This window comes from Paenarthrobacter nitroguajacolicus, assembly GCF_031455195.1.
GTDB classification, from domain to species: domain Bacteria; phylum Actinomycetota; class Actinomycetes; order Actinomycetales; family Micrococcaceae; genus Arthrobacter; species Arthrobacter nitroguajacolicus_D.
Genome location: NZ_JAVDSH010000001.1, coordinates 227,398 through 283,921 on the forward strand (window position 1 = coordinate 227,398; position 56,524 = coordinate 283,921).

Annotated in this window: 54 protein-coding genes and 1 pseudogene (2 of these 55 running past the window's edge); 21 read left to right on the forward strand and 34 right to left on the reverse strand. The window is 62.5% G+C overall.

Annotated features, from left to right (window positions below; all coding sequences use genetic code 11):
* Both J2Y68_RS01095 and J2Y68_RS01100 read right to left on the reverse strand, forming a co-directional pair.
* Positions 1-428, reverse strand: the start of a protein-coding gene (locus J2Y68_RS01095) for an alpha/beta hydrolase (RefSeq protein WP_309988635.1). 598 nt of this gene lie to the left of the window's left edge; 428 of the gene's 1,026 nt are visible here — the first part of the coding sequence; its start codon is at positions 426-428; the stop codon falls past the left edge of the window.
* Positions 429-437: 9 nt separating this feature from the next.
* Positions 438-2,129 (reverse strand): FAD-binding dehydrogenase, encoded by a 1,692-nt coding sequence (locus J2Y68_RS01100; protein WP_309988637.1) that lies wholly within the window; start codon positions 2,127-2,129, stop codon positions 438-440.
* Between the two features lie 68 nt (positions 2,130-2,197).
* On the opposite strand from J2Y68_RS01100, the gene J2Y68_RS01105 reads away from it, so the two are divergent.
* Positions 2,198-3,277 (forward strand): quinone-dependent dihydroorotate dehydrogenase, encoded by a 1,080-nt coding sequence (locus tag J2Y68_RS01105; protein WP_309988639.1) that lies wholly within the window; start codon positions 2,198-2,200, stop codon positions 3,275-3,277.
* Between the two features lie 71 nt (positions 3,278-3,348).
* On the opposite strand, the gene J2Y68_RS01110 is transcribed toward J2Y68_RS01105, so the two are convergent.
* Positions 3,349-3,942 (reverse strand): DUF3043 domain-containing protein, encoded by a 594-nt coding sequence (locus J2Y68_RS01110; protein ID WP_211712343.1) that lies wholly within the window; start codon positions 3,940-3,942, stop codon positions 3,349-3,351.
* Between the two features lie 116 nt (positions 3,943-4,058).
* Here J2Y68_RS01110 and J2Y68_RS01115 point away from each other — a divergent pair, with 116 nt between their 5' ends.
* The 5 genes from J2Y68_RS01115 (at position 4,059) to J2Y68_RS01135 (ending at position 9,232) form a co-directional block, all read left to right on the forward strand.
* Positions 4,059-5,492, forward strand: coding sequence for a dipeptidase (locus J2Y68_RS01115; RefSeq protein ID WP_309988641.1), 1,434 nt, complete (start codon positions 4,059-4,061; stop codon positions 5,490-5,492).
* Positions 5,493-5,656: 164 nt separating this feature from the next.
* Positions 5,657-6,046 carry a HesB/IscA family protein gene (locus tag J2Y68_RS01120; protein ID WP_211712345.1) on the forward strand — a complete coding sequence of 130 codons (390 nt, stop codon included), beginning with the start codon at positions 5,657-5,659 and terminating at the stop codon, positions 6,044-6,046.
* A gap of 183 nt (positions 6,047-6,229) precedes the next feature.
* Positions 6,230-7,099: an aa3-type cytochrome oxidase subunit II gene (gene ctaC, locus J2Y68_RS01125; protein ID WP_211712346.1), complete on the forward strand. Its 870-nt coding sequence runs from the start codon at positions 6,230-6,232 to the stop codon at positions 7,097-7,099.
* Positions 7,100-7,109: 10 nt separating this feature from the next.
* Positions 7,110-8,834 (forward strand): aa3-type cytochrome oxidase subunit I, encoded by a 1,725-nt coding sequence (gene ctaD / locus J2Y68_RS01130; RefSeq protein WP_309988644.1) that lies wholly within the window; start codon positions 7,110-7,112, stop codon positions 8,832-8,834.
* Positions 8,831-9,232: a cytochrome c oxidase subunit 4 gene (locus J2Y68_RS01135; protein ID WP_211712348.1), complete on the forward strand. Its 402-nt coding sequence runs from the start codon at positions 8,831-8,833 to the stop codon at positions 9,230-9,232. The genes ctaD and J2Y68_RS01135 overlap by 4 nt, the downstream gene beginning before the upstream one ends.
* Before the next feature lie 147 nt (positions 9,233-9,379).
* Here the strand turns inward: J2Y68_RS01135 and J2Y68_RS01140 are convergent, their stop codons facing one another.
* A complete protein-coding gene (locus J2Y68_RS01140; RefSeq protein WP_309988648.1) occupies positions 9,380-9,673 on the reverse strand; it encodes an HPr family phosphocarrier protein in 294 nt (97 codons plus the stop codon).
* Positions 9,674-9,838: 165 nt separating this feature from the next.
* Between J2Y68_RS01140 and J2Y68_RS01145 the strand changes: the two genes are divergently transcribed.
* Positions 9,839-10,627, forward strand: a complete 789-nt coding sequence (locus tag J2Y68_RS01145) for a GntR family transcriptional regulator (protein ID WP_309988650.1) — start codon at positions 9,839-9,841, stop codon at positions 10,625-10,627.
* A 126-nt stretch (positions 10,628-10,753) separates the two neighbouring features.
* Here the strand turns inward: J2Y68_RS01145 and qcrB are convergent, their stop codons facing one another.
* The 4 genes from qcrB to ctaE all read right to left on the reverse strand — a co-directional run bounded on the left by qcrB (position 10,754) and on the right by ctaE (position 15,086).
* On the reverse strand, positions 10,754-12,427 hold the full coding sequence (gene qcrB / locus J2Y68_RS01150; RefSeq protein ID WP_309988652.1) for a cytochrome bc1 complex cytochrome b subunit: 1,674 nt from the start codon (positions 12,425-12,427) through the stop codon (positions 10,754-10,756).
* Entirely contained in the window at positions 12,405-13,475 is a 1,071-nt protein-coding gene (qcrA, locus tag J2Y68_RS01155) for a cytochrome bc1 complex Rieske iron-sulfur subunit (protein ID WP_211712352.1), read from the reverse strand. The genes qcrB and qcrA overlap by 23 nt, the downstream gene beginning before the upstream one ends.
* Before the next feature lie 94 nt (positions 13,476-13,569).
* Positions 13,570-14,358, reverse strand: a complete 789-nt coding sequence (gene qcrC, locus J2Y68_RS01160) for a cytochrome bc1 complex diheme cytochrome c subunit (protein WP_309988655.1) — start codon at positions 14,356-14,358, stop codon at positions 13,570-13,572.
* A gap of 89 nt (positions 14,359-14,447) precedes the next feature.
* The gene (ctaE, locus tag J2Y68_RS01165; protein WP_144648327.1) at positions 14,448-15,086 is read right to left on the reverse strand and encodes an aa3-type cytochrome oxidase subunit III; all 639 of its coding nucleotides are present in this window, start codon (positions 15,084-15,086) and stop codon (positions 14,448-14,450) included.
* Between the two features lie 148 nt (positions 15,087-15,234).
* Between ctaE and trpD the strand changes: the two genes are divergently transcribed.
* Positions 15,235-16,293: an anthranilate phosphoribosyltransferase gene (gene trpD, locus J2Y68_RS01170; protein WP_309988658.1), complete on the forward strand. Its 1,059-nt coding sequence runs from the start codon at positions 15,235-15,237 to the stop codon at positions 16,291-16,293.
* Between the two features lie 18 nt (positions 16,294-16,311).
* Here the strand turns inward: trpD and J2Y68_RS01175 are convergent, their stop codons facing one another.
* Positions 16,312-16,590, reverse strand: coding sequence for an Lrp/AsnC family transcriptional regulator (locus J2Y68_RS01175; protein ID WP_211712356.1), 279 nt, complete (start codon positions 16,588-16,590; stop codon positions 16,312-16,314).
* Between the two features lie 72 nt (positions 16,591-16,662).
* Entirely contained in the window at positions 16,663-17,052 is a 390-nt protein-coding gene (locus tag J2Y68_RS01180) for a DUF3054 domain-containing protein (RefSeq protein ID WP_309988662.1), read from the reverse strand.
* 126 nt (positions 17,053-17,178) lie between these two features.
* Between J2Y68_RS01180 and J2Y68_RS01185 the strand changes: the two genes are divergently transcribed.
* Both J2Y68_RS01185 and J2Y68_RS01190 read left to right on the forward strand, forming a co-directional pair.
* Positions 17,179-17,634 carry a VOC family protein gene (locus tag J2Y68_RS01185; protein WP_309988665.1) on the forward strand — a complete coding sequence of 152 codons (456 nt, stop codon included), beginning with the start codon at positions 17,179-17,181 and terminating at the stop codon, positions 17,632-17,634.
* A gap of 91 nt (positions 17,635-17,725) precedes the next feature.
* Complete coding sequence (locus J2Y68_RS01190) at positions 17,726-18,154, forward strand: VOC family protein (RefSeq protein WP_309988668.1); 429 nt, start codon at positions 17,726-17,728, stop codon at positions 18,152-18,154.
* Between the two features lie 64 nt (positions 18,155-18,218).
* Here J2Y68_RS01190 and J2Y68_RS01195 read toward each other — a convergent pair whose 3' ends face one another.
* Positions 18,219-19,202 (reverse strand): Lrp/AsnC family transcriptional regulator, encoded by a 984-nt coding sequence (locus J2Y68_RS01195; protein ID WP_309988671.1) that lies wholly within the window; start codon positions 19,200-19,202, stop codon positions 18,219-18,221.
* Positions 19,203-19,295: 93 nt separating this feature from the next.
* Here J2Y68_RS01195 and J2Y68_RS01200 point away from each other — a divergent pair, with 93 nt between their 5' ends.
* Positions 19,296-20,111 (forward strand): RNA polymerase sigma factor, encoded by an 816-nt coding sequence (locus J2Y68_RS01200; protein WP_309988673.1) that lies wholly within the window; start codon positions 19,296-19,298, stop codon positions 20,109-20,111.
* A 77-nt stretch (positions 20,112-20,188) separates the two neighbouring features.
* Here J2Y68_RS01200 and J2Y68_RS01205 read toward each other — a convergent pair whose 3' ends face one another.
* Positions 20,189-20,683, reverse strand: a complete 495-nt coding sequence (locus tag J2Y68_RS01205; protein WP_309988675.1) for a MarR family transcriptional regulator — start codon at positions 20,681-20,683, stop codon at positions 20,189-20,191.
* Positions 20,684-20,788: 105 nt separating this feature from the next.
* On the opposite strand from J2Y68_RS01205, the pseudogene J2Y68_RS01210 reads away from it, so the two are divergent.
* Positions 20,789-21,826: pseudogene (locus tag J2Y68_RS01210) on the forward strand (FAD-dependent oxidoreductase); the annotation flags it as partial.
* Between the two features lie 213 nt (positions 21,827-22,039).
* On the opposite strand, the gene J2Y68_RS01215 reads toward J2Y68_RS01210, so the two are convergent.
* A complete protein-coding gene (locus J2Y68_RS01215; RefSeq protein ID WP_309988678.1) occupies positions 22,040-24,433 on the reverse strand; it encodes an excinuclease ABC subunit UvrA in 2,394 nt (797 codons plus the stop codon).
* A gap of 130 nt (positions 24,434-24,563) precedes the next feature.
* On the opposite strand from J2Y68_RS01215, the gene J2Y68_RS01220 reads away from it, so the two are divergent.
* The 3 genes from J2Y68_RS01220 to J2Y68_RS01230 are packed head-to-tail and all read left to right on the forward strand — an operon-like array spanning position 24,564 to position 27,578.
* Positions 24,564-25,700: a type III polyketide synthase gene (locus J2Y68_RS01220; protein WP_309988680.1), complete on the forward strand. Its 1,137-nt coding sequence runs from the start codon at positions 24,564-24,566 to the stop codon at positions 25,698-25,700.
* Complete coding sequence (locus tag J2Y68_RS01225; RefSeq protein WP_309988683.1) at positions 25,697-26,452, forward strand: class I SAM-dependent methyltransferase; 756 nt, start codon at positions 25,697-25,699, stop codon at positions 26,450-26,452. Before J2Y68_RS01220 ends, J2Y68_RS01225 begins: the two co-directional genes overlap by 4 nt.
* Positions 26,445-27,578 (forward strand): FAD-dependent oxidoreductase, encoded by a 1,134-nt coding sequence (locus J2Y68_RS01230; RefSeq protein ID WP_309988684.1) that lies wholly within the window; start codon positions 26,445-26,447, stop codon positions 27,576-27,578. The genes J2Y68_RS01225 and J2Y68_RS01230 overlap by 8 nt, the downstream gene beginning before the upstream one ends.
* Here the strand turns inward: J2Y68_RS01230 and J2Y68_RS01235 are convergent, their stop codons facing one another.
* A complete protein-coding gene (locus tag J2Y68_RS01235) occupies positions 27,579-27,986 on the reverse strand; it encodes a nuclear transport factor 2 family protein (RefSeq protein ID WP_309988686.1) in 408 nt (135 codons plus the stop codon).
* Positions 27,987-28,036: 50 nt separating this feature from the next.
* On the opposite strand from J2Y68_RS01235, the gene J2Y68_RS01240 reads away from it, so the two are divergent.
* A complete protein-coding gene (locus J2Y68_RS01240) occupies positions 28,037-28,711 on the forward strand; it encodes a peptide deformylase (protein WP_309988691.1) in 675 nt (224 codons plus the stop codon).
* 33 nt (positions 28,712-28,744) lie between these two features.
* Here the strand turns inward: J2Y68_RS01240 and J2Y68_RS01245 are convergent, their stop codons facing one another.
* Positions 28,745-30,760 (reverse strand): S9 family peptidase, encoded by a 2,016-nt coding sequence (locus J2Y68_RS01245; RefSeq protein ID WP_309988693.1) that lies wholly within the window; start codon positions 30,758-30,760, stop codon positions 28,745-28,747.
* Positions 30,761-30,829: 69 nt separating this feature from the next.
* Between J2Y68_RS01245 and J2Y68_RS01250 the strand changes: the two genes are divergently transcribed.
* The 4 genes from J2Y68_RS01250 (at position 30,830) to J2Y68_RS01265 (ending at position 33,899) form a co-directional block, all read left to right on the forward strand.
* Entirely contained in the window at positions 30,830-31,672 is an 843-nt protein-coding gene (locus tag J2Y68_RS01250; RefSeq protein ID WP_309988696.1) for a methyltransferase domain-containing protein, read from the forward strand.
* 81 nt (positions 31,673-31,753) lie between these two features.
* Positions 31,754-32,215, forward strand: a complete 462-nt coding sequence (locus J2Y68_RS01255) for an NfeD family protein (protein ID WP_309988699.1) — start codon at positions 31,754-31,756, stop codon at positions 32,213-32,215.
* A gap of 91 nt (positions 32,216-32,306) precedes the next feature.
* Complete coding sequence (locus tag J2Y68_RS01260) at positions 32,307-33,284, forward strand: SPFH domain-containing protein (protein ID WP_309988702.1); 978 nt, start codon at positions 32,307-32,309, stop codon at positions 33,282-33,284.
* A gap of 267 nt (positions 33,285-33,551) precedes the next feature.
* Positions 33,552-33,899 (forward strand): RNA polymerase-binding protein RbpA, encoded by a 348-nt coding sequence (locus J2Y68_RS01265; RefSeq protein WP_011774875.1) that lies wholly within the window; start codon positions 33,552-33,554, stop codon positions 33,897-33,899.
* Positions 33,900-33,972: 73 nt separating this feature from the next.
* On the opposite strand, the gene J2Y68_RS01270 is transcribed toward J2Y68_RS01265, so the two are convergent.
* From J2Y68_RS01270 to J2Y68_RS01355, 18 genes are all read right to left on the reverse strand, one after another.
* Entirely contained in the window at positions 33,973-34,716 is a 744-nt protein-coding gene (locus J2Y68_RS01270; RefSeq protein WP_211712375.1) for a polyprenol monophosphomannose synthase, read from the reverse strand.
* A gap of 399 nt (positions 34,717-35,115) precedes the next feature.
* The gene (locus tag J2Y68_RS01275; RefSeq protein ID WP_309988704.1) at positions 35,116-36,774 is read right to left on the reverse strand and encodes an amidohydrolase; all 1,659 of its coding nucleotides are present in this window, start codon (positions 36,772-36,774) and stop codon (positions 35,116-35,118) included.
* A gap of 48 nt (positions 36,775-36,822) precedes the next feature.
* Entirely contained in the window at positions 36,823-39,798 is a 2,976-nt protein-coding gene (locus J2Y68_RS01280; RefSeq protein ID WP_309988707.1) for a DEAD/DEAH box helicase, read from the reverse strand.
* A gap of 24 nt (positions 39,799-39,822) precedes the next feature.
* Positions 39,823-40,659: a twin-arginine translocase subunit TatC gene (gene tatC / locus J2Y68_RS01285; protein ID WP_309988710.1), complete on the reverse strand. Its 837-nt coding sequence runs from the start codon at positions 40,657-40,659 to the stop codon at positions 39,823-39,825.
* Positions 40,660-40,664: 5 nt separating this feature from the next.
* The gene (gene tatA / locus J2Y68_RS01290; RefSeq protein WP_211712379.1) at positions 40,665-40,934 is read right to left on the reverse strand and encodes a Sec-independent protein translocase subunit TatA; all 270 of its coding nucleotides are present in this window, start codon (positions 40,932-40,934) and stop codon (positions 40,665-40,667) included.
* A gap of 36 nt (positions 40,935-40,970) precedes the next feature.
* The gene (locus J2Y68_RS01295) at positions 40,971-41,321 is read right to left on the reverse strand and encodes a hypothetical protein (RefSeq protein WP_309988712.1); all 351 of its coding nucleotides are present in this window, start codon (positions 41,319-41,321) and stop codon (positions 40,971-40,973) included.
* Positions 41,322-41,330: 9 nt separating this feature from the next.
* Positions 41,331-43,349 (reverse strand): helix-turn-helix transcriptional regulator, encoded by a 2,019-nt coding sequence (locus J2Y68_RS01300; RefSeq protein ID WP_309988715.1) that lies wholly within the window; start codon positions 43,347-43,349, stop codon positions 41,331-41,333.
* A 95-nt stretch (positions 43,350-43,444) separates the two neighbouring features.
* Positions 43,445-43,840 carry an FKBP-type peptidyl-prolyl cis-trans isomerase gene (locus J2Y68_RS01305; RefSeq protein ID WP_017200957.1) on the reverse strand — a complete coding sequence of 132 codons (396 nt, stop codon included), beginning with the start codon at positions 43,838-43,840 and terminating at the stop codon, positions 43,445-43,447.
* Between the two features lie 69 nt (positions 43,841-43,909).
* A complete protein-coding gene (locus J2Y68_RS01310; protein WP_309988718.1) occupies positions 43,910-44,842 on the reverse strand; it encodes an FKBP-type peptidyl-prolyl cis-trans isomerase in 933 nt (310 codons plus the stop codon).
* Between the two features lie 112 nt (positions 44,843-44,954).
* Positions 44,955-46,319, reverse strand: a complete 1,365-nt coding sequence (gene pafA / locus J2Y68_RS01315; RefSeq protein WP_309988721.1) for a Pup--protein ligase — start codon at positions 46,317-46,319, stop codon at positions 44,955-44,957.
* 1 nt (position 46,320) lies between these two features.
* Positions 46,321-47,028, reverse strand: a complete 708-nt coding sequence (gene prcA / locus J2Y68_RS01320) for a proteasome subunit alpha (RefSeq protein ID WP_309988724.1) — start codon at positions 47,026-47,028, stop codon at positions 46,321-46,323.
* Position 47,029: 1 nt separating this feature from the next.
* Positions 47,030-47,839, reverse strand: coding sequence for a proteasome subunit beta (gene prcB / locus J2Y68_RS01325; RefSeq protein WP_309988727.1), 810 nt, complete (start codon positions 47,837-47,839; stop codon positions 47,030-47,032).
* A 78-nt stretch (positions 47,840-47,917) separates the two neighbouring features.
* A complete protein-coding gene (locus tag J2Y68_RS01330) occupies positions 47,918-48,121 on the reverse strand; it encodes a ubiquitin-like protein Pup (protein ID WP_211712386.1) in 204 nt (67 codons plus the stop codon).
* Between the two features lie 117 nt (positions 48,122-48,238).
* The gene (gene dop, locus J2Y68_RS01335; protein ID WP_309988730.1) at positions 48,239-49,858 is read right to left on the reverse strand and encodes a depupylase/deamidase Dop; all 1,620 of its coding nucleotides are present in this window, start codon (positions 49,856-49,858) and stop codon (positions 48,239-48,241) included.
* Positions 49,859-49,908: 50 nt separating this feature from the next.
* Entirely contained in the window at positions 49,909-51,717 is a 1,809-nt protein-coding gene (gene arc / locus J2Y68_RS01340; RefSeq protein WP_309988733.1) for a proteasome ATPase, read from the reverse strand.
* Positions 51,718-51,814: 97 nt separating this feature from the next.
* Positions 51,815-52,879 carry a tRNA (adenine-N1)-methyltransferase gene (locus tag J2Y68_RS01345; RefSeq protein ID WP_309988735.1) on the reverse strand — a complete coding sequence of 355 codons (1,065 nt, stop codon included), beginning with the start codon at positions 52,877-52,879 and terminating at the stop codon, positions 51,815-51,817.
* Positions 52,880-52,995: 116 nt separating this feature from the next.
* Positions 52,996-54,159 carry a site-2 protease family protein gene (locus J2Y68_RS01350; RefSeq protein ID WP_309988737.1) on the reverse strand — a complete coding sequence of 388 codons (1,164 nt, stop codon included), beginning with the start codon at positions 54,157-54,159 and terminating at the stop codon, positions 52,996-52,998.
* Positions 54,160-54,972 carry an HAD family hydrolase gene (locus J2Y68_RS01355; RefSeq protein ID WP_309988740.1) on the reverse strand — a complete coding sequence of 271 codons (813 nt, stop codon included), beginning with the start codon at positions 54,970-54,972 and terminating at the stop codon, positions 54,160-54,162.
* A gap of 30 nt (positions 54,973-55,002) precedes the next feature.
* Here J2Y68_RS01355 and J2Y68_RS01360 point away from each other — a divergent pair, with 30 nt between their 5' ends.
* Entirely contained in the window at positions 55,003-55,908 is a 906-nt protein-coding gene (locus J2Y68_RS01360) for a PAC2 family protein (RefSeq protein WP_211712391.1), read from the forward strand.
* A 79-nt stretch (positions 55,909-55,987) separates the two neighbouring features.
* Here the strand turns inward: J2Y68_RS01360 and mshC are convergent, their stop codons facing one another.
* Positions 55,988-56,524, reverse strand: partial view of a cysteine--1-D-myo-inosityl 2-amino-2-deoxy-alpha-D-glucopyranoside ligase gene (gene mshC, locus J2Y68_RS01365; RefSeq protein WP_309988743.1) — the final stretch only. 741 nt of this gene lie beyond the right edge of the window; 537 of the gene's 1,278 nt are visible here — the last part of the coding sequence; its start codon lies beyond the right edge, outside the window; it ends in the stop codon at positions 55,988-55,990.

Here is a 56,524-nt window from a genome sequence, read left to right on the forward strand (position 1 = left end):
ACGAGCCCACCAGTGGAGTGACCCATGAGTGTCAGGCTTTCAGCCGGGGACCCTGAACGGTCCTTGCGAATCGCCTCGATGGCCTGGTTGATCTCGGCGTCGTAGTCGGTCAGGTTGGCAACATAACCGCCGGGATGTCCGGGCTGGAGGCTTCGTCCATGGTTGTGCATGTCCAGCGCATAGAACTCATATCCCTGGCCCGACCAGAACTCCGCGAGCTCGGTATTGAAGAAGTAGTCACTCCAGCCGTGCAGGAACAGGACAACGCCCAGCCGTCGCGCCGAACCGTTTACTTCGCTTGCTGCCTGGGGCAACGGATCCGCCCGATAACGGATCAGCGTGGCATGACGGACCACGCCATCCGGTCCTGCGGCGTCTATGCTGCAGGACTGGAAGCCGGTTCCCAGGATGTCGGCGGTCCACTCCATGGGTCCAGCTTAGACAAAGGCGGCTGCCTGCCCTCCCGCCACCCTTCCGGTGAAGAGGCAACCTCCCAGGAACGACCCTTCCAGGGCGCGGTAGCCGTGGATGCCTCCGCCGCCGAAGCCAGCAGCTTCTCCCGCGGCGTAGAGCCCTGGAATGGCTCGTCCTTCGTCGTCCATCACCCTGGATGACAAGTCCGTCCGGAGGCCACCCAGGCTCTTCCTGGTCAATACCGAGAGCCGGATAGCGATAAGCGGACCGTGCGCAGGGTCGGTCAGGCGGTGCGGGGGAGCCACCCGCATCAGCTTGTCGGTGGCAAACCGCCTCGCTGCCCTGATGGCTGCAAGCTGCGGATCCTTGCCTAGCCCGCTGGCCACCTGCCGATCCCGGGCACTCACCAGGGACTCCAGTGCCTCGCGCTGGATGAGGTTGTCGCCCACCAAGTGGTTCATTTCTGATGCGAGCCGCCCGGGGGTGGCCGCCTGCAAAAAGTCCACACCCCGGTCCAGGAATCGCTGGATGGGGGAGTCGCCTCCAGCCCTCAACCGCGAGGCAAGGAGCCTGACGTCCTTGCCAGTCAGGTCAGGGTTTTGTTCGGAACCTGACAAAGCGAGTTCCTTCAGGGCAATGGTGCGGTTGAGGACGAACCAGGAATGGCTGTGGCCTGTTGACACGATGTGACGGAGGGCGCCAAGCGAGTCATAACCCGGGAACAGTGGTGCCGGCAGTTGGTGTCCCTCCGCATCAAGCCACAAGGATGAGGGCCCGGGAAGGATGCGGATGCCGTGCATTGGCCACACGGGATCGTAGTTATGGATACCTTCCGGGTAGTGCCACATCCTGTCACCGTTAATCAGGGCGGCGCCGGCGGATTGAACCACTGAAAGGAAGTCACCATCGACTGAGGCGGGCACGCCGCTGAGCATGTGCGCCGGCGGCCTGCCCCCGGGCCATTGGCGCCGGACTGCTCCATGGTTGGCACCTATGCCGCCAGTGGTGACCACAACCGCTCCGGCCGAAGCCTCGAATTCGTCAACGGCGAGCCTGGACGAGGCCTGGCCCCGCACCGCCGTCGACGGTTCCAGGACTTCTCCGACAACGCCAGCTACCTTGCCGGCTGTCATGGCAAGGGCCAGGGCCCTGTGCCGAAAGTGGAGCGACACCCTTCCGGCTTCGACTCCTTCGAGCACCTTTCCCAGGAACGGTTTCACCAGTGCTGGTCCCGTGCCCCAGGTGACGTGGAAGCGGGGTACCGAATTGCCGTGTCCTTGTGGCCCATATCCTCCTCGCTCCGCCCACTGGACCAGCGGAAAGATACCGACCCCGAGGCTCTTCAGCCAGGCCCGCTTTGCGCCGGCGGCGAAGTCCACATAGGCCTCGGCCCACTCCCGGGCATTCGAATCCACCGGTCGGTCGAAAGCAGCGGAGGCCAGCCAGTCTGAAAGTGCGAGGTCCTTGCTGTCCTTCACCCCCAGCCGCCTCTGCTCGGGCGTATTCACCATGAAGAGGCCGCCGAAGGACCAATGCGCCTGGCCGCCAACCGAAGCTTCCGGCTCCTGGTCCAGAATGGCCACCGACTTGCCCGCTGCGTAAGCTGTGGCGGCAGCAACGAGACCCGACAGGCCCGCCCCAACCACGACGACGTCGGCAGCGATCCTGTTGCTGCTGCCGTGGGGATGATGTGCGTCACTATTTTCCGGCGGCATGCGTACATGCTAGCGCCAGGTTCGGTCATGGGTTTGGCGAGTTGTCCGCGAACCGCAAAACTAAGACCATGCGTTTTTACCCCACATTCTTTAAGTTGGCTTTCTCCTGGATGGATGCCGAGAAGGCCCACAAGATCGGATTCCAGGGAATCCGTGCAGCCCACCGCTCGGGCGCAGGCCGGGTCCTTGCCCGCATGACCGCCCCCGATGCTTCCCTCCGCACCGAAGCGCTGGGCCTAAGCTTCCCGTCGCCGTTCGGACTGGCAGCGGGTTTCGACAAGGAAGGCCACGGTATCGAGGCCCTGACGGAGCTGGGTTTCGGCCACGTCGAAGTGGGGACCATCACGGGCCAAGCGCAGCCGGGCAACGAAAAACCACGCCTGTTCCGCCTGATCGAGGACCGGGCTGTCATCAACCGGATGGGATTCAACAACGACGGCGCTGCTGCTGTTGCGCCCCGCCTCAAGTCCGCCCGGGCTGCTTTGCAGAAAGCCCACCGGGACATCAGGCCCATCATCGGGGTGAACATCGGCAAGACCAAAGTGGTGGACCTCGACGACGCCACGGAGGACTACCTGGTGAGCGCCCGTAGCCTGGCTCCTGCCGCGGACTACCTTGTAGTCAATGTCAGTTCGCCCAACACGCCGGGCCTGAGGTTGCTGCAGAACGTGGAGACCCTGCGTCCGTTGCTGCGGGCCGTAGGAGACGCTGCAGACGAAGCCGCCGGACGCCACGTACCACTGCTGGTCAAGATCGCCCCGGACCTGTCCAACGAAGACATCGACGATGTGGCCAAGCTCGCGCTGGACCTCAAGTTGGATGGAATCATCGCAACCAACACAACGATCTCCCGCGAAGGGCTCGCTTCTGACACTGCCAAGGTGGAATCCATCGGTGCCGGAGGCTTGTCGGGGGCGCCCCTCAAGCAGCGGTCCTTGGAGGTCCTTCGCAGGCTCAAGGGGGCTGTCGGCGATGACCTCGTGCTCATCGCAGTGGGGGGCGTCGAATCACCGCAGGATGTCCAGGAGCGTCTCGAGGCCGGCGCCACGCTGGTACAGGGCTACACCGCATTCCTTTATGAAGGTCCGTTCTGGGCGGCTCGGATCAACAAGGGCCTCGTGAAACTCCGGCAGGCCTCAGGCCGCTAACGTCGAACAATGAATGAAGGCCCCGGACCAATCGTCCGGGGCCTTCATTTTTTTTGACAGGGGTCGGGGCCTTAGGCCGGGTACTGCCCGCGCTTTACCTGCGGCTTGGGCAGGCGAAGCTTGCGGAACTGAAGGGCGCGCATGCATCCGTACCAGACGGAGCCACGCTCTACTTCGCCGAACTTCTCAGTGAGCTTCTTCCGCAACTTGCGAGAGAGGATGAAAACATCGACGAACACCGCGAGGAACATGATCCAGAAGCCCACCAGGACGTAACTGATACCCGCGCTCGTGGTGGGAATGATCAAGGAGATGACAACAAACAACAGGGCGCCGAACATCAGGTACTCGCCCAGGCTGAACCGTGCGTCGACGTAGTCGCGGACATACCTCTTCTGGGGACCCTTGTCCCGAAGCGGCAGGAATTTTTCGTCACCCGTATCCAGTGCCTGCCGCATCTTCTGCCGCTGGTCCTGGATGGCCACCCGTTCCGCCGCTTTGGAAGCCTTACGGTCGGTGGGCACCAGCGGGCGCTTGCGGGCTGCCTCCTGGTCCTTCCGCCTGGGCGTGGGGGCGCCCTTTCCGGCTACGGGCTCCTGGGCGGTGGCATAGGCCTGGTCTACTACTGATTGAGCGCTGGGCTCTTCCTTTTTGCGTCCGAACACCCCTACAGAATACCCCGCACGGAGGTGGCGCAGGTTACGCCTCCGGTTGCCGGCGATCCAAAGGGCAGCTTCGAGCCTGCCCCGCCGGGAGAATGCCCAGCGGTAAAGTGTGGCCCATGACTTCAGCACATGCGGAGACCCCGCAGAACAAGCACCTGGACTCCGGCGCTACCCCGGTGGAGGCACTTTCCCGGGCGGTACATGACTCATTCGACGCCACTCTGGCCTCCTTGAAGGACCTCGTTTCCATACCGGGCATTGCCTGGCCCAGCTTCGACCCTTCGGAACTGGACAGGAGCGCCGAAGCTGTTGCCGCCCTGGTGAAAGCAACCGGCATGGAAGACGTCCGGATCCTACGATGCGACAAAAGCGACGGCACCCCCGGCGGCCCTGCCGTCGTCGCGCGCCGTCCCGCAGCGGAAGGCAAGCCGACCATCCTCCTGTACGCGCACCACGACGTGCAGCCCCCCGGAGACCGCGGACTGTGGGATTCGGAGCCGTTCTCTGCGGAGGAACGTGATGGTCGGTTGTATGGTCGCGGCGCCGCTGATGACAAGGCAGGCATCATGGCCCACTTGGCGGCCTATAGTGCCGCCACCCACGTCCTGGGCGAGGAATTCGGCCTGGGGGTGACCTTTTTCTTCGAAGGCGAGGAAGAAGCCGGTTCACCCACCTTCAGGACTTTCCTTGAGGAGCATCGCGAACTTTTGCGTGCTGACGTGATTGTTGTTGCCGACTCCAGCAACTGGAAAGTTGGCGTACCGGCTCTGACAACCAGCCTGCGCGGGCTGGTTGATGGCACGTTTGAAGTCCGCGTGCTCGACCATGCGGTGCATTCCGGAATGTTCGGCGGCCCTGTGCTCGACGCCCCAACCCTCCTGTCGCGGCTCATCGCGACCCTCCATGATGACGAGGGCAACGTCGCTGTCGCCGGCCTGGTGGGCCGGGACGAGGTGGCCGTCGACCTCGCTGAAGCGGACTATCGGGCCGACGCGTCAGTGCTCGACGGCGTGCGGCTCGCCGGCAGCGGGACTATCGGTTCCCGGCTGTGGACCAAGCCCGCACTTTCGATCATTGGCATGGACGTGCCGGCGGTGGATGTTGCCTCCAACACCCTCATTCCGGCGGCGCGTGCCAAGTTCAGCATGCGGCTGGCACCCGGGCAGGACCCCGAATCCGCCATGGACGCCCTGCGGCAGCACGTCGAATCCAATGCCCCGTTCGGTGCCAAGGTGACCTTTACCCCGGGGGAGCGGGGCGACGCGTTCTCTACGGATACCTCATCGGCAGCGGCCCGGGTGGCCCTCTGGGCGCTGGGGGAGTCGTGGGGAGTGGAGCCGGTCGAGATGGGGATTGGTGGATCCATACCCTTCATCGCAGACCTCCTGGAAATGTACCCGGAAGTCCAGATCCTAGTGACCGGAGTGGAAGACCCTGATTCGAGGGCCCACAGCGCCAACGAGTCACTGCACATCGGCGATTTCCGCCATGCAGTGCTTGCAGAAGCTTTCATGTTGGCCAGGCTCAATGCCGAAGGCCTGGCGGGCTGAACCGAAAGGGCGCGCCGGGAACAAGTAAATACCGTAGGTGGTTACGTCAGGAGTTATAGCTAAGCGTCTGCGCGACGTAGCATTAGCTATAACCCGTACGTAATTGGGTAAGGGCAGGCAGCGTCCCGGCGCGGCCGCCAAGAGCTTCATAAGAAGGTAGGCCAATGAGCACTGCAACCAACGAAAACAGCACCGGAACGCAGGTCGTCGCCAACGACGAACTGGCCACGCACGAGGTCAATCTGACCGACGTCGCCGCAGGCAAGGTCCGCAGCCTCCTCGAGCAGGAAGGGCGCACCGATCTTCGGCTGCGCGTTGCAGTCCAGCCCGGCGGATGCTCCGGCTTGATCTACCAGCTCTACTTCGACGAGCGCCTGCTCGACGGCGACGCCGTCCGTGACTATGACGGCGTCGAGGTCGTAGTGGACAAGATGAGTGTTCCGTACCTCAGCGGCGCAAGCATCGACTTCGAAGACACCATTTCGAAGCAGGGCTTCACCATTGATAACCCGAACGCCGGCGGGTCCTGCGCCTGCGGTGATTCATTCCACTGATGTGAGCCGTCGCTGCACGTCGGCGCCACTTCGAACGCGGTTAAACGCGTTCGGAGCCACGGCGCCGACATGTGCGCGAAAACCGCTTGATAGCGGTAAGCTCTACATCGGGTAGTAAAACTTTTAGTGTGCCCGGTGCGCCTTAGGCCTGCCGGGAGACAGCAACAAGAGGAAGGGCCGTCTGTGAGTTCGCAGAACCGAACCGGCAGCCGACGCATAAAGATCACCTCGATCACTGGCTTGGCAGTCGCCGGCGCGTTGGTTTTGACCGGATGTTCACCAGAGGTAGAGAAGGGTTGGCTGCCAACAGAGCGCGGCACGACCAACCACACTGACCGGATCATGGACCTCTGGGTCAACTCATGGATCGCCGCCTTGGCAGTCGGTATTATCACGTGGGGCCTTTTGGTCTGGTGCATCATCGCGTACCGTCGCCGCAAGGGCACCACGGGGTTCCCCAAGCAGCTCAGCTACAACCTGCCGCTTGAGGTCTTTTACTTGACCATTCCGCTGTTCATGGTGCTGGTGTTCTTCTACTTCACCGACCAGGACCAGCGTGCGATCGATGACCGTTCGCAGCCTGCCGACGTCGTTGTTGACGTCCGCGGCAAGCAGTGGGCATGGGATTTCAACTACAAAAAGGGTGAGGTCGTCAATGAGGACCTCCACGAGGCCGGCGTCCAGGCCCACCTGACCGGCAACGATGTCGACAAGGAACTCCTTCCCACGTTGTACCTGCCGGTTGGCAAGTCCGTGGATCTGGAGCTGAACTCCCGCGACGTCATCCACTCATTCTGGGTTCCCGCCTTCCTCCAGAAGCGCGACATGATCCCTGGCAAGACGAACTACATCAGGTTCACTCCCACCAAGGAGGGCACCTTCGACGGCAAGTGTGCCGAACTCTGCGGTGAATACCACTCCGAAATGCTCTTCCGCGTCAAGGTTGTCTCCGAGTCTGAATTCCAGACCCACATGGACAAGCTTCGCCAGGAAGGCAATACGGGCCTGCTCGGTGCGGAATACGACCGCAATCCGAACCTGAACGAAAAGTAAGGGGAGCGACGTGGCTACGTACACTCAATCCGCACCGGGGATCCTAGAGGCTCCGGTAGTTCCTAAATCCAAGGGGCGCATCGTCGTCAACTGGATCACCTCCACGGACCACAAGACCATCGGGTACATGTACCTGATTGCATCCTTCGTGTTCTTCTGCCTCGGCGGCGTCATGGCCCTGCTGATCCGTGCTGAGTTGTTCGAACCCGGCATGCAGATCCTGCAGACCAAAGAGCAGTACAACCAGATGTTCACGATGCACGGCACCGTGATGCTCCTGATGTTCGCAACGCCGCTGTTCGCTGGCTTTGCCAACGTCATCATGCCGCTCCAAATCGGTGCTCCCGATGTCGCCTTCCCGCGTTTGAACGCACTGGCATTCTGGTTCTTCCTCTTCGGCTCCACCATCGCCGTCTCGGGTTTCATCACCCCGCAGGGTGCTGCATCCTTCGGTTGGTTCGCCTATGCTCCGCTGTCCAACACCACGTTTAGTCCTGGTGTCGGTGGAGACCTGTGGGTATTCGGCCTCGCGCTGTCGGGCTTCGGAACCATCCTTGGTGCCGTCAACTTCATCACCACGATCATCTGCATGCGTGCACCGGGCATGACCATGTGGCGTATGCCGATCTTCACCTGGAACACCCTCGTGACGGCTATCCTCGTCCTGATGGCCTTCCCGCCGCTGGCCGCTGCACTGTTCGCACTTGGCGCGGACCGTCGCTTCGGAGCGCACATCTTTGACCCCGAAAATGGCGGTGCCGTTCTCTGGCAGCACCTGTTCTGGTTCTTCGGACACCCCGAGGTGTACATCATCGCCTTGCCGTTCTTCGGCATTGTTTCCGAGATCTTCCCGGTGTTCAGCCGCAAGCCGATCTTCGGTTACAAGGGTCTCGTCTACGCCACCATCGCCATCGCCGCGCTCTCCGTCACTGTGTGGGCACACCACATGTACGTGACCGGTTCGGTGTTGCTGCCGTTCTTCGCCTTCATGACCATGCTTATTGCGGTCCCGACAGGCGTGAAGTTCTTCAACTGGATCGGAACGCTTTGGCAGGGCTCCATTACCTTCGAAACTCCCATGCTCTGGAGCATCGGGTTCCTGGTGACGTTCCTCTTCGGTGGTCTGACGGGCATCATCCTGGCTTCGCCGCCGCTTGACTTCCACGTCTCGGACTCCTACTTCGTGGTGGCGCACTTCCACTACGTGGTCTTCGGTACGGTTGTGTTCGCCATGTTCGCAGGCTTCTACTTCTGGTGGCCCAAGTGGACTGGCAAGATGCTCAACGAGCGCCTGGGTAAGATCCACTTCTGGCTGTTGTTCCTTGGTTTCCACGGCACGTTCCTCATCCAGCACTGGCTGGGTGTCGAAGGCATGCCTCGTCGTTACGCCGACTACATGCCGCAGGATAACTTCACGTGGATGAACCAGTTCTCCACTATCTCCTCCTTCGTACTGGGCGCTTCGTTGCTGCCGTTCTTCTGGAACGTCTACATCACCTGGCGCAGCAACAAGAAGGTTGAGGTTGATGATCCTTGGGGCTTCGGTGCCTCACTGGAATGGGCTACGTCCTGCCCGCCGCCGCGCCACAACTTCACCTCCTTGCCCCGCATCCGCTCCGAGCGCCCGGCGCTGGACCTCCACCACCCCGAGTTGGCCCAGGTTCACACCGCAGAGGCCCCGTCACCCGCAGCAGCTGTTCTGGGTAACGCCGACCAGAGGGACGTCAAAAAATGAAAATTGAATCGTGGCTCTTCGGAGCCGGAGTCTTCTTCTTCGTCCCCGTAGCCATCGCCTATGGCTTCCTGACAAATTGGTCTGAGTGGGTCGGGGTCCTGGGGATCCTGCTCGTCGGTGGCCTCGCTGGCATGATCGGCGCGTACCTTGGTTTCACCGGCAAGCGTGTCGGCATGCGGCCGGAAGACCGTCCCGACGCTGAAGTTCACGAAGGTGCCGGCGAACAAGGGCACTTCAGCCCTTGGAGCTGGTGGCCGTTGGTTCTTGGCCTCGCATGTGCGGGCGGCTTCCTGGGTCTCGCGATCGGCTTCTGGGTGACCTACGTTGCCGGCGGCCTCGCCCTTGTGGCACTCGTGGGCTGGGTCTTCGAGTACAGCCGTGGCGACCACGCCCACTAGCAGTATCTGAGAACAAAAGAATGGGCCCCACCGAAAGGTGGGGCCCATTTCTGTTAAGATCGCTTTTCCGTCTGGTGTTCCTGTCTTCGGGGGACGCTGTATGTTCTGAGCGGCCGCCGCATTCGCTGGGCACTGCTGGAGTGCAGTTCAGTGGCCCTGGGAAGCCTCCAGGACGGACGAAAGCTTTACCAGCGCGTTCTGGACGCTCGGGACACTCTGATCGCCGGTAAGGGCCTCTGGTGCAACTTCGAGGACAACTTCACACCCATGCGCAAAGTCCTCTGTCATGACCTCCAACAATGAACGAGCGTCGACAGGGCGTCCGTCCTGCTTCCTGATCGTCACGGGTAGCCCGGTCTCTGTCACAGCGCGAACGAACGCCGCGGCGGCCCGCGCATGTAGTCCGATCCCGGCAGCGACGAAGGTCTTCAGCTCCGGCAACCTCAACTCCTTTGTTACGACGGATGCTCCGTCCGAAATGATCCATATAAGCGTAGCTGCCCCGACCGCCACCCCTTGGTACGGAGGGCGGGGGAAAGCGGTGGTCTAGACCTGATGCCCTACTGAATTATCCTTAACTCATGACTCACATGCTGGAAACCAACCGTGCCTGAGGCGGCAAGCATTGCCGGCGAGATCGACCGGACCAGCGGGACGCCTATCTACGTCCAACTCCGCGAGATCCTCAGGACCTTCATCGCACAATCCTGTCCTCCGGGTTCGTCGCTGCCGTCTGAGAGAGACCTATCCGAACGTTTCGGTTTGGCGAGGATGACAGTGCGCCAGGCGATCGACGCGTTAGTGGGCGAGGAAGTCATTGAGCGCGTCGTTGGGCTTGGCACCTTTGTGAAGAAACCCAAACTGGACCTCCAGGTCAAGCTGACCTCTTACAGTGAGGAAATGCAGCGACGGGGCATGGTTCCGGCCGCCAAGGTTCTCAGTTTTGAGCAGATCGCTGCGAGTGCCTTCCTGGCCCGCGAATTGCAGCTGGACGAAGGTACGCCACTGGTGCGGTTCCGACGCCTGCTGCTGGCCGATAACGAGCCCATGAGCGTGGATGAGAACTTTATCCCTGCCCACCGCGTGCCGGGTTTATTGGACGAGGCGCCACCCACATCGCTGTACAACGTCCTTAGCGAACGTTTTGGGCTGGTCATGGAGTGGGGCGAGGACATGATTGAGGCTACTGCTGCGTCGCCGTCCACGGCTCGCCTGCTCAACGTCGACGTCGGCTCACCCCTTCTGAAGATCCAGCGCCATGCGTTCGTCGCCCGCGCCATGGTGGACTACTCCGTGTCGTACTACCGGGCCGACCGCTACAAGCTATGGGTGCCCCTCCAGCGCCCTGGTGTCCGCCCCACCCGGAACTACTCCTCGGGTTACAGGACACCCTAGGCGCCGAATCCCGGCGGTTCCTGTCGACGTCGTCGTGACCTGGCCTGATACATGGCCGGAGACGCAAAAGCCCGGCTGGAGAATTCCAGCCGGGCTTTTGCATGATCTGACAGAGAGTACTGGGCGCTAGTGGCTCAGGCTCTTCTGGTCTTCACCGGAGGTGATTGCTTCATGGTGGCCATGAGCATGTGCTGCTTCCAGTTCCGCGGGTGTTGCAGGTGCAACGCGATCCTCGAAGAACCACTTGGAGAGTGCCGCACGGCGCTTCTCCTTGCGGGTGACAACACCGTGTTCGTTCGGCTGGGCCGGCAGGGGAGCAGGGGACTCGAAGCCCACCAGCTTGTACCGCTTGTAATCGTCCAGCGGGGCGTGAACCTCGATGAACTCACCGTGCGGGAGGCGCACAATACGGCCGGTTTCGCGGCCATGGAGTGCGATCTCGCGGTCCTTGCGCTGGAGGGCCAACGCGATCCTCTTGGTCACGATGAAGGCGATGATCGGACCAATGAAGAACAGCGTGCGGAGCCAGTACGTGACGTCGTTCAACGACACGTGGAAGTGCGTAGCAATGAGGTCGGAACCAGCAGCTGCCCACATAACGCAGTACCAAGTGAAGCCTGCAACGCCGATGGCGGTACGGGTTGGAGCGTTACGGGGACGGTCGAGAACGTGGTGCTCCCGGTTGTCCTTGGTGACCCAGCGTTCGATCCACGGGTAGGTAAACAGGACCGTGAAGATGATGCCTGCAGGAACGAGCGCCGGGAGCAGGACGTTCAGCGTCAGGGTGTGGCCGAAGATGATCCATTCGAAATGGAAGTTGTTGACAACACCCGGCATGAGACGCAGAGCGCCATCCACGAAGCCGATGTACCAGTCAGGCTGTGTACCAGCCGAGACGGGGGAGGGATCGTAGGGGCCGTAGTTCCAGATCGGGTTGATCGTGAACGCTGCAGCCATCAGGGCCAGTACGCCGAAGACGATGAAGAAGAATCCACCGGCCTTGGCTGCATATACCGGACCGAGGGGGTAGCCGACGACGTTGCCGTCATTGCGGCCGGGACCAGGGTACTGGGTGTGCTTGTGCACGACCACCATGAAGAGGTGGATGACAATCATCAGGAGGATGAGTGCCGGCACCAGCAGGATGTGCAGGACGTAAAGGCGGCCGATGATTGCCGTTCCCGGGAATTCCCCACCGAAGAGGAAGAACGAGATGTAGGTACCGATCACCGGGATGGACTTGATAACGCCGTCGATGATGCGCAGGCCGTTACCGGACAGCAGGTCATCAGGGAGAGAGTATCCGGTGAAGCCGGCGGCCATGGCCAGGATCAGCAGGACGCCGCCCACGACCCAGTTCATTTCGCGGGGCTTGCGGAACGCACCGGTGAAGAAGACGCGCAGCATGTGAACGCCCAAGGAGGCCACGAACAGCAGGGCTGCCCAGTGGTGGACCTGGCGCATGAAGAGTCCGCCGCGGACATCGAAGGAGATGTTCAGCGAGGAGTTGTAAGCCACCGACATTTCGACGTTGTACAGCGGTGTGTACGAACCCTGGTAGTGGGTTTCCGCCATGGACGGGTCGAAGAAGAACGTCAGGAAGGTTCCCGACATCAGCAGGATGACGAAGGAGTACAGCGCCACCTCGCCAAACATGAACGACCAGTGGTCGGGGAAGACCTTCCGGCCGAACTCACGCAGGATGCCGGAGCCGCCTACGCGCTCGTCAACGAAGTTGGTGAAACTACCAACCTTGGTTTTCGGAACGAAGGGGGCTTCAGCTGTTGATGAGGCGCTCATGCTCGTCACGCTCCCAGTAACTCGGTCCTACAGGTTCTCTGAAGTCGCTGGTGGCGACGAGGTAGCCCTCTGCGTCAACTGCGATGGGCAGCTGGGGGAGCGGACGGCTTGCCGGCCCGAAGATGACCTTGCATTCCTGCGTAAGGTCGAACGTGGACTGGTGGCAGGGGCACAGGAGGTGGTGCGTCTGCTGCTCATAGAGAGCAACCGGGCAACCAACGTGCGTGCAGATCTTGGAGTAGGCAACGATGCCGTTGTAGCTCCAGTTTTCGCGGCCCTCGGAGGGGTTCAACGAGTTCGGGTCGAGGCGCATCAGCAGGACAACTGCCTTTGCCTTCTCGTTCAACTTGCCTTCGTGCAGCTCGTTGAGTCCCTCGGGAATCACGTGGAATGCCGAGCCAATGGTCACATCGGAGGCCTTGATGGGAGTGCCATCGGGGTCCCGGGTGAGGCGCTTCAGCTTGTCGCCGTCAGGCGCCCACATGGTGTGTGCAAGGGCTTTGTCCGGTCGCGGACCCAGGTCGCCGAAGATGGCGAGGGCCGGCAGTGGAGCCAGTGCAACGGCACCAAGGAGGGTGTTGCGGATCAGCGGACGGCGCTTGATGCCCGTCTCCTCGACGATGTCGTCGACGATACGGACCGCAGCCTGGCGGTCTTCCTCAGTGCGGATGGCGTGGCGCTCTTCCGACACTTCATGATCGGGCATCAGGGCCTTGGCCCAGTGCACGATGCCCGTTCCGATACCCAGCATGGCAAATGCCGTACCCAGGCCCAGAAGGAGGTTTTGGGTGCGGATGGTCGCAATGGTGGTGTCGTCGCCCAAATCAATGGCGAAGTACGCCACCAGGAAGACCAACGTACCGATGACGGAGGTGCCAAACAGAATGGCTACCTGACGCTCGGCGCGCTTTGCGGCTACCGGGTCCGTGTCAGCCAGGCGCAAACGATGCGGAGGAAGTCCAGGATCCTGGAACTTCTCCACCTCATTCTGACCAGCCGTAGCTACGGTGCCCGAGTGGTTCGGACTGCCGTCACTATGGTTGCCCATAATTCGCCTCATCCTTCTCTCGTTGTCTCGGCCGGGGCCGAGTTATTTTCAATTTCAAACTGCTGACGGTGCAGCAGAAGTTTCTGCCTGCAGGCTAGGACGTACGCGACGTCAACCAGATGGTGAAGGCGATGATGACACCCAGGCCGGCAACCCATACGAAGAGGCCTTCGGATACCGGTCCAAGGGAACCAAGCTCGGCCCCACCGGGCGAACCGTTGGCTTCGATCGTCTTCAGGAAGGTGATGATGTCGCGCTTGTCTTCAGGAGTGATGTTCGAATCGTTGAAGACGGGCATGTTCTGCGGACCCGTAGCCATGGCTTCGTAGATGTGCGCTTCCGTGACACCTGCCAAGCCGGGAGCGAACTTGCCACGGGTCAACGCTCCGCCAGCGGCTGCCGCGTTGTGGCACATCGCGCAGTTGACGCGGAAGAGCTCGCCGCCGTTGGCTGCGTCTCCCTTTCCGTCGAGGAGCTTTTCCTCGGGAATGGCCGGACCTGCACCGAGGGATGCAACGTAAGCAGCGAGCTGCTTGGTCTGTTCCTCGTTGAACTGGGCGGGCTTCTTCTGGGCCTGGGGGCCGCTCATCTGCATGGGCATACGGCCGGTACCAACCTGGAAGTCAACAGCAGCAGCACCCACGCCGACCAGCGAGGGGCCGTCGTTGGTTCCACTTGCACCCATGCCGTGGCAGGTGGCGCAGTTGGCGGCGAAAAGCTTGCCGCCTTCTTCTACGTCACTGGCGCTGTAGCTAGTGGTGTCGGCCTTGGCCTGGTTGACGGTTGTGGCAACGGCGTAGAGCCCACCAGTGAGGAGGAGGCCCATCAACAGCAGCGCTATGGCTGCCAGTGGGTGACGTCGCTTCTGCGAGAGTGCCTTCACGTGGTGGTTCCTTTTTTCGATCCTGCGTCGGCTCCGGGAGCCGCTTCTTTAAATTCTGCCTCTTGTAGAAAAAGAGTCAAAGCTGGGGCTTACTTGAGGACGTAGATGACCAGGAAGAGGCCGATCCACACTACGTCGACGAAGTGCCAGTAGTAAGAGGTGACGATTGCCGACGTCGCTTCGAAGTGTCCGAACTTCTTGGCTGCAAAGGCGCGCCCAATGATGAATAGGAACGCGATCAAACCGCCGATGACGTGGAGGCCGTGGAAGCCGGTGGTCATGTAGAAGGCGGAACCGTAGGCGTTGGACGACAGGGAAACGTGCTCGGAGACGAGCATGGCGTATTCGGTGGTCTGGCCGGCTACGAAGAAGGCACCCATGATGAACGTGAGGACAAACCATTCAGTCATGCCCCAGCGGGTGAACTGCAGCGGCCTGCCGGTCCGGCGGGGCTCCAGCCGCTCGGCGGCAAAGACGCCCATCTGGCAAGTGAAGGAACTTGCCACAAGGACGATGGTGTTGACGAGCGCAAACGGGAAGTTGAGCTTGGCCGTCTCCTCGGCCCACATCGTTCCGGATGTGGAGCGCAGGGTGAAGTACATGGCAAAGAGGCCGGCGAAGAACATCAACTCACTGGACAGCCAAACTACGGTTCCAACAGAAACCAAGTTGGGGCGGTTCAGCGTCGGGTGCGCCGGGGTACTGGGGGCATGGGTCGCAGATGTCACAAGGACATTATGTCTGTAAAAGTCCAGAGTTCCCAATGCAAACCACCGATTCGGGATACTTTTTCTACAAAGACGCGAAATCGCGCGGAAAAGTTCCCGGCACGGTTCACATTGGTCATCGGCGTGGCTGGCTCGATAGCATCAGGGAGTGACTTCTCCGGCATCGGCACCTGCAGCCAGCAATACCTGGCCAGGGCTCATCTCAGCACTGATCAACGGCGACGACCTTGCGGTGGCCAACACTGAGTGGGCCATGAACACGATCATGTCCGGTGAAGCCACGCCGTCCCAGATTGCTGGCTTCCTCGTAGCGCTTCGCGCCAAGGGCGAGACCGTCGAAGAGTTGGCCGGCCTTGTCGAAGCGATGGTCCAGCACGCCAACCCCATTGACATCTCCGGGGAGAAGCTGGACATTGTTGGCACAGGAGGAGACCGCCTCAACACGGTGAATATTTCCACCATGGCCGCTCTTGTTGCTGCCGGTGCGGGGGCCAAGGTGGTCAAGCACGGTAACAGGGCGGCGTCGTCGACGTCAGGTTCGGCCGATGTCCTGGAAGCGCTGGGCGTACGCCTTGACCTCTCGATTGAGCAGGTCGCCAGGAACGCCGAAGAGGCGGGAATCACTTTCTGTTTTGCCCAGGTCTTCCATCCTTCCTTCCGGCACACCGCCGTTCCCAGGAGGGAGCTGGCTGTTCCAACGGCCTTCAATTTCCTGGGGCCGATGACCAACCCGGCACATGTGCAGGCATCAGCTGTTGGCGTGGCGAATGCCCGAATGGCCCCGTTGGTGGCTGGCGTGCTGGCCCGGCGTGGGAGCCGTGGGCTGGTGTTCAGGGGTGACGACGGCTTGGATGAGCTCACACCCACGGGGCCGTCGACGGTCTGGGAGATCAGGGATGGAGCTGTCACGGAGCAGGTGTTCACTCCTGCGGACCTGGGTATAGGCCCGTCCACAGTTGCCGACCTCAGGGGTGGCGACGCCGCCGCCAACGCTGCCGTGGTCCGGGAGGTCCTTGAAGGTAAAAGCGGTCCCGTGCGGGATGCCGTTCTTTTGAACGCGGCAGCGGGGCTGGTGTCCTTTGATCTTCAAGCTGAGGGCAGCCTGGTGGAGCGGATGCGTGCTGCTTTCGCCCGGGCAGCAGAATCTGTTGATTCGGGTAAAGCGGCCGCCGTCCTGGAGAAGTGGACTGCGCTCAGCCAGAGCTGACGGCGGACTCGGCGTCGTTTATTCGAAGCCGAGTGCGAATGCCGCATCGAGGTCGTGCTGCGAGTAGGCGCGGAACGCAATGTGGGTGGTGGTGTGGACCACGGAATCAACCTTTGACAGCCTGTCGGCGATGACATCGGCGAGCTCTTCATGCTTTGTTACCCTGGCCACCGCGATCAGGTCCCATTCGCCCGTCACTGAGTAGACCTCGCTGATGCCCTGGATGGCGGAGATTTGCTCGGCCGTCTCCGGGATGCGCGAGGCGTCGGTCTTGATCAGGACGAAAGCGGTGATCACGTGGGGCCCTTCCGGAAAAGCATCATTGCGGACGCTTTCCAGCCTAGTGCATCCACCATGGCCGGGGCTGGATCACACCCGGCTGTGCCGCTTGCGTACCACCCGCATCAGCAAGGCCACCAGGGCCCGGTATCCCAGCAGGAAGATGGCGAGGCTGATCAGGGCTACCAGTATGAAGGGCAGTACGACTGTCTGCCCGGTGGCTGCCCTCAATAGCATTCCCACCACTACCGTGCCCAACCAGATGCCCACTCCGGCGGGCCATATGGAGAGAGAGGCCCGCCAGGCCCGCAGGACCAACCATGCGAACGCAGCCCCGGCAAGGAAGGGCCACGCCGTCGCGAAGGCCCCGGTGACAATATCGCCACGGGCGTGCGCGTCGCGACCTATGGCAGCGAACACAAGAATCAACAAAAGATCGGCGATTGCGGCCGGGAGCCACAGTTTGACTGGGGAAGACATGCCTCTGACAGTAGCGGGCATTGCCTTCAGGCGAGAAGTCGCGCCCGGTCATTGTGGTGGTGAAAGCCCCGGCATTAGCCTCGGACAGGGGACAAGGAGTTCCCGGGTTCCTTGGAGGGATGGCAGATGCAGAAGATTTCCACGTGTTTGTGGTTCGATGGCCAGGCTGAGGAGGCGGCGCAGTTCTACACATCGACCTTCGACAACTCATCGATGGGGCCGGCTATGCCAGGGCCGGGTGGCAAAGCGCTCACCGTTGAATTCGAGATCGAGGGCAGGCAGTTCATGGGCCTCAACGGCGGTCCCATGTACAGGTTCAACGAGGCGGTTTCCATGGTGGTCCATTGCGACTCCCAGGAGGAGGTGGACCGCTACTGGGATGCTTTGCTGTCCGGGGGAGAGGAGAGCCAGTGCGGCTGGCTTAAGGATCGGTTTGGATTGTCGTGGCAAGTTGTTCCCACCGCGATGGCGGGGCTGCTGAACGGAGCGGACCGGGAAGGTTCCCAGCGCGCCATGGAAGCGATGTTGAAGATGCGCAAACTCGATATCAACGTCCTCCAGAAAGCTTACGACGGCGGGTGAGGAACCACGGGGGACAGGCGCTGGAAGCGCTGCTAGCATGGCCGCACGGTGACGTATTCACGCACCTGGCAACCATGAGGAGAACCGACCGATGACAACGCGCCTCAACCCGTATATCTCGTTCCGGGACAATGCCCGGGACGCAATCACGTTTTACGAATCCGTCTTCGGCGGTGAGTTGAACATCAGCACATTCGGTGACATGCAGGGGAGTCAGGATCCTGCAGAATCCGAAAAGGTCATGCATGCCATGTTGGTCACCCCGGGTGGGCTGACTCTCATGGCGGCTGACACTCCGAACGGAATGGAGTACAACCCGGGCGACAATATCTCTGTGTCGCTCAGTGGTGAAGCGTCGGACGAAGCCGAGTTGCGGGGCTTCTGGGACAAGCTCGTCGACGGCGGCACGGTCACCGTCCCGCTCGAATCGGCGCCCTGGGGCGACACTTTTGGCATGTGCGCAGACAAGTTCGGTATCAACTGGTTGGTCAATATCGCGGGAGACCAGCAGCAGCAATAGCCCTAGGCGACCGCCTTCGATGGATGCCCCGCCCGGGTCCCGGCGGGGCGTCCGGGCGATGACTTCAGCCGATCCGCCGACCGTCGGCGGAAAGTCGCTTGCCCATATGTTTGGGCGTGCGCAACACAATTGAGCGGTCCATGATCTCGGCGAAAGGAAGCCTTTCGCCGAGCTGCCGTTCCAGCACGGTCATGTCTTCGATGCGGCGCAGCCAGACCATCATCAATATGGAGTACAGCCCACCCGTGGTGGCCACGAACCGGACCTCCTGGAGGCCCACGAGTCGTCCGGCGACTGCTTCAACCTGGGTGACGGGAACGCGCAGGAAATACCACACGGATACGGGCCACGGCGCGTAGGCGCGGGCCACCTCCAGGCGCACAATGAGGCGTCTTTCAGCAAGAATCGTTGACAGGGCATTCTTCGCGCGGACAGGGCTGATGCCGGCCTTCTGGGAGATGTGGGCGACGGAAGCCCGGCCGTCGTCGCGCAGAATTGCGGCAACCTCATTTTCCACTTCGGACGGGACACCCCGCTGGGCGGCAGATGGCTGGGGGAGTGCGAGCTCGAGTTGGGTGATTTCCCGTTCCTGCAGCGAACGCAGCCTCCATTGCTGCGCGTCCGCAAGCAACCTGATGCCACGGTGCGTGCGGGTACTTGTTATGCCTGCAACAGCTGGGAGCCTGTCGAGGACGAAACGGCCCAGGTCAGCATCCGACCGGCATAGCAGCGTGAGGACGAGGTCCCGTCCGCCAGCCGTCTGGTCAATGGAAAGGACCTCTTCATCGTCAGCGAGGTCCGCAGTGGCCGGAGCAATGCTCGCCGGTGCGCAGGCAATCTCGATGATGGCGCCAGTGTATTTCGCCCCGGGCCCCCGATACGAGGTGACCCAGGCCAGACCGGCTTCCTCCAGCGCACCCCAACGCCTGGCCAATGTCACGGCGTCGGCTCCCACTATCGGAGCCAAAGCAGCCCACGGTGCTCGAGGACGAATCTGCAGAGCGTGGAGAAGCCGGAGATCCCGCTCGTCGAGATAATATTCCTGCATTTTTCCTGCTCTTTCAGCAAAAAGCCTGCGTTTTGAGTGTATTCAACCACTCATTGCCTAGGTTTGGGGCCGCCCCACCTGAAAGGCCTCCCCATGTCCACTCATATTGCCGAACGAGCCAGCACCCCAGCGCACGATCATGCCTCCAACGCCCGCCAGGGGCGGGGGAGAGGTGGGTTTGAGGAACTGTCAGTAGGTCGCCGGACCGACGCCATACTGGTGGCTGCTGTACGCCAAGGGGACCTTGCCGCGTTCGCCGAGCTGTACCGGCGGCACTCCGCAGTGGCAAGATACGTGGCCAGGGCGGAGGCCGATGCGGGCAATGACCCGGACGACGTCGTCGCGGAAGCCTTTAGCTCGGTGTTGGCGTCGCTGGTCAAGGGCGGCGGACCCCGGGAGTCCTTTCCGGCGTATCTGACGACAGCTGTCAGGCGCATTGCGCATCAGCGCAACGTGCAGGGCCGACGTCGTGCAACCTTGGGATATGGCAGCGCCATGGACTCGCTGGTCCTCAACGATGACTCGACCATCAGGGCTTTCGAATCCACAACGCTGATGAGGGCCTTCCATTCCTTGCCGGTGCGATGGCAGGCCGTTCTCTGGTGCGTGGAGGTGGAAGGCCTGAAACCGGCCGCAACGGCGCGGGTCATGGAACTGAGCCCAAACGGGGTTTCTTCGCTGCTCATCCGGGCGCGTGAAGGGCTCCGTCAGGCGTATCTCCAAGAACATGTGACCGTCGCGCCCAACGATCCATGCATCGACTTCTCCCGGCATTTGGGCAAATTCGTCAGGAACGCTGTCCGCAAGGCTGCACGGCAACGGGTCGATCACCATGTGGCCGTGTGCCGACGTTGTCATGCGGCACTCCAGGATCTCAAGGAAACGAATGCAGGTATGGCCGGGGCCTGAGGGGAGCCCCGCTTTCGGTTTACTTTACATAATGTAGATTATCGGCACTTAATGCCGAGAGGTGGAAGTGGGTGCCCTTAGGTCCCGGCAGTTCCCGGATTGCCCAAGCGTGACGCGGCATTCTTCTGAATCTCCGCGGCTCTGGTTGAGTAGTCTGCGATGGTCCGCAGTTCGTCGTCGCTGTACCCCTCAAGCAGGCGCCCGAGTCCGTCCATGAAGTCGACGAAATACGGTGTCGCAGCGGTGACCTGGTCGCCGATCAGCTCGATCAGCACCTTTCGTTTGTCCTCGTCGCTCCGGATCCTTCTGGCGACTCCCTTGGCCTCCAGCCGCTGCATGAGGCCGGTGACTGAGGCAGGCGCCAACCCTGAATGCTGTCCGAATTCCCCTGCTGCCATGGGCCCAAAGCGCAACAGGATATCAATGGCTTTTCCCTCCGTGGCGGACAACCCGCGCAGCTCGGACAGCTTGGTGTGGAACATGACGGCGGCCGTCGAAAGCTCCCTTCCGGAGGTGAAAACCGCCTCCATCAGGGCTTGCCGGTGGGTGCTGTGGTTGGCTTCGGATTCCATGCGACGAGGCTAGCAAGTTATTTCGTTTTCCCGAAAGGATTGCGCCCTGTACGCTCCATCTATATATTTCGTTTGTCCGAACGAAATAAAATGGAGCACGACATGATGAACTGTTTGGTCATTGGGGCTGGGATCGCCGGGTTGGCCTCCGGAATTGCACTACAGAAAGCCGGACATCGGCCGGTCATCTTTGAAGCCTACGACGCACCCTCCGACGGTATTGGCGGCTTCCTCACAGTTGCCGTCAACGGCTTTGACGCGTTGGAAACACTTGGCCTCAAAGACGACGCCTGTCGCTTGGGTTTCGGCACTCCCCTGATGTCCATGTACCTGGGCAGCAACGGGAAGCACCTCATCGACTTCGACTATGGCGGCTCCTTGCCGGACGGCACCACCGCCCGAACCATGACCCGCTCGGAGCTGTACGGCATGTTCCGCGAAGAGGCCAGCCGACGTGGCATCGGCATCGTCTACGGCAAACGGCTCACCACGGTGGAAGAACGGCCCGACGGCGTGACCGCAGTTTTCGCCGACGGAACCTCAGCCACCGGAGACGTCCTGATCGGTGCCGATGGACTCAACTCGAAGGTGAGGGACCTCACCGACCCCTCCTCCCCTGCGCCCAGGAACATTCCGCTGCTCAACACCGGCGGCATCGTACCAGCCGGAGTCCTCCCTCCGGGAACGATCGATGTGGAGGTTGGCCGCATGAAGATGGTTTTTGGAAAACGCTGTTTCTATTGCTACATGCGGGATCCCGACGGGCGGGTGTGGTGGTTCGCCAACCCGCTGGAACGGTCCTCGGAAGATCCTGCCACTTTGGATGCCGGGGCCCGCAAAGCGTGGCTGACACAGCTCGTGGAACGGGATCGCACACCCATGGCTGCGATTGTTGCCGCGACTGAGGACGTCATCCGGCCGTATAGGACCTCCGACTTTCCGGGCATCCCGCGCTGGTGGCGCGGAAGACTGGTCCTGGTGGGAGACGCCGCCCACGCGGCATCGCCGTCCTCCGGGCAAGGAGCGTCCATGGCCATAGAGGACGCCGTCACGTTGGGGCGCGCCTTGCGTGGCGCCGGGCCGGAGCCGGTAGCTGAAGCCCTGGCCCGTTACGAAGCCGAACGCAGGAACCGGGCGGAGCTGGTGGTCCAGTGGGGGCGACGGAATGCAGCACCGAAGATCAGGGGCCAATTCAAGCGGGTGTTCGAGGACCTGGCCCTGCCGCTGGTATTCCGTGCCCTCTCACGCAAGTCCGCTGACAATTTCGACTGGCTGTATCACCACCACATCGACTGGGAGACGGCAAAACACCGTGGGCTCCTGACGAAGGGACGTACCAGCGAACTGACCAAGAGCTCACGCACCCACGTAGGCCGACAAGTGCTTCCCCGTCAGCGTCCCCTTGGCGGCCACCAGGTCAGCCGGCGTTCCGTTGAAAACAATCCTGCCGCCGTCGTGCCCTGCACCCGGGCCAAGGTCGATGATCCAGTCGGCATGTGCCATGACGGCCTGGTGGTGTTCGATAACAATGACCGATTTGCCGGACTCGACCAGGCGGTCAAGCATGCCAAGGAGGTTCTGGACATCGGCCAGGTGCAGGCCGGTAGTTGGCTCGTCAAGAATGTAGATGTCGCCCTTCTCGGACATCTGGGTGGCCAGCTTGAGCCGCTGGCGCTCACCGCCGGACAACGTAGTGAGCGGCTGCCCGAGCGTTAGGTAACCGAGTCCGACGTCGGCGAGGCGGTTGAGGATTTTGTGGGCGGCAGGAGTGCGGGCGTCACCCTCGGCGAAGAATCGTTCGGCGTCCACGACGGACATTGCAAGCACTTCTGCAATATTGCGCTCACCGAGGGTGTATTCGAGGACGGCGGCCTGGAAGCGCTTCCCGTCGCATTCCTCGCAAGTCGACTCGACGGTAGCCATGACGCCAAGGTCGGTGTAGATGACGCCGGCACCGTTGCACGTGGGGCATGCGCCTTCCGAGTTGGAACTGAAGAGCGCCGGCTTCACACCGTTCGCTTTTCCGAACGCTTTTCGAATCGGCTCCAACAGGCCAGTGTACGTAGCCGGGTTGCTTCGGCGTGAACCCCGGATGGCGCCCTGGTCGATCACCACGACGCCGTCACGCGAGGCAACTGAGCCGTGGATCAGCGAGCTTTTGCCCGAACCAGCCACGCCGGTCAAGACGCAGAGGACACCCAAGGGGATATCGACGTCGACATTTTTGAGGTTGTTGGTGGACGCGCCACGGACTTCGAGTTTGCCGGATGCGGGACGAACGGAGGCCTTGATGGTAGCCCGGTCATCGAGGTGGCGACCCGTGATCGTGTCGCTCCCCCGCAACCCCTCAACGTCGCCCTCAAAGCAAACGGACCCTCCACCGCTGCCTGCACCGGGTCCAAGATCGACCACGTGGTCGGCAATGGCGATGGTTTCGGGCTTGTGCTCCACAACAAGAACGGTGTTGCCCTTGTCCCGCAATTGCAGCAGGAGTTGGTTCATGCGTTCAATGTCGTGCGGGTGCAAACCGATGGTTGGTTCGTCGAAAACATATGTGATGTCTGTCAGGGAGGATCCCAGGTGGCGGATCATCTTGGTCCGCTGCGCCTCGCCCCCGGACAGGGTGCCCGCCGGGCGATCCAAGGAGAGGTAGCCAAGGCCGATTTCGGCAAAGGAGTCCAGGAGGTGCTGGAGGCCCTTCAACAGCGGAGCAACGGAGGGCTCGTCGATTCCCCGGATCCAGTCGGCGAGATCACTGATCTGCATGGTGCAAACATCCGCGATGCTCTTGCCCTTGATCTTCGACGACCTGGCCTCCGGACTGAGCCGGGTGCCATCACACTCGGGGCAGGTGGTGAAGGTAATGGCCCGTTCAACAAAGGCGCGAATGTGCGGTTGCAGGGCGTCGACGTCCTTGCTGAGCATCGACTTTTGGATCTTGGGGATCACGCCTTCGTAGGTGAGATTGATTCCCTCAACCTTGATTTTTGTGGGTTCCCGGTAAAGAAGGTCGTGGAATTCCTTTTTAGTGAACTTGGCGATCGGCTTGTCCATGTTGAAAAAGCCCGAACCGCTGAAGATGCGTCCGTACCACCCGTCCATGGTGTAACCCGGGATGGTGAGCGCGCCTTCGCTGAGTGACTTCGTGTCGTCGTACAGGGCCGTCAGGTCGAAATCGTTGACCGAGCCCATGCCTTCGCAGCGGGAACACATTCCACCCAGCCGGTTGAAGGTGGCCTTTTCCGTCTTGGTCTTGCCTTCGCCGCGCTCCACGGTGATGGCGCCGCTGGCCTTCACCGTTGGGACGTTGAAGGAGTAGGCGTTGGGCGAACCGATGTGCGGATGGCCGAGGCGGCTGAAGAGGATGCGGAGCATCGCATTGGCATCAGTGGCCGTGCCGACCGTGGACCGCGGATTGGAACCCATCCGTTCCTGGTCGACAATGATCGCCGTCGTGAGGCCTTCGAGCATGTCGACGTCGGGCCGCGCCAGGGACGGCATGAAGCCCTGCACGAAGGCACTGTACGTCTCGTTGATCATTCGCTGGGACTCGGCGGCGATGGTTGCGAAGACGAGCGAACTCTTTCCGGAGCCGGAGACACCCGTGAAGACCGTGAGCCTGCGCTTCGGGATCTCGATGGTGACGTCTTTCAGGTTGTTCTCACGTGCACCCTGGACCCTGATCAGATCGTGGGTGTCGGCGACGTGCGACGCGGGAGATGATGTGTGCGTGCCCGTGGCGATACTCATGATTTCTCCATCTGTTAGGCGGCGTTGCCCAACAGTCCCCCGTTGGCGCCCCTGGCTCTCACTGGCCAGCCTCGGCCAGTAGCTTCGATTCTGCCATTGTCTTCCACGGTTTACTCGCTAAGAATGAAGCATGCCGGTATATGTGAGGTCCCTAGAAACCGCAGTTCCGCCAACTATTCTGATCCAGCAACAAGCACGGGAAGTTTTTGCGTCCCAACCGGGCCTGACCCGGCTGGGAACACGGCTCGTCTCCACCTGCTTTGACTCCGCCGCGATCGACACCCGGTACACGGCCGTGGAAGAACTGAGCCTTGACGCCCATCCCGAGAATCCCAGGTTCTTTGATCCGGAAACGAACAGGGTGCTGAGCCCCAGCACCAAGGTCCGCAACGAGATCTTCGCCACGGAGGCCACCAAGCTCTTCGTGGAAGCCGGCAAGACCGCGGTGGCCCAGGCTGCGGGCATTGACCTGGACGACATCACCCACGTCATCACGGTTTCCTGTACGGGGTTCTTCAACCCTGGACCGGATTACAAAGTGGTCCGGGCATTAGGCCTGAGCCCATCGGTACAGCGCTATCACCTGGGCTTCATGGGCTGTTACGCCGCGTTCCCCGCGCTCAAGGCGGCAAAGCAATTCTGCCAGGCCGATCCGGGGGCTGTGGTCCTGGTGATCTGCGTGGAACTCTGTTCGCTGCACGTAAGGACCTCCAATGATCCCGACACGATCATGGGGTCGGCCATTTTTGGCGATGGAGCTGCCGCTGCCATCGTCACGGCCCGTGAACCGGAAGGTCCTGATCCTGTCATCAGGCTGGACCACTTCGAGACGGTCCTCACCCCGGTGGGCGAGGAAGCGATGGCCTGGAACATCGGCGATGAAGGGTTCGAAATGGTGCTGGGGTCCTATGTTCCCCACATCATCGAGGAACACATCACGGGAGCCTTGGAGCCACTCCTGGCCAAGGAGCCGCAGCTGGCCGGCCTGCCTTACCGCGACATAACGCACTGGGCCATTCACCCCGGCGGACGCAGCATCCTGGACAAAGTGGAGTCCAAGCTCGAACTCACCGAGAAGCAGTTGGTCCCGGCCCGTGAGACGCTGCGGGAGTACGGCAATATGAGCAGCGCCACCGTCCTGTTCGTCCTGAAGTACATGCTGGAACGGGATGCGGCCGAACGCGAGGAACGGATCTGCTCCATGGCGTTTGGTCCCGGCCTGACGGTGGAGACAGGCCTTTTCACGTTGGTCTCCCCCGCACTGTGAGGCCGTGGGGTTCCCTCAAGCACAGGGACCTGCACGCCGTGGAGGAAATGGACCGGCCGGACTGCGATCCCGTGCGCCTGACCCGGACCTACGCCCGCTTTCCGGTGGTCAACAGTCTCTTGTCCGGGTGGCGTCGCACCTATGAGCACCGCATCCGGCCCCTGATGTCCGGTTCGGATCCGGTGACATTGCTGGATGTGGGCTGCGGCAGCGGCGACGTGGCCCGGAGCCTGGCGCGATGGGCTCAGCGCGATGGGTTGAGGCTTGAGATCACGGCGATCGACCCGGACCCCAGGGCGTACGACTTCGCCCGACATGCGCCCCACGTCGCGGGTGTCACCTACCGTCGCGCGCACAGCTCCCAGCTGGTATCCGAGAACCGGACATTCGACGTCGTGATTTCCAACCACATCCTCCACCACCTCGACGCCGGTCAGCTCGCCGGAGTGCTGCGGGACTCAGAGCTCCTGAGCCGGCGACTTGTCCTCCACAACGATCTCGTGCGCAGCAATATCTCCTACCTGCTGTTCATGGCGGGTTTTTGGCCTCTGGGCCTCGGCTCCTACATCTGCGGGGACGGCTTGGTGTCCATTAAGCGCAGCTATACGCGTCCAGAACTGAGGGCAGCCGTTCCCGGCAACTGGACGGTGGAAGCGAACGGCCCCTGGCACAGCCTCCTGGTTTACGAGGCGCGTGAGATATACGGCAACCGCCACGTCCCAGGGGCCGGCCAGGAGGGGGAAGATGCTTGACGTTGTGGTGGTGGGCGCCGGACCCGTGGGCTTGTTCATGGGTGCGTTGTTGCTGCAACAGGGTCACACGGTCCGGATCCTGGAACGGCGGCCCGCCCGGAGCCATCGGTCCCGCGCCATCGGTATTCACCCCCCGGCGCTGGGCCAGCTGGCACGCGCAGGGGTGGCGGCTGAACTGACAGCGTCCGGCGTTCACATCCGCCGTGGACTCGCCTACAGCCGCGGAAAGCGTGTGGCCGAACTGCCGTTCTCCGGCGATCCGGACTTTCCGTTTATCCTTGCCGTGCCGCAGACCACCACCGAAAGGGTCCTGGAGGAGGCCCTGTTGCGGCTCGATCCTGAAGCTATCATCCGCGGGGCGGAGGTCACGCGCCTCGTTGAGGACCCTTTAGGAGCAGTTACGGTGGCGGCGGCTGTACCGGGCGGAGGCGAAGAGTTCACGGCCCGCTTGGTGGTGGCCGCAGACGGCGCGCACTCAACGGTTCGCCGGCAGATCCTGCCGCCACTGCCGGCGCACAGCTACCCGGACAGCTACATCATGGGCGACTTCACCGACGCCACCGGCCATGGCTCCGATGCGGTGCTGTATTTGGAACCCGACGGGATTGTGGAGTCGTTTCCGCTGCCGGGCGGGGTGCGCAGGTGGGTGGTGCGGCTGGGTGAACCGGATCAAGGCACGACGGCGGCCGGGCTGGCTGGGCTGGTGGGGGCCAGGACGGGCGAGGTGCTTGACGCGAACAGTAACACCATGGTCAGCGCCTTCGAAGTGCGTTCGCGCCTGGCAAGGAGGATGGTTCACGGACGGGTGGTTTTGCTCGGTGACGCCGCCCATGAAATCAGTCCGATTGGCGGGCAGGGCATGAACCTGGGATGGCTGGACGCGGCAGAACTCGCGCCAATAATGCACGCTTCCCTCACGGGGAACGATGTTGGGCGACAGCTTGCACGGTTTGAGGTAACCAGGCGCAGGACAGCGTTACGGGCTTCGCGGCAGGCGGGTTTGAACATGGCGCTGGGCAGGCCGCTGCCGCCGGCCGTCATGGACACCCGAAACAGGCTTTTTGCTGCGGCCTTGGAGCTTCCTGCTGTGGCAGCGCTGGTGGAGCGGCGCTTCACCATGCGCTGATTACTCCGGAGCCGTGTAGTAGCAGTCGTAGGTGTCCTGGCTGATGATGAGCCCGTCGCGGAGCTCGAAGACTGCGGTGCTGCGGGCCCTGATGGTGTCGCCTCGATCCCAGTGGGGAAGGTCAAGAAGCAGTGTGGCCGACCAATTCATTTCGAGCACTACACGGTCACCCTGGCAGGTGGTCCGGACTACTTCGAAGGTTTGCTTGGCAACGATGTCCTTGCTGTGGTCCGCCCCGGACAGCGTCTCGGCGAGGTTGCGGGTGGACCCTGATTTGGACAGGGCGTGTGGCCACTCGGTGAGCGTGAAATCCTCGGAGAGGAACGGCCGCAGTTCAGCAGCCCCGCCGCCGGCTTCAACGGTTCTAACGAACCCAAGTACATGGTCCAAAGGGGTGGAATGGCTCATCCGTCGAGCCTAGCCCACCGTCGCGGACACCTCCGCGCTAGGCTCAAGGCATGACGCATCAACCTCATCCCGAGGCGACCAGCCCCGCCACCGACTTCAACCCCACGCAGATCAGGGATGCCGTCCGCAGGCTGCTTGATGCTGACGGGCTTCCGGCAATTGTCCAGGCGGGTCATCCTGTCCTGCGTCATGTTGCGGCCCCCTATGATGGCCAGATAGACGACGTTGAGTTGCTGGCACTGGTTGATCGGATGCGTAAGGTCATGCATGACGCACCGGGCGTGGGCTTGGCTGCTCCGCAGTTGGGCATCCCCCTTCAACTGGCCGTCCTTGAGGACAAATACGAGGTTGACCCGGCCTCGGCCGCTGTGCGGCACCGGGAGCAGCTGGAGTTCTTCGCCATCATCAATCCGACGTACAAGCCCCTGGGATCGGAGACAGCCTCGTTCTTCGAAGGGTGCTTGTCTGTCGCCGGATACCAAGCCGTCGTGAAACGCCATCGGAACGTCGAGTTGCGGTACACCGATACTGCCGGCGAGCCCGTGGAAGAGTGGTTCTCCGGCTGGCAGGCCCGCATCGTGCAACATGAAACAGACCACCTCCATGGAACCCTCTACCTGGACCGGGCCGAGATACGGTCACTGTCCAGCAACGCGGAGCATTCAGCGCGGTGGGCCGCCCCGGATATCGATGAAGCACGCAGGACCCTCGGTTTCCAGCCCTAGGTGGTGGCGCGGGGCTTCAAACCCTGCAAAATCCTATGCCGCCAGGTGATTGGAAGCCGTAGGAAGGTACTGCGCCCACCAGCGAAGGATGTGGTCGAAGCGCTGCCTTCGATGATGCGGAGTGCCGGAACGGGACAGTTCGTGATCCTCACCAGGGAAGACCAGGAAGGCTGTTTCCACACCTTGCGCCTTGAGCTGCGAGTAGTACCGCTGTCCCTGCTCAACCGGGCAACGAAGATCGTTTTCGCTGTGCACCACCAGAGTGGGAGTGTCGACGTTGGTGACAACAGCCATGGGGCTTTGCGACGCCATCTGGGCGGCCGACCCGCCGATGTATTCCGCGCCGAAGAACCAACCAATGTCGGATGAGCCGGCGAAGCTGACAGGGTCCAGGAAACCGCGCTCAACGATCGCGGCCTTGAACCGGTGGTCATGCGCGATGGTCCATGCGGTCAGGTAACCGCCATATGATCCGCCCATGATTCCCACCCGGTCCTTATCCAGCGCGCCGAAACCCGCCAGGGCGGCGTCAAGGAACGCCAGGACGTCCTGCATATCCACAGTACCCATGCGTTCTTTGATTGCACGTCCGTGCGCTTGGCCGTAGCCGGAGGAACCGCGTGGGTTGCACATGATGACCGCGTATCCTGCCGCAGCATACACCTGTGCTTCGTCGAAGAAAGCTCCGGTGTACTGGGCAAACGGGCCGCCGTGGATGTTGAGGAGGACCGGATGTGGGCCGGGCCCGTCCGGTAGCACAACCCAGCCCTGGACAGGGTGCCCGTCTCCGGAAGGTGCCTCGAATTCCCTGGGCTCAATGACCTGTGAGTCGTTCCGGAGTGCGGCCGAGAAGTCCGTGAGGAGCCGGATTTCACCACGTTCCAACGTGGCGACGTCGCCCGCTGTGGCGGCGTCGGAGAAGCTGACCGCGATTTCGCCGTTCGCAGCCACCGTGGCGCCGATGACTACCCTGGCCCCGTGCACCAGCGGGGTGATAGAGCCCTCCGCGGTCACCTCCAGAAGTTCGACGCTGCCCAGTGCGGTGTTCAGAACCAGCACACTGTCGGGACCACTGGGTTCCATTGGTCCTGACGCATCCAAATGTTCGACGTCGGTCAGGGCCACGGCCTCTCCCCCACTGACGGGCATGACATGGAGCACGGTGTTTCGCGCGACGAAGTCCCGGCCCGTGCCACCCATGTCCTGCGCAAGATAGAACAGCCACTTGCCGTCGGCGGATGCGAGGACGTCCGTCACGGTTTGGCGTCCGGCGTTGGAAGGTTCGACGGCGGTCGGCTGGCCGCCATCAGTGGCGATCCGGTAGACGGAGGTGACAAGGTCGTCGTCGTGCCCTTCATGGAGGGCCGCCACGAAGTAGAGCTCCCTGCCGTCAGCGGAGAAGCATGGGGACTCATGGTCGGAATCGCCGAACGTGAGCTGCTTTGCCGCGGGAATTCCCTTGGATGGATTCTTCGGCTGTTCGTGCGCGGCCCTGCCCCGCGGGGTGACGGCCGGTTCGCCGCCCAGCTCCGGTACCTCCACGATGAACAGTTGCTGGCGCTGGTCGGCGGTATAGCCGAGCCCGTTCATCCTGTACTGGTTTGCAGTGACCAGGCGGGCGTCCTCAGCTCCGGAACCGACGCCGTCGACCGTTCCGTAGCGCCCCTGCTCCGGTACGCGCGAGGTGAAGGCAATGCGGTGGGAGTCCGGCCCCCACCTGAAGCCGGAGACTCCCAGCTGTTGGTCCGTGATCCGCTGGGGCTCCCCGCCGGCCGCTTCCACCACGAAGAGTTGCGGCTTACCGTCTGGTTCGCTGCGGATGAAGGCCAGGACCAGTCCGTCGGGCGAGAACGCCGGGGAGGTGTCACGGAACCCGCGGGTGATCCGGCGCGAATGTTTGGTGCTGTCCAGCGGGACCGTCCAGAGCTGGCCGACGTAGTTGTCCGCGTCGAAGTCTGGCCTGGTGACGGACACGACGGCTTTGCTGCCATCAGGGTGGATGGCGGGCGCGGACACGGAGTTCAGCAAAGGCAGTTGCTCGGGTTTCACGTTGGTGAGCCTAGCCCGACGGTTGCGGCGAGGGCACCAGACACTCCGTCCCACCGTAGGATTGGAGCCATGTTGCCTGATGCTGTCGCGGCCCTTCGCTGTCCTGTCTGCCGTGGGGCGTTACGGCTCCTGGAGAAGCAGCAGCGGACACTTTCCTGCGATTCCGGGCACCTTTTCGATGCGGCACGGCAGGGCTACTTCAACCTGCTGACCGGCAAGGGCACGGTATTCGAAGCCGATTCCGCCGCGATGGTTGCAGCGCGGCACCGTTTCCTCGACGCGGGACACTATGACGACCTTGCCGGGGCAGTCGCGGAGTCAGTGAGGGCGGTGCTCCACGGGCCGGGCTCCCTCATCCTTGACGCTGGTACGGGAACAGGCCACTACCTGCACCAGGCCATGCAGCGGTCCGGCGCTTCGGCCGTAGGACTGGACATCTCCAAGTTCGCCCTTCGGCGGGCTGCCCGGCTCAATCCGGAGGCGGCCAACCTCGTCTGGGACATTTGGCGTCCCTTGCCGCTGGCGGACGGCACCGTGGACGCCATCATGGTGGTCTTTGCCCCGCGGAATCCGGCGGAGTTCGCCCGCGTCCTTCGTCCCGGGGGGACGCTGTTGGTAGTGACTCCACGGCCGGGCCACCTGGCCGGGATCGCGGAGCGCACGGGCATGCTCGGCATCGAGGAAGGCAAAGCGGAACGCCTCGCCGAGTCCATGCGTGGGCATTTCACGTCAACGTCCAGTATGGACCTGGACATCGCCCTGACGCTGCGCGGCCCGGAGATGGCGGACCTCGCATATATGGGACCGGCGGGGCACCACTTTAAGGCCGGGAAGTTGGCTGAATTGGCCGCTTTCGACGGTTCCGTTTCCACCACAGCGATGTTCCGGATCAGCGTATTCACCGTGTCCTGACGTGGGACGGCACGTCGGGCTAGGATGGAAGAACAGCGACTGTGGTCCCTTTTGAGGGGATCCGGGACCAAGGGGGAACCGATGTTCGAATGGCTCGGCGAGAATTGGTGGGCACTGTGGCTCACCGTCTTCCTCGCGTTTGCAGTGGTGGAGATGCTGACTCTCGACCTCTTCTTCATCATGCTGGGTGGCGGGGCTCTCGCCGGCCTGATCGCCGACTTCGCCGGAGCCGAATTCTGGCTCCAAATCGTCATCTTCTGCGTGGTTTCCCTCTTGATGATCGTCTTCCTCCGGCCCGTCGCCCTCAAGCACCTCCACAAAGGTCCTGAAGAGCAGCGTTCCAACATCGACCGCCTGATCGGACAGTCGGCGCTGGTCATTGAAGCCGTTACCGGCACCAGTGGACTCGTCAAAATTGGCGGCGATGTATGGACGGCCCGCAGCGCCGCGGGCACCCTGGACGCCGGAGCAACAGTCCAGGTCACCAGAATTGACGGCGCGACGGCGGTAGTCGCCTCGTCCGCCGAAAACAGCCCGCACTAAGGTGCGGCCTTAATCCAGTTGGTTGCCGGGCAGGAGAGCCCGCCCGTGCACAGCGGCATCAAACCACGCAATTGGGGAACGAAGGAGATGTATGGACGGCTTAGGAGGAACAGCAGCAGCAATTGTGCTGATTGTTCTCGTCATATTTGTGATCATAGTGTTGGTCCGCTCGGTGAGGATCATCCCGCAGGCGCGCGCCGGCGTCGTTGAACGGCTCGGTAAGTACCAGCGCACGCTCAATCCGGGACTCACCATCCTGATCCCGTTCGTCGACCGGCTCCTGCCGTTGCTTGACCTGCGCGAGCAGGTTGTGTCGTTCCCGCCACAACCGGTCATCACCGAAGACAACCTGGTGGTCTCGATCGACACCGTGGTGTACTTCCAGGTCACCGATCCCAGGGCGGCTACCTACGAAATCGCCAACTACATCCAGGCCGTAGAGCAGCTGACGACAACCACGCTGCGTAACGTGGTGGGTGGGCTCAACCTCGAAGAGGCCCTCACTTCCCGCGACCAGATCAACGGCCAACTCCGTGGCGTGCTGGACGAAGCAACGGGCCGCTGGGGAATCCGCGTTTCCCGGGTCGAGCTCAAGGCAATTGATCCGCCCCACTCCATCCAGGATTCGATGGAGAAGCAGATGCGTGCAGAACGGGACCGTCGTGCGGCCATCCTGACCGCCGAGGGAACCAAACAGTCGCAGATCCTCACGGCCGAAGGCCAGCGCCAAGCTGCGATCCTCGCCGCTGAAGGTGACGCGAAAGCAGCCATCCTCCGTGCTGACGGTGAAGCCCAGGCCATCCAGAAGGTGTTCGACGCTATTCACAAGGGCAACCCGGACCAAAAGCTGCTGGCATACCAATACCTGCAGACGCTTCCCAAGCTTGCCGAGGGCAGCTCGAACAAGCTGTGGATCATTCCCAGCGAAGTCGGCGAGGCACTCAAGGGAATTGGTGGTGCCCTCGGGGGTACCACGGGAGAGTCCCCCGTAGCCGGCCTTTTTGGCGGCAACGAAACAGCGAAGTCCACCGAACCCGCGCCGGTAGCGCCAACCCGATCAGCTGAGTAAGCCCGGCTGAATCAGCGCCAAGACGCATTGAGCGGCCAGCCCCAGCGGCTGGCCGCTCGTTGCGTTTGAGGCCTTTTTGAGTAGAGGGCGCCGATCCGCGTATAATGGGATATTTGTCCGGCTGGTTCAGCGCGGATGGAACATAAAAGCTTGGCCAAGCGTTGCAATTAGTGATGCAAGGTGTGCAGAAGTAGTCCGTAAGGATCGTGAAAACGGCTTACGGCTAGCGCGGGGTTACTGCTCCGCGAACAGACAGAGGGAGTAATCATGAGCGATCGCAGCCTGCGGGGTATGCGTCTTGGCGCCCAGAGCATGGAAACTGAATCCGGTGTTGAGCCGGCACCGCGCCAGCGGGTCGAGTACCGTTGCGAAGATGGAGAGCAGGTCTTCGTGACCTTCTCCTCCGAAGCCGAGATCCCCCCGGTTTGGGTTTCCAAGACCGGCAAGGAAGCACTCCTGGTTGATGGCGAGCGTCCCGTGGACGCCAACGAGAAAGCTGTCCGCACGCACTGGGACATGCTCCTTGAGCGCCGCAGCCTTCCCGAGCTGGAGCAGATCCTCGAGGATCGTTTGAACATTCTGCGTGAGCGCCGTGGAGAACGCCGCTCCGCATAGCAAGCCAGATACACCAAAGGCCGGCTCCGATTCCCGTAGGGAAATCGGAGCCGGCCTTTTTGTGTTGTGGCGGTTACTTGGCGACCGCCGGCGACTTCCGGGTGAGCTTTGCCCAGCGTGCGGCCAGGCCCCACCTGGTGACGTTGATCATGGCTTCCACCACGATGTTGCCGCTCATCTTCGAGGCACCGAGTTCGCGCTCCACGAACGTGATGGGGCGCTCCTCGATGCGCAGGCCCAGCTTGGCTACGCGCCAGGCAAGGTCGACTTGGAAGCCGTAGCCAACCGACTCGACTTCGTCCAGGTTCAGCGCTTCCAGCGTGCTGCGACGGAACGCGCGGTAGCCACCGGTGACATCCTTGATTTTGACGCCCAGCATGATGCGGGCATACGTGCTGCCGACCCGGGAGATGGCTTGACGGTAGAGCGGCCAGTTGACGACACTTCCGCCTTCCACCCAACGGGAACCCATGGCCAGGTCCGCTCCGTCTTTGACGGCTTCCAGGAGAAGGGGAAGTTGCTCCGGCTGGTGCGAACCATCGGCGTCCATTTCGACCAGGACGTCGTAACCGGCAGCAAGGCCCCACTTGAAGCCGGCGATGTAGGCGGCCCCGAGACCCTCCTTGCCCTTCCGATGCAGGACGTGGACGTTGCTGTCCTCCGCGGCGAAGCCGTCGGCCAACTGTCCCGTGCCATCAGGGCTGTTGTCGTCAACCACCAGGACATCGGAATCGGGGACTGCCGCGCGGAGGCGCCCGAGGGTCTTGGGGAGCGATTCGAGCTCGTTGTAGGTGGGAATGATCGTCAGGACACGCAAGAAGAGGCCTTTCCTTGATGGAGCGGTCAGTGTGCCGGACCAGCCAGTCGGCTGGCATTCTGGCGCAACTCTCCATTATAGGACGACGCCGGGACCTCCTCGGGCGGCTGTGGTGCCGGACACATGTGCGGGCAGGTCCGCAAGCCCAGGGCCAGTAGTGTCGGGAAGTGAAGTCCCGGTCAAACTGTTTTCTGGGTCACCGTGGACCTGCCCACTCATGCGCCGCCATCAGGAAAACCGGCCACGGCTGGACCGTTAGGCTCCGTGAGCTGCCTCTGAGTTGATCATCCGTTGAGCCTCAATGCTACGGACTCACCGCACGCTGTCAACCAGCCAATGACCTGCGGATCTGTCTGTCTTCCCAGTTCAGCGGCACCCTCTTGGGACAAAATTCGGGGACTAGACGCGGAGTGCCTCATGGGCGAATAGTTCCTGTCCTTCGCGGACGGTCTGGAGGCAACGCGGATCAGTACCGGTGTCCAACGCAGGCAGAAGGGGTGTCCGCGCCCGGGGGTCCGTGCTCCAGGACTGGACCCTGCTGTCAGCAACCTGGACCATCAGCTCCTCTACTTCCCACACAGCGAAACTGGCCGGGGCGCCCGGCACGAGTTGGCCCATCAGGGGGTTCCGATGCTTGGTGGCCCGCCAGCCGGCCCGCGTGTGGCCCAGGAAAGCGGCCCTCGCCGAGATTCGCTGCTCCGGATTGCTGTGCTCCAAACAGGCGCGGACGCTGGACCAGGGGCGCAATGGAGTCACAGGGCTGTCACTGCCGAAGGCAATGGGGACGCCACTGGCATAGAAGGAAGCGAAAGGATTCATGGATTGGCTTCGCCCGCCGAGACGCTGAGAATACAAGCCACCAGCGGCACCCCAGGCGGAGTCGAATCCCGGCTGCACACTGACGGTGACGGAGTACTTGGCCAACCTGTCGATGGCGGCCTGGTCAGCCATCTCGACGTGTTCCAGCCGGTGGCCCGCTGCACGGATACGCTGCTCCCCCACCTCGGCGGCGGCCACGTCCATCGCGTCCAGAACGGCGGCCAATCCAGCGTCACCAATCACGTGGAATCCGGCCTGGATGCCCAGCAGCGATGTAGCCGCGATGTGCTTTGCCGCGTCGTCCACCGTCAGGTACAGGTTGCCGCGTTCACCCGGTGCGTCCGAATAGTCATTCACCAACGCGGCCGTCCTTGAACCGATGGATCCGTCCATGTTCAGGTCCCCGGCGAGTCCCCGCACTTCGGTACCCAAGCCAGCCAGGATGCTCCGGGCGTGCTCTTCGGAGGTAGCCAACTCACCCCAGTACGGAAGTACCTCGGGACTTCCGGGCTGACCATTCCACGATGCCGCCAAGCGAAGGTCTTCCGGGCCGCAGATGTGGGGGGCGGACATTTCCGCCAGCGCGACGTAGCCGTTGGCGGAGGCTTCCTTCAAGGCCTGCTCCTGGTATGCGCGTCGCTGCGCTTCCGGGAACTGCCGGGCCGTCAACCGGGCCGCGGTGTGTGCCGCCCGCACTGCCTGCGCGGTCCCCGCCCAGCCGTCCAGGCCGTTCAGGTTGGCCGCAGCGGCCAACGAGGCCGAGACCAGGGCGGAGTGGACATCGATGCGTGAAAGGTACACCTGGCGGCCGCCCGATGCCCGTTCCAGTTCCTCGAGGGTGGGCAACGTGGGATCATCCCAGAGCGTCTCGTCCCAGCCGTGGCCCAGGATGGTTCCCGTACCGCCCGAGGAAGCAACGGCGTCGAGCAGTTCCCTGGCCGAACGCACAGCGCCAAGCTGCAAGCCCGACAAGGCCAGACCGGTTTCGGTCAGGTGCGCATGCGAGTCGACAAAACCCGGTGCCAGCAGGGCTCCGCGAAGGTCGATGATGTCCATCGATGAATCGGCAATGGACGTTGCGGCCTGCTCCGAACCCACCCAGGCGACGGTATCGCCGTCCACCACCATGGCTGTTGCGAACGGATCCGCAGCCGTATAGATCGAACCATTGCGGTACATGGTGACCTTCTTGCCGGTCCCTGTGTGGTCATTGCCGGCAGGCGCGCCTGGCTGGTTCATGCGTTGAGCTCCTTGAGCGGTTGAAGGCGGTAATTCATGGAGATGGCGTCAGGCCACGGTGGAATAGGCCACGACGCCGCGCCGGACCAGGTCAATGGACTCACGGCAGATCCTGGACAGGCGTGGGTCCAGTTGCGGAATCTTGGCTAATTGGTCCAGAAGATCCACTACCTGCTTCGCCCAACGGACGAAGTCCCCTGCAGCGAGGTCGGTTCCGCTGAGGACATCCTGCAGGTGGCGTCCCTTGGCCCACTTGTACATCGGCCACATCAGTCCAAGTTCGGGCTCCCCGGTGAGCGGGAGCCGGTGGTGTTCTTCTGTGTCCTCCAACTGGGACCATTCGCGCACCACGATGTCCACGGCTGACTCGAGCGAGACCGTCGGCATCTTCGGCCGCAACCCACGGTCCTCGCGCTTGGCCTGGTACACCAAGGTGCTGGCCAGGGAGGCCAGCTCGGCGGCGTCGAGGTCGTTGATGGCGCCCTGCCGCACGGACTGGGAGATGAGGAGGTCCTTTTCGCCGTAGATCCGGCGGAGACGCTGCCCATCGGCGCTGATAGTTACCTGGCCCGTGTCATCCGTTTCCAGATAACCATAGGCTGAGAGGACATCGCAGACACGATCGAACGTCTTGGCGATCGTATTGGTCCTGCCTTGGATCTGGCGGACCAGCCCGTCGGTTTCCTTGCGCAACTTCCACCAGCGCTCCGACCATCGCGCGTGGTCCTCGCGTTCGCTGCACCCATGGCACGGGTGCGCGCGCAACGCACGCCGGAGATCCGCGATCTTCTTTTCCTGGTCCGGGAGCCGGGCGCCCAAACCGAAGTCCTCGTGCCTGCTGTGATGACGGCTGTGCGGCACGTCTTCACTGATGGCATGACGCATTGCCGCGGCCAGGTCGCGCCGGGACTTGGGTACCTTGGAATTGAAGGACTTGGGGATCCTAATCCGGGTCACCGGGGACACAGGCCCTTCGAGGTCGTGGACACCGATGCGCCGGAGCTGGTTATCGGACGTCAGCACAGAGGGCCTGGGCTCGCGGGCGTTACGGTCCACTTCGAGGACCACCGCATGCCCAGCCAACCTGCCGCTGTAGATGCTGATGACGTCGCCGGGTATCAACCGTGTCAACGAGTCGGCTACGTGGGACCGGCGGGCACGCTGGTTGTCCCGTGCCGCGAAGTTCTCGGCATCGCTGAGGTCGCGGCGGAGCTTGGAGTACTCGGTGAAGTCCCCTAAATGGCATTGCATGGACTTCGCATACCCAGCCAGTGACTCTTCGCGTCCGCGCACCTGCCGGGCGAGGCCAACGACGGATCGGTCCGCCTGGAACTGGGCGAACGACGACTCAAGGATTTCACGTGCCCGCACCCGGCCGAACTGGGCGATCAAGTTGATGCTCATGTTGTACGTGGGGCGGAAGCTGGAGTTCAGGGGGTAGGTGCGCCGGGAAGCAAGCCCGGCGACGGCGGTGGGATCGGTTCCGGGCTGCCACAGGACCACGGCATGGCCTTCGACGTCGATGCCGCGTCGTCCAGCGCGACCCGTGAGCTGGGTGTACTCCCCCGCGGTGATGTTGACGTGCGCTTCGCCGTTGAACTTCTCGAGCTTCTCCAGGACCACGCAGCGCGCAGGCATGTTGACGCCCAGAGCGAGGGTTTCCGTGGCGAAGACGGCTTTGACCAGTCCGTCTGCGAAGAGCTTTTCCACCACTTCCTTGAAGGTGGGGAGCATGCCGGCGTGATGGGCGGCGAAGCCCCTGACAAGTCCGTCCCGCCAGCCCCAAAAGCCAAGGACGTCGAGATCGTCGGCAGGAATTTCGTGGCTTGCCTCGTCCACACGCTGGGCAATGATCTGTTGTTCCCGCTCGGTTGTGAGCCACAAACCCGATGCCGCGCACTGGGCCACTGCAGCGTCACAGCCGGCCCTGGAGAAGATGAACGTGATGGCCGGCAACAGATCCTGCCGCCGCAGGCTCTCGATGACCTGGGGGCGGCTGGCTTTCCGGACCGGGCTGCGCTGCTCGGACTGCTGCCTGTCATCCCGGTATCGGTCCTGGCGGCGACGGCTCCGGCCCCCATGCCCGTACCGCCCGGCTGTGTTCATCCTGCTTTCCGAGCGGGCCATGGCCAACAGATCGGGGTTGACTTCGAATTCCGGACTGTTGACGCTATGGCTGGCCTTCAGGGATGTGGACCGCGCGGAGGCCACTTTCCGGCGTTGCGGGACGGCAGGCTCGACCGGGATCTCGGCATTTTCCGACAGATCCGGCACCTCGGGATCCTGCCGTTCCGGCGCGGGTGGAGCAATCTCATCGAAGGTGGTGTCGCCGGCAAAGAGGTCCACGATTTCCCGGCCCACCATCACGTGCTGCCAGAGCGGGACGGGCCGGTGTTCGGAGACAATGACGTCGGTGTCGCCCCTGACGGTGTCCAACCAGGCGCCAAATTCTTCGGCGTTGGAAACGGTAGCGCTGAGCGACGCAACCTGCACTTCGCTGGGCAAGTGGATGATGACTTCCTCCCACACTGCCCCGCGGAAGCGGTCTGCCAAGTAGTGGACCTCATCCATGACCACGAAGCCCAAATCGCCAAGGGTCTCCGAGTCGGCGTACAACATGTTCCGAAGCACCTCGGTGGTCATGACCACCACGGGAGCATCGCCGTTGATGGTGGTGTCACCGGTCAGCAAACCCACGTTGGCCGCACCGTACTTGGCCGCCAGTTCAGAGAACTTCTGGTTGCTCAGTGCCTTGATGGGGGTGGTGTAAAAGGCCTTGAGGCCGCGTTCCAAGGCAAGGTAGATGGCAAACTCGCCAACGATCGTCTTTCCGGCTCCCGTGGGGGCCGCCACGAGGACTCCACGCCCCTCCTGCAGGGAGCGGCACGCCTCACGTTGGAAGTCGTCGAGATCGAATTCGAGCGAACGGGCAAAGGATCCGAGATACGTTTTCGACTCGGCCGCCCGCTGGGCTGCGGCCTGGTAACGGTCGGACGGTGATGGAGACCCGGAAATGGAGGACATGGCTCAAGCCTAGTAGGCCATGGTCTAGAGATTCTCCAGATCTGCGGCAGAGGTGGCGATGTCCGCAGTGGCTTCAGTCTCAGCGGCACGCTTCAGGGCCCGGCGCTCCCGTCGACGGTCATTGAGGAGGCACACTCCAATGGCCGCGAAGAAGAGTAGCAACATGGGGGCTGCCAGGTAGAACATGCTCATGGCGTCAGCGCCCGGAGCAGCCATGGCCGCGAAGAGGCACACCAGGAAGATGGTGATCCGCCAGCTCTTAACGAGTTGCTTGCCTTTGACGATTCCTGCCAGGTTCAAGCCAACCAGTACCACTGGGACAAGGAAAGCGATACCGAAAGCCAACAGGAGCCGCAGGACGAACGCCAAATAGATCTCTGCGCTGATGAAGTTTGAGCCGCCCACCGGGGTGAAGTCGGTCAGCACGCGCACGGCGTTGGGAAGCACGAGCCACGCGAGGAGGACGCCGCCGATGAACAGTGGAACTGCCGCAGCCACAAACGACAGCGCCAGACGGCGTTCCTTTTTGTGAAGCCCGGGCACGATGAACGCCCACAGCTGATAGATCCATATGGGGCTGGAAAGTATCACGCCAAGGAACACCGATACCTGGACCATGAGGTCGAACGAACTTGCGACGCCGTCAAAGTTCAGGGTGGCCGCCCTGCCTTCTTTTTCGTTGAGGTCCTTGATCGGTTTGATCAGCGCTTCAAGGAGAGGCTGGTAGAGGATGAAGCCCACCACGGTTCCGACGATGACGCCGATAGCAGCCTTGAAGAGCCGGTTCCTCAGCTCCTTGAGGTGGTCAAGGAGCGCCATCCGGGCTTCGGGGTTGGCCTTGCGCCCCTTCGTTTCTACCACTCTTCTTAGACGCGGTTGGCGGGCGGAACGTCGGTCTCGCCGTTGTTCTGTGCCTTCACATCCGGGTGACCTACCACTTTGCCTTCAACGGCGTCAGAAGGTTCCTGCGAGTCCTTCGTTTCGGAAGAACCGTCCTTCTTCATTTCCCGGACTTCAGACTTGAAAATGCGCATCGACTGTCCAATGCTGCGTGCCATGGACGGCAGCTTCGGTGCGGCGAAGAGCACCAGAGCCAGGACGATGATGATGATGAGATGCCAGCCTTCGAGCCTCATGTGGGGAGGTCCTTTCCTTTTGGATACATCCTACGTCTATCTGAATTCTATGTCGTGCAGGGACTGTGGCTGACCCCGCTCGGCTTTGCGTTTGACGCGTTTTTGACGCCGAACTTCCTGTCGGGAGGCTTTGGCCGTCAGGTAATCATGACGCATCTGCTCCGGGGAGGCAAAAATGGCGGAGCCCGGTTCAGGGCGGTCTGCGGCCGTTTCAACATCAGAGGTTTTCGGGACCGGCGGAAGGTTGCTGAAACGTTTACCTGCATCAGCCAATTCATGAACAGTTGTCATGAATTTCCTGAACAAGCGATACCCCAACGTCACGTGGAGGAGCAACGAAAGGGCAATGAGCGCGATCCACAACAGGATCCAGAACCACCAAGGCATCTGAGTAGTCTAGCCAGCCCGGCCGGCCGACGAAGAGTCGTACCCGGCCAGGGCCCGGTTGAGCCATGCACGGGTTGCCTGCCGCAAGGTCTCGGGGTCGAGGATCCGCACCGAGCCGCCGTGTTGCGAAATGAACATGGGCAGCCACTCTGCGCTGCCGAACCGGACCTCGGCGAGGAGACCGCCGTCGGGCAATTGCGCCGTGCGCTCCGCGTAGTAGTCGTCAGCCAGTCCGGCTCCCTGCCGGGTGAGTTGCAGTACTACCAGCACGTCGTCATCGCTGGGAGTGTAGAGCCGCGCGGGGAAGGCGTCCCGGGCTGTCACCGTACCTGAAGCGGGACGGCCGTTCGGCTCCAGGGACTCCACCCTGTCCAACCGGAAGTTTCGGAGCCCTTCCTTGCTGTGGCAATAGGCCTCGAAGTACCAGGTGTTGTCCAGCGAATAGAGCCGCAGCGGGTCGACATCCCGTTCGGTGACTTCGTCCCGCTGGAGCGACAGGTACGTTAGGCGGAGCTGCTGACCTTCCCGGATGGCCTTGGTGATGGTGGCGAAGGCCTGGGATTGTTCGGGCGCCACCGATTGGCCTGCTACCGAACCTGCCAGCCGACCAGCCTGCCCTGCAGCGCCGGTCAGCTTGATGGTGACGGACTCCAGTGCGCTCCCGGGTTCGTCTTCGGGCATGCCCGCCAGGGCGGGCAGATCTCCCAGCATGGCCAGCCCGGTCAGCAGGGCCGCCGCTTCGTCCTCGCTGAAGCGTACGGGGCGGTTCAGGTCCAGGTGCTCGGAGATGTAGACATGGTCGTTTTCCCATTGGATGTCCAGGAGGTCGTCCGGATAGCCTTCGGGCAAGCCGGAACAGATCAGGATCTTCAGATCGTCTATCAGCGCTTTGCGGCTGATGCCGAAGTGGTCTGCGACTTCCTGGATGTGCAGGCCCTGGTGGTGGACCAGGAACGGGACCAGCTGCAGCATCCTGGCCAGCTGGTCCTCCGATGTACGCTTGCGCGCCCGCGGCGTCGGCCCGGCTTCGGGAAAGATCACCGGTGGCTCCGCCGCGGCGTCGAAGTCCAAGGCAGTTTTAAGGCGGCGGACGACGGCGGCCCGCAACTCAGCGGGTCCAATCACCGTGGCGTGTGGCCCGTAGGATGCCAATTCTTCGGCGAGTTGTTCAGGATCCCTGAACTCCACCGCGATGCGGTCACGATCGCTGGTGGCCGAAACCGATCCGTGCGGCGCAGCCCGTTTTCGCAGGGCAAGCAGCCGGCCCTTGTCCACATCGAGGATGGCCTGTTGGACGGGCAACTCGTTGAGGGCGTCAAGCTCAGCCCGGGCGTTGAATTCTGCCGGCGGCTCGAAACTGTTGCCGGTCACGACTGTCACCGCCGTTGTCATGCGCGAGAGCCTGAAGACCCTTTTGGCCACCCTCCCCCGGTCGAACCCCACAAGGTACCACTGTCCAAATCGGCTCCCGAGCCCCCACGGCTCCACTTCCCGCTCTTCCTCGCGTCCAGTGCTGACCGCAAGGTAGCCGAAACGGACCGGATGCCTGCCATGCATGGCCGCAACGACGTCGTCGAAAGCCTGTCCGGCGGGCTTGATGCGGGGCTGGACTCCGGCAGGCAGGTCGACGTCCGTGAAACCACCGGCAGCCTGCAGCTTCCGGACGGCGTTTGCTGCCGCGGTACCCAAAGCGGCGCGTTCCCACAACTGCGCAGCCAGAAGGAGCACCGTGCTCTCTGCCGGTGTCAGGTTCACCTCGGGAAGCCGGTTGGAGTCCTTGCCGATCCGGTATCGGGTGGACGCGGGGTCGTCGGCGCCAAAACTGCGGGGATCGGTCAATGTTTCGATTTCGAAGCCGAACTGCTTCAGGTCCACTTTGTCGCGCTCGAACATGCGCCCAAAAGCGACGTCGTTCTCGGCTGAATCGTGGTAGACCTTTTCGCGAAGGACGGAACGCGGAAGCCCCACCTTGGTATTGAGCAAAGCCAGGAGGAGGTTCAGGAGTCGTTCGGTGCGGGATGCAGACACGGTTGCTACGTTACTAAAGTCCGGCGGGAAAGCAGCAAGGCGCGTCACCGACCGGTAGAACCGGAGGGCAACGCGCCTTGCGCAGAACGCGGGTCCTAGCGGACAGCGACGAGGTCAACCACGAAGATCAGGGCTTCGTTGGGCTTGATAGCTCCGCCGGCACCACGGGAGCCGTAAGCCAGCTCCGACGGGATCTCCAGTCGACGGCGACCGCCAACCTTCATGCCCAGCAGGCCCTGGTCCCAACCCTGGATGACCTGGCCGACGCCGACGCGGAAGTCGAGCGGGGCGCCGCGGCCCCAGGAAGCGTCAAACTCTTCGCCCGTGGACCAGGCGACGCCAACGTAGTGGGTGGAGACAGTGTCCCCGGCCTTTGCTTCCGGGCCCGTGCCCTCAATGAGGTCCGTGATGACGAGGTCCGTGGGGACGTCACCTTCCGGGAAGTCGATTTCAGGCTTGGTGCGGTCGAAGTCACGCTGACCAAATGACATGGCTGCTCCTTTTGCAGGATGGATGAGTGGTTGTCGAATACCAGCCTAAGCCAGTGCCCGCGACTTGAATTATTTCTTACCCTTGATCTCCACGACGAAGACCAACGGACCGGCAGGTTTACCCTGTGCGGCAGCATTGGCTCCGTAAGCAAGATCAGCAGGAATGGTCAGCAGCACCTTGGAACCGACCTTCTGGCCCGTCAGTCCCAGAGTCCAGCCCTTGATGACCTGTGTGAGGCCAAACGTCGCGGCCTCGCCGCGGTCATAGCTGGAATCGAACTTGGTGCTGTCTTCCCAGCGCCACCCGGTGTAGTTGGCGTCGATCGTGTCGGAGCTCTTCAGTTCATCACCGGAGCCTTCGGACAAAACCTTGACGGACAGGCCGGCCGGAGCATCGGTCTTGGGGATCTCTACGGACGGTACGCCCTTGTCGTCGAAGGCCACCTTCGGCAGCTTGCCGTCCTTGTCCAGTTGATCGGTCTCTTCCTTGCTCAAAAGGCCCGGTGCGTCCTTGGCGGAGGCAATCTTGAACACCACCAGCTGGGTGGATGCAGGAGCCGTGGCAGAGGCACTGCCCGGAGCGGCGATAGCTACATGGCTGCCCACTTTAGCGCCGACAACCGCGTTGAAAATGAGCTCATTGCCCGTTTTCATCTGCTCGGACAGCTCGATCGGCTGGGGTCCGTTTGCGTATCCGTCCTCAAGTGTTTTCCCGTCCGTGCCATCAACGGCTACGTACACGAGTTCGGCAATCTGGCCCGCCTTGACAGGCTGGCCGTCACCCTCGCTGACCACCTTGACAGTGGGCTCGGTCACCGTCAGTGGTTTGGAGAATTCAATTCCCGGAGCCTTGTCATTGCCGTTGTCCGTGACCTTCAAGGAGTCAAGCTTTGAGACATCGCCAACGGTCTGGCTGGTGGGCTCGCTGGCCGGAGTTGTTCCTCCTCCGCACGCGGTCATGAGCAGCAGGGCAGGAAGGAGAATTGCTAGGAGTCGGCGCACAAAAAAGACACTTTCGTCGGGGCAAGGGAGACTTGGAATGACGCACTGCGCATCCAAGCGGGTGGCCTCTTGGGAAGAAACCACTACTCAGGATAGCCCGTGAAGCTGGGAGTCAGCTCATAGAGTCCAGGAGGGCATCCACCCGTTCGTCGACGCTGCGGAACGGGTCCTTGCAGAGGATCGTCTGGTGTGCGCGGTCATTGAGCTTCAGGTGCACCCAGTCCACGGTGTAGTCACGGCCGAGCTCCTGGGCCCTCCGGACGAAGTCGCCACGCAACTTGGCGCGGGTGGTCTGGGGAGGCGCGTCCACGGCGTCCTTCACGTCCGTCTCGGTCACCAGACGGCGTGCTGCCCCACGGGCCTGCAGCAGGAAGAAGAGGCCGCGCTGCCGCGAAATATCGTGATACGTGAGGTCCAGCTGGGCAATGCGCGGCGAGTCGAGGCTGAGGTTATGCCGGCGCATATAGCCGTCCATGAGCTTCTTCTTGATGGCCCAGTCAACTTCGGTGTCGATGGTGCTGGTGTCGCCGCTTTCGATCGCATCCAAAGTCCGCTTCCACAAATCGAGGATGAGTGGGACATGGGCGTTGTGCGCGCCGTTGGTCGCCACAAAGTCGGTGACCTTCGTCAGGTACTCGCGTTGGATATCAAGGGCCGTCAACTGCCTGCCGTTGGCAAGCCTCACCAACGCACGTCCGGTGAGGTCATGCGATATTTCCCTGATGCTTCGGATGGGATTCTCCATCCGCATGTCACGCATGATGACTCCGGCTTCGATCATGCGGAGGATGAGGTCAACGGTTCCAACTTTGAGCAGCGCGGAGGTCTCGGACATGTTGGAGTCCCCCACAATCACGTGCAGGCGACGGTAGAACTCAGCGTCTGCGTGCGGTTCATCGCGGGTGTTGATAATGGGACGGGAACGGGTGGTGGCTGACGACACGCCTTCCCAGATGTGATCGGCGCGCTGGGAGAACGCGAACGTGGCGCCGTGCGGGGTTTTCAGGACCTTGCCCGCCCCGGCGATCAACTGTCGGGTCACCAGGAAGGGAATGAGGATCTCGGCCAGGCGGGAGAACTCTCCACGCCTCGGAATGAGATAGTTTTCGTGGCTGCCGTAAGAGTTACCTGCGGAGTCGGTGTTGTTCTTGAAGAGATAAACCGTGCCATTGAAGCCCTCCGCCGCCAGCCTTGCCTGGGCCTCGTCCACGAGGTCGTCCAGGATCAGTTCGCCGGCACGGTCATGGGCGATGAGCTGGGCAAGGTCGTCACATTCGGCCGTTGCATATTCAGGATGCGAACCCACATCCAGGTAAAGGCGCGAGCCGTTGGTCAGGAACACATTTGAGGACCTGCCCCAGCTGACCACCTTGCGGAAGAGGTATCGAGCCACTTCCTCCGGTGCCAGCGGACGGGAATCCGGGCTGGAATAGGAGATTCCAAACTCCGTTTCGATGCCAAATATGCGCTTGTCCATCTCAGGTCTCCTCTGTGAGCATCCGGGTCATATCCTCGGGCAGCAGCCGCCGGAATGCCCTGCGCGATCCGCGGTGGCTTTCGGAGGCGCGGTACAGCACTGCTGCCTCGACGGCGGTGGCGGGCAGTTCATCCGGTTCCTTGTCTGTCGCCAAGGCGCGCAATGCCAAACGCATGGCCCCGGCCAGGGTGATTTCCGGCTCCCAAGCCTCACGGACGACGTCGGAGATCTGGTCAGCCAAACCGCCCATGACAACAAAGCCGTTTTCGTCAGCGATCGATCCATCAAAAGTAAGCCGGTAGAGGTGATCCTGCTCCCGCGTGGGGCCAACCTCGGCTACGGCCAGTTCAACCTCGAACGGCTTCTGTTCGGCGGTGAACACGGCACCCAGGCTCTGGGCGTAGACGCTCGCCAGTCCGCGGGCAGTCACGTCTTCGCGATCGTACGAGTAGCCGCGGACGTCAGCGTACCTGACGCCGGCCTGTCGAAGGCTTTCGAATTCGTTGTACTTTCCCACTGCGGCGAAGGCGATCTTGTCATAAATCTCGCCGATCTTGTGCAGGGAGGGTGACGGGTTCTCGGCTATCAAGGCGATGCCATCCGCGCAACTGATGACCACAACGGAACGGCCACGTGCGATGCCTTTCCGTGCGAAGTCCGCACGGTCCTTCATCAGTTGCTCGGGCGATACATAGAACTGCTGCGTCATCTCAGGCCTCCCGTCCGGCAATGGCCCGCGACTCAACAATGGCCCCGGCTATGGCCGCCAGGTCCCTTTCGGGAACCCGTCGGTGACCAGCGCGATTAACCGTGTACACCACCGGCCAGAGTTGCCGGACAGGGTCCGGTCCACCCGTGGCGGAGTCGTCGTCGGCGGCATCGTAAAGGGCCTCGACAGCCACTGCGACGGCAGCCTCCTCCGAGAGGTTCGGTTTCCAGAGCTTCTTCAGGGCGCCGCGGGCGAACACGGATCCGGAACCCACGGAGTGGTGTTCCTGCTCTTCATAGCGGCCGCCCGTGACGTCGTAGGAGAACAAACGGCCTATGCCCGATGAATGGTCGAACCCCGCGAAGAGCGGGATGACGGCCATCCCCTGCATCGCCATGGGCAGGTTTCCACGGATCATGGCACCCAGACGGTTCGCCTTACCCACCAAGCTGAGGAGTGTTCCTTCGATCTTCTCGTAGTGTTCCAGTTCAACTTGGAACAGGCGCGTGATGTCGATGGCCAGGCCGGCTGTGCCGGCGATACCCAGCACGGAGTACTCATCCGCCGGGAACACCTTCTCGATGTGCCTGCTGGCGATGACGTTGCCCATGGTTGCCCGACGGTCACCCGCCATCAGCACCCCGCCGGCGTATGTCACAGCGACGATCGTGGTGGCATGTGGGGACGACGGCACGGTGCCTGCGGGTAACAACTGATTGAACGGCAGGAGCTCGGGACGGGATCGTTGGAGATGCTCCGTAAAGGAAGACGTTGCCTGGTTGGCCAGGGGGCCGGTTGATGGGTCCTGCATTGCTGCACTCCTTCGACTCTGCGTTCCGATGCCCGGCGGCCTCACGCGGCCGGGCCGTACAACCTATGGGGGCTCCGGTTACTGGCCACCCTTTTGAACGAACGCCCTGACGAATTCCTCTGCGTTGGATTCCAACACGCCGTCAATTTCGTCCAGGAGGTCATCCACGCCCTGCGTCGCCTCCGAGGCTTTCGCTTCGGGTGCTGCCGGCGGAGCCTCCGGGACGTCCACTTCAGTCTCGGTTTCCCGCGACTGCGGTTGTTGCTGCTCCTGAGCTGCCATTTTCTTCTCCCTACTGTCAGTCTCCGGGGAACGGAGACTTCCTACTGCAATATTGCCACGCTGTGGGCTGTTGCGTACGGCTTTGACCGGCCGCTGATCCGCCTGTGGCGAACCGCCTTAGGCCTTTGCCGGGGGCAAGCTCTGCCCCATCAATTCGGCAAGGAAAGAGCCGGCCTCCTGATGACGGTCGAAGAGCGCTCCGGTCAGGGATCGTGTCCCCCTCAAAGGCTCACGGGTGGGCACCCGCTGCAGCTTCCCCAGGCCCGGGACGTCGAAAATCACCGAGTCCCAGCTGGCGCCGACAACGTCCTTGCCGTACTTCGTGACGCAGCGCCCGCGGAAGTATGCCCTGGTGTCCGACGGCGGCTCGCTGACCGCCCGGGCGATGTCGCCGTCGTCGACGATGCGCATCATTCGGTCCCTGGACAGCAGCCGGTAATAGAGGCCTTTCTCCGGCCTGATATCAGCCCACTGCAGATCCACCAGCCCCAGCCGGGCGTCATCCCAAGCGAGTCCGTCACGGTTGCGGTACCCCTCCAGGAGTGACTTCTTCGCCACCCATTCCACGGTGGACGCGGCGGCGTCGAGGTCGGTCCCCAGCGTCGTCAACGTGGACTCCCAATGTGACAACACCCCGTGGGTGTGCCCGTCACCGGTGACCGAATCCGATACCCCTGTTTCCTGGGCCAGTTTCGAGGCTGCCTCGTAGTACATCCATTGAAGATCGAGGGCGGTCACCCTCCGTCCGTCGATGAGCCTGACCGTGGACGTGAGCGTGGTGTCATGGCTGACGGCCTGGAGTGCCTGGACCGGCTCATGAACTTCGATTTTCGGTGCCTGCCCGGCCTCTATAAGGCTCAAAACCATGGCGGTAGTGCCGAATTTGAGGTAGTTGGAGGCCTGGCTGAGGTTGGCGTCCCCAATGATTACATGGAGCCGCCGGTACTTGTCCGCCGTGGCGTGGGGCTCGTCGCGGGTGTTGATGATGGGCCGGCGGATAGTGGTCTCCAGCCCCACCTCCGCCTCGAAGAAATCGGCCCGTTGGCTAATCTGGTAACCGGGCGTCGAACTGTCCTGGCCAAGGCCAACCCGTCCTGCACCGCAGATCGACTGGCGGGAAACAAAGAATGGGGTCAGTCCCCGGATGATGTCCCCGAAGGGCACCGAACGGGGCATGAGGTAATTCTCATGCGATCCGTAGGACACGGATTTGTTGTCGGTGTTGTTTTTGTACAGGTTGATCGGTGGAAGGCTGGCATCGGCGGCGACTTTCCTGACCGTGGCCAGTGCAACGAGGTCCCCGGCGGCGTCCCACGCAACGGCGTCACGGGGGTTGGTGACTTCCGGGCTCGAGTATTCGGGATGGGCGTGGTCCACGTAGAGGCGTGCACCATTGCCCAGGACCATGTTCATCAGCAGGGAGCCGGACTCGTCCGCGCCGTCCAGCTCCAGTTCCTGCCGCCCATAGGCCAAGGCCACCGCTTCGGCGTCGAGCACCGGCGGCTGGTCCGTTAGCTGGCTGGGGTCCGCTGCCGCCCGGTCCAAGGTCCATCCACGTGCGTCATGCAAGGGTTCTTCGTCGGTGTAATCCCAGCGGGTCTCCGCACCACCGGCAGCGCGTTGGCGGGTCACCGTGGCGTAAGCCTGGATGATCCTGGCCGACATCATGGTGGCGTTCGCGCCAGGGGCCGATGGGGCGTGGATTCCGTATTCAGTTTCCGATCCCATGACGCGCATTGCGCCGCCTGCGGGTAACTGTCCGGCCGGTGTTCCTTCGACTCTTGCCGTCACAGGTACTGGCCCGTGTTGGCGGTGGTCTCAATCGACTTGCCCGGTTCCTGCCCGGCCTTACCCTGCACGATGGTGCGGATGTACGTGATCCGTTCGCCCTTCTTGCCCGAAATCCTGGCCCAGTCGTCCGGGTTGGTGGTGTTCGGCATGTCCTCGTGCTCACGGAACTCGTCCACCACAGCCCGCAGGAGGTGCTCGATGCGCAGGCCTTTTTGGTGGTTCGTCAGGAGGTCCTTGATGGCGTACTTCTTGGCGCGGTCCACCACGTTCTGAACCACTGCGCCGGAGTTGAAGTCCTTGAAGTACAGCATCTCCGTATCGCCGTTGGCATAGGTGACTTCGAGGTATTCGTTGGACTTCTCCGTCGAATACATGGCTTCCACGGTTCGCTGGACCATGGCGTCCACCGTGGCCTGTACGTCTCCCCCATATTCGGCGAGGTCCTGGGCGTGGAAGGGCAGGTCCGTGGTGATGTACTTCCCGAAAATGTCCGCTGCGGCCTCGGCGTCGGGCCGCTGGATCTTGACCTTGACATCGAGCCGGCCTGGGCGAAGGATCGCGGGATCGATCATGTCCTCGCGGTTCGAAGCACCGATGACGATCACGTTATCCAGCCGTTCGACACCGTCGATCTCGCTGAGCAACTGCGGAACGATGGTGGTTTCGACGTCGGACGACACACCGGTTCCGCGGGTGCGGAACAGCGAATCCATCTCATCGAAGAAGACCACAACCGGGCTACCATCGGACGCCTTCTCACGCGCACGCGCGAAAATAAGGCGGATGTGGCGTTCCGTTTCACCCACGTATTTGTCGAGCAGCTCGGGACCCTTGATGTTGAGGAAGTAGCTCTTGAGGTCCGTGTTGCCGGCACGCTCGGCGGCACGTGCTGCGAGGGAATTGGCCACAGCTTTGGCAATGAGCGTCTTGCCGCAGCCCGGAGGGCCGTACAGGAGGATGCCTTTGGGCGCCTTCAGGCCGTGCTCCCGGTAAAGGTCCGGGTGCAGGAACGGCAGTTCGACGGCGTCGCGGATCTGTTCAATCTGCGGGCCGAGGCCACCGATGTCCTGGTAGGTGATGTCAGGGACTTCTTCGAGCACAAGGTTCTCCACCTCTGCGCGCGGGACCTTTTCAAGTGCGTATCCCGTGCGTGAATCCAGCGACAAAGCGTCACCGACCTTCAGGTGGATGTTCTGCAGGGCTCCCGAAAGCCGCACCACGCGTTCTTCGTCGGCCCGGCCGACCACCAGCGCACGGTCCTTGCCGAGCATTTCCTTCAGAGTGACCAGTTCACCGGCGCGTTCGTAACCCAGCCCGGCAACCACCAGAAGTGCCTCGTTCAGCAGGACTTCCTGTCCGACTGCAAGCTGGTTGATGTTGACCAGGGGGCTGACGCCCACGCGCATCTTACGGCCGGCGTTGAAAATATCCACCGACTCTTCGGTTGCGGCCTGGCCGGAGCTCCCGGCAGAAGGTTGCTTCCGGGGGTTGACCTGCACCACGGTTCCGAAGCTGTAGGGCGGCTGCCCTTCCTGCTCCAAAGCACCCTTCAAGCGGAGGATTTCGGACTTCGCGGCTTCCAGCATGCTGACGAGCTTGCCGTTGTTCTGAGTAGCGGCGGCCAGCTGGCGGTCGATGTGGCGGAGCTTGTCCCGGAGGATGTTGATCTGCCGCTCGGCAACAGTCAGTTCACTGGAGGCCTCCGACGGTTGCACGGGGGCCAGCCCCCGGCTTCCTGCCTCTTCCGGTGCGGCGTGTCCTTCTTCCGGCGTCTGCCGTCCAAGGTCGTTGTTTGACGTGTCCACGAATCATCAGCCCCTTCCTGCGCTTAACAAGACCTTAGTCCCGAAAAGCTCAGGGTGCTGGGTGACATTCGGAATGCGGACCCTATTGTGACCTTTGTCAGTTTGTGACCGTGGGGTCATCCTGGACGTTGGTTCCGGCGATAGCGTCACGTGCGGCGCGCCGGAGTTTCTTGTCCGAAACTGCCCGCTCCCCTACTGCGCCGGGCGTCCAGGCGTTGAGGTCCTCTTCGCTGAATTCGGTCTTGGAAGGGCGGCGCTTCACTGAGATTCCGGTGACGCCGTCGGCGAGGCGGCGGGTGACCAGAAGGAAACCAGTGTGGGCCACCATGCGGTGATCCGGCCGAACAGCCAGGCCCTCAAGGTGCCAGCCACGGACCATCGACTCCCAGGCGTCGGGCTCGGTGAATCGCCCGTCAGCACGGATGGCCTCGGCAGTGCGGGACAGCTGCGTGACCGTCGCTACGTAGTTGATCCAGACGCCGCCAGGCGCCAGGACGGTAGCAACAGCGTCCAGGCACTCCCAGGGCGCCAGCATGTCAAGCACTACGCGGTCCACGGAACCGGGGGCTTCGGCCTTGACGACCTCTTCCTGGAAGTCACCCAACGAGATCTGCCAGGCCGGGTGCGGGCCACCGAAGATTGTCTCGACGTTGCCGCGGGCGATGTCGGCGAATTCTTCGCGGCGCTCAAAGGAATGCAGGTAGCCGCCGTCACCGACAGCGCGAAGCAGGGAAATGGACAGCGCACCGGAGCCCACACCGGCTTCCACGACGCGTGCGCCCGGGAAAATGTCGGCCATGGTGACAATCTGGCCGGCGTCCTTCGGGTAGACAACGGCCGCGCCACGAGGCATGGACAAGACGAAGTCGGACAGCAGCGGCCTCAACGTCTGGTACTGCTGGCCTACGTTGTTGCTGACCACGGAGCCATCCACCTTGCCGATGATCTCATCGTGGTTAAGGAAGCCCCGGTGCGTGTGGAATGCGCCGCCGACTTCCAGCGTCACAGTGTTCATGCGGCCGCGTTCATCCGTGAGCTGGACCCGCTCGCCAACGCGGAAAGGCCCGCGGCGGCGCCCTGCGCCCGTCGGCTGCACGGCGGTTCCGGTAGCTGCCTCGTCAGGGCCTGCGCTGGCCTCGGGGGCGGCGGTTTCGCTGCTCATGTGGTGTTCCTCGCTCTTGTACGGCTGGGCCGCGACGTGTTGCTGGCTGGTGGGCGCCAAAAAGCCGTGGGGTTGTTTGCTATGACGGCCGGCATGTAACTCTACCGGCCACGGGGTCAGGGGCGACCGCTGCGGCGGGCTTCCTTACCTGTAATGGCTGTCACGACAGCCTGCTGGCGCAGCAGGCCGGTGACGATTCCGTTGTGGTCCACCACAGCGTATTCGCCCCCTTCCAAGCGCGCCAAGTACTGAATGAGTTCCTGTCCCTTGGACCATTCAGGGACATAAGCCCCCGCGCCCAGGGCGTGCGCCACCGCCGTGACCGGCGTCGTCGTCAAGGCCTCAGGCGGCACCAGAGCGGCAGCACCCGGGTCCACGACTCCTTGCGGCTTTCCGTCGGGTCCACAGATGACGACGGCGGGGCTGCCGTCAGGGGCGATGTCCAGGACGTCGGCCACGGAGGCTGAGTTCGGGACGCCGACGGCGCGCTCCGCGAGGCCCGCCGCGCTGACCAGGTACAGGCGGCTGCGGAGCTTGGCGTGGTGGATGGAGCTGGAGGCGCCCATCCAGAGGAATCCGCAGACAAGGACGGTGATGAGCATCAGGCTGATATCCAGCGGCGCGCCGGAGAGCAGAGGCAACGCGATGAACCAGATGACCAGCGCGGCAACGATGATACGTCCAGACCAGCCGGCAGCAATGGTTCCCTTGTCCTGGCTCCCGGTGGCTTTCCACACAGCGGATTCCACCAGCCGCCCACCGTCCAGCGGCAAACCTGGAAGCACGTTGAACAAGCCGATCAGGAGATTGGCCCACATGAGGATGTTGGCCAGGATTTCGGACACCCCGCTCAGGACATCGGCGGAGAGAACGGCCCACATGGCGGCTGCAAGGACGAAGTTCGAAGCAGGCCCGGCCAGTGCCACAACGACCGAACGTCCAGGCGAGGCCGTGAAGTTCTCAAACTGCGTGTGTCCGCCCCAGAGATTGAGGACGATCTTCTCTGTGGGCCATTTGAAGGCCTTGGCGCTGAGCGCGTGTGCCAGTTCATGAACCAGCACGGAGATGGCAAGCAACAGGGCGTAGCCCAATGCTACGAAGTAGGCGCCCAGGCCAAGACGCGGCATCTGCACCAGCAGTGCCGGCCCGTAGACAATGACGGTGAATCCTGCAATAACAAACCAAGAGTACGCAAGGTAGACCGGAATGCCCGCGATCCGCCCCAGTGGGATGCCCTCTTTTTTGGCGGAGGCGTGATGTGGTGTGGGAGAACTGCTCACCTAGTTGGCCCCTTCAAGCAGGTTTGCTGCGGTGAAGCGGTTATCCACCAGCTGGCCGACGTCCGCGGCTGTCCTGCCAACCAGGGTGTCCCACATGACCATGCGGGGGTCTTCGGGCAGCGGTACCTGGTGGGGTATCCCCACGGTCACGACACCTGAAGCAATGGCGGCCGTGGCTCCGGGAACCGAATCCTCCAGCGCGACACAATGGTGGATGGTCAAGGTGGGATCGTCGACGCGGAGCAGTTCAACCGCGGTGAGGTAGGCCTCGGGATGCGGCTTTCCGTTGGTGACGGTGTCGCCGGTGACCATGAACTCGAAGTACGGCTTGGGCAGGCTTTCCACCACCACTCCGGCCAGGGGACCTTCGGACATGGTCACCAGTGCGCACCGGACACCGGCCTGGTGAAGTTCATCGAGGAGTTCCCGCGCGCCAGGCCGCCAAGGCACATTCCGGCGGACCTGCTCGATCACCTGGGCGCTGAGGGTATTCACGATCTCGCGGGCCTCAAGCCTGACGCCGGCTGCCTGCAGGACCGCTGCGGAGTGCAGCAAGGACTGTCCCACCAATTGCATGGCCTGCTGGTGCGACCACGTGCCGCCGTGGGACTCCACCAAGGCGCGTTCGGCCGCTATCCAGTAGGGCTCAGTGTCCACCAGGGTGCCATCCATATCCCAGAGCGCGGCTTTGAGGAGGGGCTGGCTGGGTAAGGAATGCATGGCTTCAAGTCTACGTGGAACCGGACGAGTGGCTGTGCGGGCATTGCGCTGTGGGCGAAGAAGGGACACGCACCGGCGCGAAATGCCATGCATCCCGGAGGGTCTTGGACGTAGGGTGAGTGGATGAACAGTGTGGACGGGACCCCCGAAGGACAGGACATCACCGCGGAGCCCGAGCGTTTCCTCAAGGAACCAGCGGAAGGCCAGCGCGTCACCGTGATGCTCGCCGCGTTCGAAGGCTGGAACGACGCCGGAGAGGCTGCCAGCGACGCCCTGCACTACTTGAACAAGCTCTGGGACGGCAAGAAGGTTGCCACCGTGGACGCCGAGGAGTACTACGACTTCCAGTTCACCAGGCCAACTGTGCGCCGCACGTCGTCGGGCGCGCGGAAGGTCAAGTGGCCGTCCACCCGGATCTACAAGGCCGCCGTTCCGGACAGCAATGTGGATGTGGTGTTCGTGCTGGGCACTGAGCCTTCCTACCGTTGGCGTGCCTACACCACCGAATTGCTGGTCCACGCGGAGGCACTCAAGGTCGACTCCGTTATTTTGGTGGGCGCCCTGTTGGCCGATGTTCCGCACAGCCGCCCCATTCCGGTCAGCACGAGCACTGAGGACAGCTCGCTGCGTGAACGCCTCAATCTGGAGGCCTCCCAGTACGAGGGGCCGGTGGGGATCGTAGGCGTCCTGGCTGAATTTGCGATGCTCGCAGGGCTGCCGACGGTTTCACTGTGGGCCGCGGTGCCGCACTACGTTGCCCAGCCCCCTTCCCCCAAAGCCCAGCTCGCGATCCTGCACAAGGTGGAAGACCTGCTCCAGGTCCCGCTGGACAGCCAGGCACTTGCCGAAGAGTCCGAGGCGTGGGAACGCGGCGTTGACGAGCTCGCCACCGAGGACCCCGAGATCGCGGCGTACGTGCGGCAACTCGAGGAAGCCAAGGACACGGCCGACCTCCCGGAAGCCTCCGGCGAATCCATCGCCCGCGAGTTCGAACGGTACCTCAAGCGGCGCGGCAAAGACCGTCCCTGACCGTTCCCAACACCGGTAGACGCCAACGGCCCTGACAGGAATGTCAGGGCCGTTGGCGTTTGTTCGCAAGAGGGTGCGGCTACAGCTCCACGCCGAGAAGCGCGTTGACGGCGTCCGAGATGGCGGCCTTGTCCTCAGCCGACCCCTGGGCGCCAGCACGCAGTACCTCCAGGCCCCACCGATCGACGGCGGCAAGGGCTGCGGGAGCATTGAGGTCATCGGCCAGTCCAGCGCGCATGGCCGCAAGCAAAGGGGCCGAGGAACCTGCCGGGGCATGGTTCAGGGCGGCCCGCCACTTCGCCAGGCGCTCCTTGGCTGCAGCGAAGCCTTCATCGGTCCATGACCAGTCCGAGCGGTAGTGGTTGGCGAGGATGGCCAAGCGGATGGCTGCGGGTTCCTCGCCTGCTGCGCGGAGTTTGGAGACAAGGACCAGGTTTCCCTTGGACTTGCTCATCTTCTCGCCGTCCAGGCCCACCATGCCCGCATGGGAGTAGTGACGCGCCAAGGGAACCCCGGACAGCGAATATGCGTGGCCGGCTCCCATCTCGTGATGCGGGAAGACCAGGTCCGAGCCGCCGCCTTGGACTGTGAAAGGGGCCGGAAGGTATTTTTGGGC

Excerpts from the sequence above, each read along its gene's own strand:
- J2Y68_RS01100 (WP_309988637.1), bottom strand. The coding sequence starts at position 2,129 with ATGCCGCCGGAAAATAGTGACGCACATCATCCCCACGGCAGCAGCAAC.
- J2Y68_RS01105 (WP_309988639.1), top strand. The coding sequence starts at position 2,198 with ATGCGTTTTTACCCCACATTCTTTAAGTTGGCTTTCTCCTGGATGGAT.
- J2Y68_RS01115 (WP_309988641.1), top strand. The coding sequence starts at position 4,059 with ATGACTTCAGCACATGCGGAGACCCCGCAGAACAAGCACCTGGACTCC.
- J2Y68_RS01120 (WP_211712345.1), top strand. The coding sequence starts at position 5,657 with ATGAGCACTGCAACCAACGAAAACAGCACCGGAACGCAGGTCGTCGCC.
- J2Y68_RS01135 (WP_211712348.1), top strand. The coding sequence starts at position 8,831 with ATGAAAATTGAATCGTGGCTCTTCGGAGCCGGAGTCTTCTTCTTCGTC.
- qcrB (WP_309988652.1), bottom strand. The coding sequence starts at position 12,427 with ATGAGCGCCTCATCAACAGCTGAAGCCCCCTTCGTTCCGAAAACCAAG.
- qcrA (WP_211712352.1), bottom strand. The coding sequence starts at position 13,475 with ATGGGCAACCATAGTGACGGCAGTCCGAACCACTCGGGCACCGTAGCT.
- J2Y68_RS01180 (WP_309988662.1), bottom strand. The coding sequence starts at position 17,052 with ATGTCTTCCCCAGTCAAACTGTGGCTCCCGGCCGCAATCGCCGATCTT.
- J2Y68_RS01185 (WP_309988665.1), top strand. The coding sequence starts at position 17,179 with ATGCAGAAGATTTCCACGTGTTTGTGGTTCGATGGCCAGGCTGAGGAG.
- J2Y68_RS01190 (WP_309988668.1), top strand. The coding sequence starts at position 17,726 with ATGACAACGCGCCTCAACCCGTATATCTCGTTCCGGGACAATGCCCGG.
- J2Y68_RS01195 (WP_309988671.1), bottom strand. The coding sequence starts at position 19,202 with ATGCAGGAATATTATCTCGACGAGCGGGATCTCCGGCTTCTCCACGCT.
- J2Y68_RS01200 (WP_309988673.1), top strand. The coding sequence starts at position 19,296 with ATGTCCACTCATATTGCCGAACGAGCCAGCACCCCAGCGCACGATCAT.
- J2Y68_RS01205 (WP_309988675.1), bottom strand. The coding sequence starts at position 20,683 with ATGGAATCCGAAGCCAACCACAGCACCCACCGGCAAGCCCTGATGGAG.
- J2Y68_RS01215 (WP_309988678.1), bottom strand. The coding sequence starts at position 24,433 with ATGAGTATCGCCACGGGCACGCACACATCATCTCCCGCGTCGCACGTC.
- J2Y68_RS01220 (WP_309988680.1), top strand. The coding sequence starts at position 24,564 with ATGCCGGTATATGTGAGGTCCCTAGAAACCGCAGTTCCGCCAACTATT.
- J2Y68_RS01230 (WP_309988684.1), top strand. The coding sequence starts at position 26,445 with ATGCTTGACGTTGTGGTGGTGGGCGCCGGACCCGTGGGCTTGTTCATG.
- J2Y68_RS01235 (WP_309988686.1), bottom strand. The coding sequence starts at position 27,986 with ATGAGCCATTCCACCCCTTTGGACCATGTACTTGGGTTCGTTAGAACC.
- J2Y68_RS01240 (WP_309988691.1), top strand. The coding sequence starts at position 28,037 with ATGACGCATCAACCTCATCCCGAGGCGACCAGCCCCGCCACCGACTTC.
- J2Y68_RS01250 (WP_309988696.1), top strand. The coding sequence starts at position 30,830 with ATGTTGCCTGATGCTGTCGCGGCCCTTCGCTGTCCTGTCTGCCGTGGG.
- J2Y68_RS01255 (WP_309988699.1), top strand. The coding sequence starts at position 31,754 with ATGTTCGAATGGCTCGGCGAGAATTGGTGGGCACTGTGGCTCACCGTC.
- J2Y68_RS01260 (WP_309988702.1), top strand. The coding sequence starts at position 32,307 with ATGGACGGCTTAGGAGGAACAGCAGCAGCAATTGTGCTGATTGTTCTC.
- J2Y68_RS01265 (WP_011774875.1), top strand. The coding sequence starts at position 33,552 with ATGAGCGATCGCAGCCTGCGGGGTATGCGTCTTGGCGCCCAGAGCATG.
- J2Y68_RS01275 (WP_309988704.1), bottom strand. The coding sequence starts at position 36,774 with ATGAACCAGCCAGGCGCGCCTGCCGGCAATGACCACACAGGGACCGGC.
- J2Y68_RS01280 (WP_309988707.1), bottom strand. The coding sequence starts at position 39,798 with ATGTCCTCCATTTCCGGGTCTCCATCACCGTCCGACCGTTACCAGGCC.
- tatA (WP_211712379.1), bottom strand. The coding sequence starts at position 40,934 with ATGAGGCTCGAAGGCTGGCATCTCATCATCATCATCGTCCTGGCTCTG.
- J2Y68_RS01295 (WP_309988712.1), bottom strand. The coding sequence starts at position 41,321 with ATGCCTTGGTGGTTCTGGATCCTGTTGTGGATCGCGCTCATTGCCCTT.
- J2Y68_RS01305 (WP_017200957.1), bottom strand. The coding sequence starts at position 43,840 with ATGTCATTTGGTCAGCGTGACTTCGACCGCACCAAGCCTGAAATCGAC.
- pafA (WP_309988721.1), bottom strand. The coding sequence starts at position 46,319 with ATGGACAAGCGCATATTTGGCATCGAAACGGAGTTTGGAATCTCCTAT.
- prcA (WP_309988724.1), bottom strand. The coding sequence starts at position 47,028 with ATGACGCAGCAGTTCTATGTATCGCCCGAGCAACTGATGAAGGACCGT.
- prcB (WP_309988727.1), bottom strand. The coding sequence starts at position 47,839 with ATGCAGGACCCATCAACCGGCCCCCTGGCCAACCAGGCAACGTCTTCC.
- J2Y68_RS01330 (WP_211712386.1), bottom strand. The coding sequence starts at position 48,121 with ATGGCAGCTCAGGAGCAGCAACAACCGCAGTCGCGGGAAACCGAGACT.
- dop (WP_309988730.1), bottom strand. The coding sequence starts at position 49,858 with ATGCGCGTCATGGGATCGGAAACTGAATACGGAATCCACGCCCCATCG.
- J2Y68_RS01345 (WP_309988735.1), bottom strand. The coding sequence starts at position 52,879 with ATGAGCAGCGAAACCGCCGCCCCCGAGGCCAGCGCAGGCCCTGACGAG.
- J2Y68_RS01355 (WP_309988740.1), bottom strand. The coding sequence starts at position 54,972 with ATGCATGGCATTTCGCGCCGGTGCGTGTCCCTTCTTCGCCCACAGCGC.
- J2Y68_RS01360 (WP_211712391.1), top strand. The coding sequence starts at position 55,003 with ATGAACAGTGTGGACGGGACCCCCGAAGGACAGGACATCACCGCGGAG.